Origin of the sequence: Paenibacillus sp. FSL H8-0548 (assembly GCF_038630985.1) — a bacterium.
GTDB lineage: Bacteria > Bacillota > Bacilli > Paenibacillales > Paenibacillaceae > Pristimantibacillus.
Genome location: NZ_CP152049.1, coordinates 3,120,398 through 3,178,068, shown reverse-complemented (window position 1 = coordinate 3,178,068; position 57,671 = coordinate 3,120,398). Strand labels below are relative to the sequence as shown.

51 protein-coding genes and 1 riboswitch (2 of these 52 running past the window's edge) are annotated in these 57,671 nt (G+C 46.0%); of the genes, 4 read left to right on the top strand and 47 right to left on the bottom strand.

Annotation, left to right across the window (positions count from 1 at the left end; translation table 11 throughout):
* From murA to MHI37_RS13020, 18 genes are all read right to left on the bottom strand, one after another.
* Positions 1-619 carry the 5' portion of a UDP-N-acetylglucosamine 1-carboxyvinyltransferase gene (murA, locus tag MHI37_RS13105; RefSeq protein WP_076339896.1) on the bottom strand. The gene continues 650 nt to the left of window position 1, outside the view, so 619 of the gene's 1,269 nt are visible here — the first part of the coding sequence; its start codon is at positions 617-619; the stop codon falls past the left edge of the window.
* Between the two features lie 15 nt (positions 620-634).
* Positions 635-1,540 (bottom strand): UDP-N-acetylmuramate dehydrogenase, encoded by a 906-nt coding sequence (gene murB / locus MHI37_RS13100; RefSeq protein WP_076339907.1) that lies wholly within the window; start codon positions 1,538-1,540, stop codon positions 635-637.
* Positions 1,541-1,963: 423 nt separating this feature from the next.
* Complete coding sequence (gene spoVE, locus MHI37_RS13095) at positions 1,964-3,061, bottom strand: stage V sporulation protein E (RefSeq protein ID WP_076339897.1); 1,098 nt, start codon at positions 3,059-3,061, stop codon at positions 1,964-1,966.
* Positions 3,062-3,107: 46 nt separating this feature from the next.
* On the bottom strand, positions 3,108-4,556 hold the full coding sequence (gene murD, locus MHI37_RS13090; RefSeq protein WP_076339898.1) for a UDP-N-acetylmuramoyl-L-alanine--D-glutamate ligase: 1,449 nt from the start codon (positions 4,554-4,556) through the stop codon (positions 3,108-3,110).
* 78 nt (positions 4,557-4,634) lie between these two features.
* Entirely contained in the window at positions 4,635-5,591 is a 957-nt protein-coding gene (mraY, locus tag MHI37_RS13085) for a phospho-N-acetylmuramoyl-pentapeptide-transferase (protein ID WP_076339899.1), read from the bottom strand.
* 4 nt (positions 5,592-5,595) lie between these two features.
* Positions 5,596-7,011: a UDP-N-acetylmuramoyl-tripeptide--D-alanyl-D-alanine ligase gene (gene murF, locus MHI37_RS13080; RefSeq protein WP_076339900.1), complete on the bottom strand. Its 1,416-nt coding sequence runs from the start codon at positions 7,009-7,011 to the stop codon at positions 5,596-5,598.
* Entirely contained in the window at positions 7,008-8,495 is a 1,488-nt protein-coding gene (locus MHI37_RS13075) for a UDP-N-acetylmuramoyl-L-alanyl-D-glutamate--2,6-diaminopimelate ligase (RefSeq protein WP_076339901.1), read from the bottom strand. Before MHI37_RS13075 ends, murF begins: the two co-directional genes overlap by 4 nt.
* A gap of 77 nt (positions 8,496-8,572) precedes the next feature.
* Positions 8,573-10,513 carry a stage V sporulation protein D gene (locus MHI37_RS13070; protein WP_076339902.1) on the bottom strand — a complete coding sequence of 647 codons (1,941 nt, stop codon included), beginning with the start codon at positions 10,511-10,513 and terminating at the stop codon, positions 8,573-8,575.
* Positions 10,514-10,696: 183 nt separating this feature from the next.
* Positions 10,697-12,886 carry a penicillin-binding transpeptidase domain-containing protein gene (locus tag MHI37_RS13065; RefSeq protein ID WP_076339903.1) on the bottom strand — a complete coding sequence of 730 codons (2,190 nt, stop codon included), beginning with the start codon at positions 12,884-12,886 and terminating at the stop codon, positions 10,697-10,699.
* A gap of 10 nt (positions 12,887-12,896) precedes the next feature.
* Positions 12,897-13,298, bottom strand: a complete 402-nt coding sequence (ftsL, locus tag MHI37_RS13060) for a cell division protein FtsL (protein WP_076339904.1) — start codon at positions 13,296-13,298, stop codon at positions 12,897-12,899.
* Positions 13,299-13,312: 14 nt separating this feature from the next.
* Positions 13,313-14,263 carry a 16S rRNA (cytosine(1402)-N(4))-methyltransferase RsmH gene (gene rsmH, locus MHI37_RS13055; protein ID WP_076339905.1) on the bottom strand — a complete coding sequence of 317 codons (951 nt, stop codon included), beginning with the start codon at positions 14,261-14,263 and terminating at the stop codon, positions 13,313-13,315.
* Positions 14,264-14,292: 29 nt separating this feature from the next.
* A complete protein-coding gene (gene mraZ, locus MHI37_RS13050; protein WP_076339906.1) occupies positions 14,293-14,730 on the bottom strand; it encodes a division/cell wall cluster transcriptional repressor MraZ in 438 nt (145 codons plus the stop codon).
* A gap of 189 nt (positions 14,731-14,919) precedes the next feature.
* Positions 14,920-15,885: a DUF4349 domain-containing protein gene (locus MHI37_RS13045; RefSeq protein WP_076335684.1), complete on the bottom strand. Its 966-nt coding sequence runs from the start codon at positions 15,883-15,885 to the stop codon at positions 14,920-14,922.
* A 192-nt stretch (positions 15,886-16,077) separates the two neighbouring features.
* Positions 16,078-17,343, bottom strand: a complete 1,266-nt coding sequence (locus MHI37_RS13040) for an adenosylhomocysteinase (RefSeq protein WP_076335685.1) — start codon at positions 17,341-17,343, stop codon at positions 16,078-16,080.
* A 21-nt stretch (positions 17,344-17,364) separates the two neighbouring features.
* A complete protein-coding gene (gene bshC, locus MHI37_RS13035; RefSeq protein ID WP_076335686.1) occupies positions 17,365-19,005 on the bottom strand; it encodes a bacillithiol biosynthesis cysteine-adding enzyme BshC in 1,641 nt (546 codons plus the stop codon).
* A 147-nt stretch (positions 19,006-19,152) separates the two neighbouring features.
* A complete protein-coding gene (locus MHI37_RS13030; RefSeq protein WP_076335687.1) occupies positions 19,153-19,536 on the bottom strand; it encodes a DUF3397 domain-containing protein in 384 nt (127 codons plus the stop codon).
* Positions 19,537-19,552: 16 nt separating this feature from the next.
* Positions 19,553-20,545 (bottom strand): 2-dehydropantoate 2-reductase, encoded by a 993-nt coding sequence (locus MHI37_RS13025; protein ID WP_076335688.1) that lies wholly within the window; start codon positions 20,543-20,545, stop codon positions 19,553-19,555.
* Positions 20,546-20,696: 151 nt separating this feature from the next.
* A complete protein-coding gene (locus MHI37_RS13020; protein ID WP_076335689.1) occupies positions 20,697-21,347 on the bottom strand; it encodes an RsfA family transcriptional regulator in 651 nt (216 codons plus the stop codon).
* A 275-nt stretch (positions 21,348-21,622) separates the two neighbouring features.
* On the opposite strand from MHI37_RS13020, the gene MHI37_RS13015 reads away from it, so the two are divergent.
* Positions 21,623-21,859: a DUF2626 domain-containing protein gene (locus tag MHI37_RS13015; RefSeq protein ID WP_076335690.1), complete on the top strand. Its 237-nt coding sequence runs from the start codon at positions 21,623-21,625 to the stop codon at positions 21,857-21,859.
* Between the two features lie 147 nt (positions 21,860-22,006).
* Here MHI37_RS13015 and MHI37_RS13010 read toward each other — a convergent pair whose 3' ends face one another.
* Entirely contained in the window at positions 22,007-23,170 is a 1,164-nt protein-coding gene (locus MHI37_RS13010; protein WP_076335691.1) for an SAM-dependent methyltransferase, read from the bottom strand.
* Between the two features lie 73 nt (positions 23,171-23,243).
* On the opposite strand from MHI37_RS13010, the gene MHI37_RS13005 reads away from it, so the two are divergent.
* On the top strand, positions 23,244-24,350 hold the full coding sequence (locus MHI37_RS13005; RefSeq protein ID WP_076335692.1) for a hypothetical protein: 1,107 nt from the start codon (positions 23,244-23,246) through the stop codon (positions 24,348-24,350).
* A 62-nt stretch (positions 24,351-24,412) separates the two neighbouring features.
* Here the strand turns inward: MHI37_RS13005 and MHI37_RS13000 are convergent, their stop codons facing one another.
* Entirely contained in the window at positions 24,413-25,708 is a 1,296-nt protein-coding gene (locus MHI37_RS13000) for an extracellular solute-binding protein (protein WP_179090162.1), read from the bottom strand.
* Positions 25,709-25,847: 139 nt separating this feature from the next.
* Positions 25,848-27,179, bottom strand: coding sequence for a PhoH family protein (locus MHI37_RS12995; RefSeq protein WP_076335694.1), 1,332 nt, complete (start codon positions 27,177-27,179; stop codon positions 25,848-25,850).
* 118 nt (positions 27,180-27,297) lie between these two features.
* On the opposite strand from MHI37_RS12995, the gene MHI37_RS12990 reads away from it, so the two are divergent.
* Positions 27,298-27,837 carry a YhcN/YlaJ family sporulation lipoprotein gene (locus tag MHI37_RS12990; RefSeq protein ID WP_076335842.1) on the top strand — a complete coding sequence of 180 codons (540 nt, stop codon included), beginning with the start codon at positions 27,298-27,300 and terminating at the stop codon, positions 27,835-27,837.
* Positions 27,838-27,876: 39 nt separating this feature from the next.
* Here the strand turns inward: MHI37_RS12990 and MHI37_RS12985 are convergent, their stop codons facing one another.
* The 7 genes from MHI37_RS12985 to MHI37_RS12955 form a co-directional block, all read right to left on the bottom strand.
* Entirely contained in the window at positions 27,877-28,119 is a 243-nt protein-coding gene (locus MHI37_RS12985) for a hypothetical protein (protein ID WP_076335695.1), read from the bottom strand.
* An 81-nt stretch (positions 28,120-28,200) separates the two neighbouring features.
* Positions 28,201-29,253, bottom strand: coding sequence for an LCP family protein (locus MHI37_RS12980; protein ID WP_076335696.1), 1,053 nt, complete (start codon positions 29,251-29,253; stop codon positions 28,201-28,203).
* A 17-nt stretch (positions 29,254-29,270) separates the two neighbouring features.
* Positions 29,271-29,543: a hypothetical protein gene (locus MHI37_RS12975; RefSeq protein WP_076335697.1), complete on the bottom strand. Its 273-nt coding sequence runs from the start codon at positions 29,541-29,543 to the stop codon at positions 29,271-29,273.
* Entirely contained in the window at positions 29,540-29,851 is a 312-nt protein-coding gene (locus MHI37_RS12970) for a YlaH-like family protein (protein WP_076335698.1), read from the bottom strand. The genes MHI37_RS12975 and MHI37_RS12970 overlap by 4 nt, the downstream gene beginning before the upstream one ends.
* A 178-nt stretch (positions 29,852-30,029) precedes the next feature.
* Complete coding sequence (gene typA, locus MHI37_RS12965) at positions 30,030-31,871, bottom strand: translational GTPase TypA (protein ID WP_076335699.1); 1,842 nt, start codon at positions 31,869-31,871, stop codon at positions 30,030-30,032.
* Between the two features lie 38 nt (positions 31,872-31,909).
* Entirely contained in the window at positions 31,910-32,392 is a 483-nt protein-coding gene (locus tag MHI37_RS12960; protein WP_076335700.1) for a hypothetical protein, read from the bottom strand.
* A 167-nt stretch (positions 32,393-32,559) separates the two neighbouring features.
* Entirely contained in the window at positions 32,560-33,225 is a 666-nt protein-coding gene (locus MHI37_RS12955) for a TerC family protein (protein ID WP_076335701.1), read from the bottom strand.
* A gap of 137 nt (positions 33,226-33,362) precedes the next feature.
* Between MHI37_RS12955 and MHI37_RS12950 the strand changes: the two genes are divergently transcribed.
* Positions 33,363-34,055 carry a TerC family protein gene (locus tag MHI37_RS12950; RefSeq protein ID WP_076335702.1) on the top strand — a complete coding sequence of 231 codons (693 nt, stop codon included), beginning with the start codon at positions 33,363-33,365 and terminating at the stop codon, positions 34,053-34,055.
* Positions 34,056-34,089: 34 nt separating this feature from the next.
* Here MHI37_RS12950 and MHI37_RS12945 read toward each other — a convergent pair whose 3' ends face one another.
* The 19 genes from MHI37_RS12945 to MHI37_RS12855 all read right to left on the bottom strand — a co-directional run bounded on the left by MHI37_RS12945 (position 34,090) and on the right by MHI37_RS12855 (position 57,583).
* A complete protein-coding gene (locus tag MHI37_RS12945; RefSeq protein ID WP_179090163.1) occupies positions 34,090-34,983 on the bottom strand; it encodes a glycoside hydrolase family 43 protein in 894 nt (297 codons plus the stop codon).
* Positions 34,984-35,195: 212 nt separating this feature from the next.
* Positions 35,196-36,845: a hypothetical protein gene (locus tag MHI37_RS12940; protein ID WP_076335703.1), complete on the bottom strand. Its 1,650-nt coding sequence runs from the start codon at positions 36,843-36,845 to the stop codon at positions 35,196-35,198.
* Positions 36,846-36,938: 93 nt separating this feature from the next.
* On the bottom strand, positions 36,939-38,267 hold the full coding sequence (locus tag MHI37_RS12935) for an extracellular solute-binding protein (RefSeq protein ID WP_076335704.1): 1,329 nt from the start codon (positions 38,265-38,267) through the stop codon (positions 36,939-36,941).
* Positions 38,268-38,401: 134 nt separating this feature from the next.
* Positions 38,402-39,241 carry a carbohydrate ABC transporter permease gene (locus MHI37_RS12930; protein WP_076335844.1) on the bottom strand — a complete coding sequence of 280 codons (840 nt, stop codon included), beginning with the start codon at positions 39,239-39,241 and terminating at the stop codon, positions 38,402-38,404.
* Between the two features lie 4 nt (positions 39,242-39,245).
* Positions 39,246-40,160 (bottom strand): sugar ABC transporter permease, encoded by a 915-nt coding sequence (locus MHI37_RS12925; protein WP_083676128.1) that lies wholly within the window; start codon positions 40,158-40,160, stop codon positions 39,246-39,248.
* A gap of 63 nt (positions 40,161-40,223) precedes the next feature.
* A complete protein-coding gene (locus MHI37_RS12920; protein WP_076335706.1) occupies positions 40,224-41,825 on the bottom strand; it encodes a response regulator in 1,602 nt (533 codons plus the stop codon).
* Positions 41,818-43,620: a sensor histidine kinase gene (locus MHI37_RS12915; protein WP_076335707.1), complete on the bottom strand. Its 1,803-nt coding sequence runs from the start codon at positions 43,618-43,620 to the stop codon at positions 41,818-41,820. Before MHI37_RS12915 ends, MHI37_RS12920 begins: the two co-directional genes overlap by 8 nt.
* Before the next feature lie 84 nt (positions 43,621-43,704).
* Positions 43,705-44,925: a tRNA uracil 4-sulfurtransferase ThiI gene (gene thiI, locus MHI37_RS12910; RefSeq protein ID WP_076335708.1), complete on the bottom strand. Its 1,221-nt coding sequence runs from the start codon at positions 44,923-44,925 to the stop codon at positions 43,705-43,707.
* 2 nt (positions 44,926-44,927) lie between these two features.
* Positions 44,928-46,076: a cysteine desulfurase family protein gene (locus tag MHI37_RS12905; protein ID WP_076335709.1), complete on the bottom strand. Its 1,149-nt coding sequence runs from the start codon at positions 46,074-46,076 to the stop codon at positions 44,928-44,930.
* A gap of 194 nt (positions 46,077-46,270) precedes the next feature.
* The gene (locus MHI37_RS12900; RefSeq protein ID WP_076335710.1) at positions 46,271-46,945 is read right to left on the bottom strand and encodes a lytic transglycosylase domain-containing protein; all 675 of its coding nucleotides are present in this window, start codon (positions 46,943-46,945) and stop codon (positions 46,271-46,273) included.
* 361 nt (positions 46,946-47,306) lie between these two features.
* Positions 47,307-48,014: an HAD family hydrolase gene (locus MHI37_RS12895; protein ID WP_076335711.1), complete on the bottom strand. Its 708-nt coding sequence runs from the start codon at positions 48,012-48,014 to the stop codon at positions 47,307-47,309.
* Positions 48,015-48,668: 654 nt separating this feature from the next.
* On the bottom strand, positions 48,669-49,271 hold the full coding sequence (locus tag MHI37_RS12890; RefSeq protein ID WP_076335712.1) for a nitroreductase family protein: 603 nt from the start codon (positions 49,269-49,271) through the stop codon (positions 48,669-48,671).
* 71 nt (positions 49,272-49,342) lie between these two features.
* Complete coding sequence (locus MHI37_RS12885; protein WP_076335845.1) at positions 49,343-50,047, bottom strand: TIGR02206 family membrane protein; 705 nt, start codon at positions 50,045-50,047, stop codon at positions 49,343-49,345.
* A gap of 80 nt (positions 50,048-50,127) precedes the next feature.
* Complete coding sequence (locus tag MHI37_RS12880; protein ID WP_076335713.1) at positions 50,128-50,826, bottom strand: response regulator transcription factor; 699 nt, start codon at positions 50,824-50,826, stop codon at positions 50,128-50,130.
* Positions 50,819-52,222 (bottom strand): HAMP domain-containing sensor histidine kinase, encoded by a 1,404-nt coding sequence (locus MHI37_RS12875; protein ID WP_076335714.1) that lies wholly within the window; start codon positions 52,220-52,222, stop codon positions 50,819-50,821. The genes MHI37_RS12880 and MHI37_RS12875 overlap by 8 nt, the downstream gene beginning before the upstream one ends.
* 21 nt (positions 52,223-52,243) lie before the next feature.
* The gene (locus MHI37_RS12870; protein ID WP_076335715.1) at positions 52,244-52,972 is read right to left on the bottom strand and encodes a DUF6081 family protein; all 729 of its coding nucleotides are present in this window, start codon (positions 52,970-52,972) and stop codon (positions 52,244-52,246) included.
* A gap of 31 nt (positions 52,973-53,003) precedes the next feature.
* Entirely contained in the window at positions 53,004-53,915 is a 912-nt protein-coding gene (locus tag MHI37_RS12865; protein ID WP_076335716.1) for a prenyltransferase, read from the bottom strand.
* A gap of 187 nt (positions 53,916-54,102) precedes the next feature.
* A complete protein-coding gene (locus MHI37_RS12860) occupies positions 54,103-55,446 on the bottom strand; it encodes a GH1 family beta-glucosidase (RefSeq protein ID WP_076335717.1) in 1,344 nt (447 codons plus the stop codon).
* A gap of 379 nt (positions 55,447-55,825) precedes the next feature.
* A complete protein-coding gene (locus MHI37_RS12855) occupies positions 55,826-57,583 on the bottom strand; it encodes a methyl-accepting chemotaxis protein (protein ID WP_076335718.1) in 1,758 nt (585 codons plus the stop codon).
* Positions 57,584-57,668: 85 nt separating this feature from the next.
* Positions 57,669-57,671: riboswitch (cyclic di-GMP riboswitch) on the bottom strand (it continues 82 nt past the right edge of the window).

Here is a 57,671-nt window from a genome sequence, read left to right as displayed (position 1 = left end):
CCATAATTTTGGCGCCCATCGCATTTAGAAAATGTTGCAAATCTTGAATTTCCGGCTCACGTGCAGCATTGCTGATCGTTGTTCGGCCTTCCGCCAAAGCAGAAGCCATCATAATATTTTCTGTTGCTCCAACGCTAGGGAAGCTTAAATGTATATCAGCACCCTGTAATTTGTCTGCACGACATATGATGCGGTTACCCAGCTCTTCTATTTCAGCGCCAAGAGCTTTCAAGCCTTCTAGATGAAGATCAATTTTCCTCTCGCCGATCGCACAACCGCCCGGCAGGTAAACCTGCGTCTCTCCAAATCTAGCAAGCAAAGGCCCCATTAGAAAAATAGAAGAACGCATTTGTCTCATTAACGATTCCGGCACGTGGGAAGTATGTGCGGTTTCTGTGTCCAGCACAACTGTTCCTCCCGTATGCTCGGCGCGGCATCCTAATTCGCGCAAAATGTTCAGCATGACGTCGATATCCAGCAAATCAGGCACATGATCAATCGTTGTTGTGCCTTCGGCCAGCAGACTGGCAGCCAGAATCGGCAAAGCGGCATTTTTCGCTCCTTGGATAACTATGGTTCCTGAGAGGGGTTTCCCGCCTTCAATCACCAATTTGTCCAATGTATCACCTCCGAATTACCGCTCACCCACTACCAATACTTCCGGCACCAACAGGATGTCATATCGATCCTTAATAGTGCTTTGTATATGAGTCATGAGGGCGAGAACGTCTTCAGCTGTTGCTTGCCCGGTATTCACGATAAAATTGGCATGCTGCTCCGATACTTGCGCACCTCCGAGACACTCACCCTTTAATCCCGCTTCTTGGATAAGTCTTGCAGCATGATCATTAGGCGGATTGCGGAAAACACTTCCGGCACAAGCAAGCTGCAGCGGCTGTGTTCTGAGTCTTCTCTCTTTGTAAGAGGCCATCATAGCTTGAACCTCTTTCCTATCCCCTTCTGCTAGCTCAAAGGTTGCCTCAACTACAAGACCTTTTTGCTCATGCAAAATGGAATGCCGGTAAGAGAACTGCATATCATCCCGCTCGTAGCGAACCAATTCTCCTGTTTCCAGTACAATTTCAGCTGACTTAAAAATACGTGACACATCCGATCCATGCGCGCCGGCATTCATATAAACGGCTCCGCCTACCGTGCCAGGGATTCCCCCGGCGAACTCAAGGCCAGTCAGACCTTCCTTGCCCGCCATGACTGATAGCTTTATAAACGAATACGAAGCCCCCGCAGAAACCAGCGACCCATCAAAACGCACGTAATCTAACCCTTTGTGAGGCTTAATTACAACACCGCGAACTCCTTTATCACTCACCAGCATATTTGAGCCTCTGCCCAAATTAGTCCATGGCATTTGATGCTTTTGCACCAAACGAACTGCAGCAACTAATTCTTCTTTGCTACGCGGGAGGATTAATATATCGGCGGGACCGCCGATTTTCCATGTTGTATAGTTCGAGAGCGGTTGATTATACAAAACTTCGCCAAGATTGGCTTGTTCCAATTCCGCTTTAAATGCTTCCATTAGTTGAACCTCCTCAAGGTTTTGTGAAGCAAAACCTACTTCGTAAGCGAGCTCTTGCTCAAATGAATAAGCTGAGAATAAATAAATTCGCTGCTCCAAAGCTGCCTGCAACGCTGTCAAGCAACCGGATTATGCCGTTGCAATAACCGCTCCTTCTGGGCGACGGTCACGAATATAGTGTATCTTATGCCCTTATAGGCTCTTGTGTGACAGTCGCCCAATTCGGCTTATTTTCGCCCTTATCACTATTTTTCTTCCATATGACAGCAATATCCGGCTCCAATAGACACAGCTGCGCTGATGCGCTCTGAAGTCCGTTAGTAGCCGGATTCGATTTTTCATTTTAACAAAATAAAGCATTCGCCGTTTGATACTCTTCAAAGCTTGCGATCGCCGGGCAGCAAACCAAACAGCCACGAAGCCTCACCTCGAATACCGGGAGATGTTTAGCAAAATACCGAGTGCTGTTAACAAAAGTGTAAGCGATGAACCTCCATAGCTAACCAGCGGCAGGGTAATCCCTGTAACTGGCATCATGCCAATGACGACTCCAATGTTTATGAGCACCTGAACACCAATGATGCTCGTAATGCCTACCGCAAGGAGACTGCCGAATGTATCCGGAGCTGCTATCGCCGCTCGTATGCCGCGCCAAACGACAATTAAAAACAATAAAATGAGAGTGGCTCCGCCAATAAAGCCGAGCTCCTCGGATAAAATAGAAAAAATAAAATCCGTTTGCGGCTCAGGCAAGTAGCTGAATTTCTGACGGCTCATGCCGAGCCCTAGCCCCACTAATCCACCAGGTCCTATCGCATACAAGGACTGAATAATTTGATATCCGCCGCCAAGCGGATCTGCCCAAGGATCAAGGAAATTTGTAATTCGCTTCAGCCGATAAGGTGCCGCTATGATCAGTCCCACAAAGCCTGCAACACCGAGTAATGCCAAGCCCCCTAAATGAGTAAGTCGAGCTCCCGCCGTAAAGATTAGCAGTACGGCAGCGCCTACCATAACCGCACCTGTACCAAGATCCGGCTGCAGCATGATAAGTCCAAAGGCTAATCCAACGAGTCCCAGCGGCGGCAGCAGTCCCTTCGTAAATTGCGTGATCGTCTGCTGCTTCTCTGAGAGCCATTTTGCTAAAAATAAAATCATCGCCAGCTTCATAAATTCGGATGGCTGAATACCAAACGAGCTAATGCCGAGCCAGCTGCGCGCTCCGCCGCGAACGACGCCGACACCTGGAATGAGCACGAGCAGCAGCAGCCCGAAGCATATGATCAGAGCCATCGGCGCCCACTTCTTCCAAACGGTGTAATGCGTATTCATAGTAAATAGTAGCGCACCTATACCCAGCCCTGCAAATAATAGCTGTCGCTTAACAAAATAAAACCGGTCACCGAACTCATGAAAAGCAAGCACCGCGCTGGCGCTGTAGACCATAATCAAACCGATAGCAAGAATGAGCCCAATTGCAGTCAGCATCCAAATATCCGGCGCAGAACGCGCTTTGGCCATAGCGAACACACCTCTTAGCATGGGTAAGTAGGGACATGCCCCCTACTTACAAGGTATGCGCCGAATCTTTAAAAATGCGCCCTCTTTGCTCATACGAGGCAAACATATCCCAGCTCGCACACGCAGGAGACAATAACACGATGTCACCTGACTCTGCCATAGCTGATGCTTGCTTCACTGCCTGCTGGAGGACGGATTCGGCGTCTTCACTAGGTTCGACGATTTCCACCTTGGTTAAACCTGCCAGCTTAGCTACATGAGCAAGCTTCTCGCCAGTTTGACCAAAGGCAACGAGCGCCTTAAGCTTCTCACGGAACAATGGCTCAAGCTCCATATAATCAGATCCGCGATCAAGACCGCCTGCAATAAGTACGATTGGCGCAGTGAAGGATTGAACAGCTGTCGTCGTTGCAACTGCGTTCGTCGCTTTCGAATCATTGTAAAATTGAACCCCGTTTAATTCTCGAACGAACTCCAAGCGATGTTCTACAGCATCAAACCCTCTGAGCGGCTCTATGAGCGCATCTAAGGCTACTCCGGCTGATATACTCGCAGCAATAGCCGCAAGCGCATTAGCGGCATTGTGAACGCCTGGAATCCCTAGTTCAGCTACAGGTAAAATAGTTGTTTCCTCTCCGCCTATCTGACGGAATACGATTTGCCTTTCCACTCCTGCTTGTTCGCTGTCAGCAGCAAGAGCGCCATTTGAATCACGCACATATGGCGGATCGATATATAGCCCCGCCTCCAGCTTCTCATACAACGAGAACGGAAACTGCTGCGCAACGAGCAGTTTAGACAGTGCTCTGCATTCTGGATCATCCCAGTTAATGATAGCTACGTCATCCTCTGTTTGATTATCAAACAGCTTAACTTTCGAATTTACATAGTCATCCATATCGCCGTGATAGTCCAAATGCGTTTCCGCAATGTTGAGCAGCAGCGCGATGCGCGGACGAAACTGGGCTGTCCCTTTCAACTGAAAGCTGCTTAGCTCGGCTATCAGCCACTCATCCGGCGTTGCTTCCATAGCTGCTTCGCAGAGCGGACGTCCGATATTGCCAGCAACTATCGGCTTTAAGCCAGCACTACTTAAAATTTCACCTATCCAGGTTGTTGTCGTCGTTTTGCCATTCGAGCCTGTAATGCCAATGATAGGCGCAGGAGAAAGCCAATATGCTGCTTCTACCTCTGTAATGACTTCAACACCCAGCTCCTCCGCTCTCTGTACAGGCGGCGAGGTATAGGGGATACCGGGATTTTTGATGAGCAGAGCAGTTTCCTCTGTAATTAGATCCTCTGGATGATAGCCGCATAGCACAGAAATGCCCAAAGCAGTCAACTCGTCCGCTTCGGGGCACAATTCACGATCCTTTTGGTCATTAACTACGACTTCCGCGCCGAATTGATGAAAGACCTTAGCCACGCTTACTCCACTTCTTGCCAAGCCTAAGACGACAACTCGGCGGCCTTTGTATGATGACGGATGATTCATTACTGACAGTCCCTTCTATAGATACATGAAACGGCCCCCAAATTAATCGGAAGCCGTTTTCCGTTACATTTGATTTAATTATATTACAAACAGCAGACCGATTGCAGCAAACACTAATCCTACGAGCCAAAATACAGTAACAACCTTCCACTCAGACCAACCGACCAGCTCGAAGTGATGATGAATCGGGCTCATTTTGAAAATTCGCTTGCCTCTCAGCTTGAAGGAGCCTACCTGCAAAATAACAGATAACATCTCGAGTACAAAAACACCGCCAATAATAATGAGCAGCAGCTCTGTTTTTGTCAAAATAGCGACTGCTGCAATCCCGCCGCCTATGCCAAGCGAGCCCATATCTCCCATGAATACTTTAGCAGGATGCGCGTTGAATACGAGGAAGCCGAGCACCGCGCCTACCATCGCAGCCGAGAAAACAGCCGACTCATGCGCAGATGTCTGCAAGGCAACGACGGTGAATGCACCGAAGGCGATTGCACTCGTACCCGCCAGCAAGCCGTCAAGACCATCGGTGAAGTTAACCGAATTGCTTGCTGCAAACATAATGATGACGACTAGCGGGTAATAGAACCATCCTAGATCGAAGCCCCAGCCAGTACCCGGCACTGTAATTTCAGTACTATGATTCATGTTATAAAGCATCGCGCACACAAGGATAGAAAACAGCAGCTGACCGAACAGCTTTTGTCCTGCTGTAAGTCCTAACGATCTTTTGAAAACAATTTTAATATAATCATCTAGGAAGCCTACAAGACCAAAGCCAAGCGACGCTGTTAGCAGCACCCAAAACTCAGGCGTCTTGTCTGAAAACCTCAGAAAGGCGATCATAAGAGCAAACATAATGATGATGCCGCCCATGGTTGGTGTGCCGCTTTTTTTCATGTGGCTTTGCGGGCCTTCCATGCGGATTTGTTGACCGAACTTCAAACGCCTGAGCAGCGGGATGAACAATGGTCCGAGCAGTACAGCTAGCAGGAATGAGGCGCCTATCGAAAATAAAATGACCATCATGTCCATATTCTCACCCCACTTCCAAAGCTTGGACAATCTGTTCCATTCGCATGCCGCGCGAGCCCTTGATCAATACAAGGTCCGCCGCTTCAAGCTGCGATTTCAACCACGTTACCAGCTCATCTTTATCATTGAAGTGATGAATAGGATACTTCTGCCCATCACTCGGAAATTGTGTTTTCGCACCTGCAGCAATTTGCTCCGACAATGCTCCGAACGTAAGCACTGCATCCGCTTTGCTTGGGGAAAGGTATGCCCCAACCTCAAAATGCAGCTTCTGCTCATCCGGCCCCAGCTCCAGCATATCTCCCAGCACGATCCACTTGCGGTTATAGCCATCCAATTGCTCAACGAGATCAATAGCCGCGCGCACTGCTGTAGGATTTGCGTTATATGCATCATTGAGCAGCATTGCCCCATTCCAAGCACGTACGGGCTGAATGCGCATGCCTGTCAGCTTCAATTGGCTTAAGCCCTCAACGATCTTCGCTGCAGGTACGCCGAAGAAACGGCCAATCGCTATAGCTGCAAGTGCATTGCTGACGTTATGCTGACCAGGCACCGGTATGCTTACAGTCCCGAGTCCACTTGGCGTTCCGTTAAACAAAGCTGTAAACGAAGCCGATTCCGATTCAATGCTAATATCGGCTGCGGACCATTCATTTTTTTTCGATAAGCCAAAGGTACGACGAACCATGCCCGCAGGCAGTGTGGACCGTTGAAGCTCTTCTTCAAGCAGAGGCTCATCGCCATTATACAAAAGCAGGCCGTCCTCGCTCAAACCCGTTGCAATTTCAAGCTTTGCTTTGGCAATCCCGGCTCTTGAGCCTAGCTGCAGCATATGGGCGTCGCCAATATTCGTAATGATTGCAGCATCGGGCTGGGCAATTCTCGCAAGGAGTTCAATCTCACCAAAGCCGCTCATGCCCATCTCCAGCACAGCAACCTCAGTATCCTCCTCCAGCTGCAATACCGTCAGGGGCAGGCCAATATGATTATTGAAGTTTCCTTCTGTTTTATGGACTTTATAGGAGGTTCCGAGAATAGCAGCTGCCATGTCCTTCGTTGTCGTTTTGCCATTGCTGCCCGTAATTCCTACCACGCGCACAAAGAGCTCGCTCCGGTATGCAGTAGCCAGCCTCTGAAGCGCAACAAGCGTGTCTCCTACAATAAGCAGCGGCACATGGGCGAGGGACTCCGGAACTTCCTTCCCTTTCTTCCAAAGCGCAGCAACTGCTCCATTTTGGACAGCCTGCTCCAAATATTCATGCCCGTCAAACTGCTCGCCAACGAGCGGAACGAACAACTGGCCCGCAGCAGCTTGCCGCGAGTCAGTCGTCACGCCCGTTATCATAAGCTCTTTCTGAGTTCCATTCCATCTTGCGCCGCTCATCTCGGCTATTTGCTTGATCGTACGTTTAATCAATGTATGATTCCCCTTATCGCTTCTTTCGCTGCTTTTCGATCATCAAATGGATGCTTAACTCCATTTATATCCTGGTAGGTCTCATGACCTTTCCCCGCAATCAATACTACATCGCCCGGGCCTGCCATTTCAACCGCTTTTTGAATAGCGGCTCTACGATCAACAATTAATTCGTATTTTGAGGGATCAATATGATTATGAATAAGTCCTTCCTCAATATCGCTCAAAATACGCTCGGGCGCTTCTGTTCGTGGATTATCCGATGTAATGATAACATAATCCGCATACTTCACTGCAATTTCCCCCATCAGCGGCCGCTTCGAGCGATCGCGGTCGCCTCCACAGCCAAATACGCATAAAATACGCTGCTCAGCTAGCTCCTGAACAGCTCGAAGCACATTTTCCAAGCCGTCTGGCGTATGAGCATAATCTACAATAACCGCAAAATCCTGCCCTTCGTTGACCGCCTCCACTCTGCCTGGAACGCCAGGAATAGCACGGAGACTGTCAGCAATGGCTCCCAGCTCTACACCCTCAAGAAGAATAGCGCTAATGGCGGCAAGTGCATTATACACATTGAACTTTCCTATCATTTGCAAAACAACGTCGGCTTCGCCTCGAAAGGTTTGAACATGAAACGTTGTGCCTTGAGCTGTAATTTTTATGTTTGAAGCACGGATATCCGCTTGCGCTTCAATGCCGTACGTAATGACCTCAGCAGCCGTCAGCTCTGCATATTGTGCTGAAACTGCGTCATCGGCATTTAGCACCGCATAGGAGCGATCAATCTCATTCACCCTATACTCATTTCCCAGCCTTGAAAAAAACAATCCTTTTACAGCAGCATAACGGCTCATCGTCTCATGATAATCCAAGTGATCCTGCGTAAGATTCGTAAATACCGCCGTTCGAAAGCGACAGCCCTTTACCCGTCCTTGCTCCAGCGCGTGCGAGGAAATTTCGATCGCACAATACTGCGAGCCCGCATCACGCATTTCTCCAAGATACCGCTGGAGCTGAAGCGTATGCGGAGTCGTGTTTGTCATCGGAAAAGACATTCCGGCATAACGGCGCTCAATGGTGCCGATTACTCCTGCTGGTGTACGCTGATCATTTAAAATCCGCTCAATCAAATACGTCGTCGTTGTCTTACCGTTGGTGCCCGTGACGCCAATAAGCTTAAGTGTCTGGCTTGGATAGCCATAAAAATGATTAGCAATAACAGCCATCGCAAGCCTGCAATTTCTGACCCTAATTTGCGGAAGCGGTAAGTCCAGAAAATGTTCCACGACAAGTGCGGCAGCACCCGCTTCAGCCGCCTCAGCAGCATACAAATGCCCGTCAACGGTATGCCCTCGCAAGCAGATAAACAATTGACCCTTGCTAACGCTTCTCGAATCCGATTCGATGCCAGTCAATTCCGTTTCCTCATCGCCGTTAAGCCTCGCAGTTACAAGCAGCTCTGCAACTTCCTTTAGACGCATCTGCTCAAACTCCCCCCTTAAGCGCCAGCGGATCAGAAGCCATCCGCTTGCAGCGCCCCCGTTAACTACCATTATAGTCAATGTGAGTGGGATATATTATCGTCATCGCCCAAATAGATCCGAATTGTTGATCCGCGTTCTACCCGGGCTCCGGCTGCAGGAGCTTGGCGTATCACTGTTTTTCCCGAACCGGCAGAGGTTAGGTTGAAATTCATATTCATGTCCTCATAAAGATCTGATATCGTTTTGCCTACCAAATTAGGTACCGTGACGATAGGAGTTTCTCCGTATTTGTATATCCGATCAATCTGCTTCTCACGAGCTGGAATTTCCAAAATGGAAAGGGCATCCTCCATCATATTGCGAACAATCGGAGCAGCTACAACCCCTCCGAATTGTATACCCAGCGGATTGTCCACTGCAACATAAATGACGATCTTCGGGTCATCTGCAGGAGCGAAGGCGATAAAGGAAACAATATGCTCATTCGGCGAATAGCGCCCATTAATGACCTTCTGGGCTGTACCCGTCTTTCCGCCTACACGGTACCCATCGATAAATGCATTGCGCCCCGTCCCTTTCGCAACGACGCTCTCCAGCGCTTCGCGCACCTGCTTGGACGTTTCCTCTGAAATTACTTTACGGACAACTTCCGATTCAACGGTTTCAACGGTTGCTCCAGTTTCCGGGTTTATCCATGCTTTAGCCACATGGGGCTTATACAGCGTGCCTCCATTAATTGCGGCTGAAACAGCTGTTATTTGCTGAATAGGTGTAACGGATACCCCTTGCCCAAACGCGGTTGTAGCAAGCTCGACAGGTCCAACCTGACTGAGCTTGAACAAAATTCCGTTTTCCTCACCGCCAATATCGATTCCTGTTTTTGTACCAAAACCAAATTTTTTGATGTAATCGAACAGCATATCTTTGCCTAGCCGCTGACCTAGCGTTACAAATCCAGGGTTGCAGGAATTTTCAACCACCTCTAGAAACGTTTGGCTTCCATGTCCGCCCTTCTTCCAGCAGCGAAGCTTAGCTCCGCCGACCTCAATTGATCCTGGGTCGAAGAAACGCTCATTGTTCAAATCAACCTTTTTCTCCTCCAAAGCAGCCGCTAAAGTAATAATTTTGAAGGTAGAGCCAGGCTCATAGGTCATCCAAATCGGTAAATTTCGATTATATACCTCGATAGGCACTTCACGGTATTTATCAGGCTCGTAGGTAGGACGGCTCGCCATGCCGAGAATCTCCCCATTGTTCGGGTCCATAGCAATTGCGATAATGCCATCGGGCTGCAAGCTCGTCATCGCTTGATCCAGCTCTCGCTCCATGACCGTCTGGATTTGCTTATCGATCGTAAGCTGCATCGTAAGACCATCCTTAGGCTCAACGTATGTATCTGACGAGTTCGGCATTTGCCTTCCCGCAGCATCCGATAGAAAGGATACGCTGCCGCCAATTCCGCTAAGCTCCGAATTGTATTTTGCCTCAATGCCGGTTAAGCCTTGATTATCGATTCCTGTAAAACCAAGCACATGCGCAGCTAAGCTGCCGTAAGGATAAAAACGCTTGTTGTCCTCAGCTACTACAATACCTGGAAGGGCAAGATCTCGAATTTGCTCTGCTTTGTCGATCGTAATTTTGCGGCCGCCCGGACCTAGCTTGACGATCATTTTTTTTGTTTTGATTTTGTCAAACAGCGATTGCTGGGACATATCAAGCAATGGAGCAAGAGCAGCTGCCGCCGCCTCCTTATCCTTGATTTGCACAGGAATGGCGTATACGGTAGGCGAGCTAACGTTATACGCCAATTGAATGCCATTGCGATCTACTATCTCGCCCCGCTTAGCTACATAAGGGATATCGCGCCGCCAGGAATTTTCCGCTTTATTTGCAAGCTCCTCGCCTTGCCATAGCTGCACGTAGCTAAGTCTCAAAACTAGGGCGAGGAAAGAGATCCCTGCCAATATAAGTACGATAAATAAACGTCGCCTAACGGTTACATTAGATACTTTCATTACTTGTTCCTCCTCCGTTTGACTGTTTCGAAGGAGCGCTCACTGACGCTCATTCCCAAAATATTCGGGACAAGCGGAGGATAGAACAAGCTTTGCATATTAGCTTCTGCTGAAGATCAAGGTGAAACGGCTTTCCTATATTTTCAAAAAAACTTCTCTTAATTATGATTTGTGAATTGAAAACTATTGGTTAGCAGTTTCCTGCTGATCGGCCTCGTCCAGCTCTGACGAACTAGCTTCGCCAAATGGCGGCGCAAGCACGACCTTCAGCACTCTTACATTGTTTAGTGTTTCTTCCTTCTGCGACAGAATGTAGCCTTGTCCCTCCGGAATGAGCCTAATACCAATAAGGGACGTTATTTCAAGAGCATCCCGCAGCGACAGGCCTGTTAAATCAGGGATAGCCAGCTTCTCTCGCTGCTCCGTAATCAAATAAATGCGCTGAGTAGGATGAACTGCTGAGCTGGCAGCTGGAATTTGCTGCAATACCGTTTTTCCGTTTCCAACTAATTCGTAAGTCATTGCTTTCGCATTGAGCTCCGCTTTGGCTTGTGCAACAGAAAGATCAGTCAGATCTGGAACAGTTATCGTAACTTCCTTCAACGCGTTTTCGGAATCTGCTGAATAGTTAGGAGCTACACCCATTTTACGCAAACTTTTAAGGACGATTTGCTTAAATGCCGGAGCAGCAACTTTACCTCCTCCGACCAAGGGGTCATTCGGCTCATCGACAACGATATAAACGACGATTTTGGGATCATCGACAGGTGCGTAACCAATAAAGGATACGACGAACTTTGATGTGGAATAGCTCTTGCCGTCAACCTTCTGGGCTGTACCCGTTTTCCCAGCTACCCGGTAGCCCTCAATGTAAGCATTCTTACCCGTACCCTTATCCATATCGGATACGACCTGCTCCAAATATTCGCCAACCTTCTTTGAGGTTTCCTCCGAAATCACTTGACGAACGAGCTGAGGCTCAAAGGTTTGGGTCGCTTTAGTTAGCGGGTCGGTTATACTCTTCACAATTTGCGGCTTGAGCAGCTTGCCGCCATTTGCAATTGCCGCGACTGCCGCTACCTGCTGAATAGGTGTTACCGATACCCCTTGTCCGAATGTTGCATTGGCAATTTCAAGCGGATATCTAAGGTTGACTACCCCTTTCTGCTCACTGCCCAGCTCAATGCCTGTTTTTGTTCCGAAGCCGAAATTAGATATGTAAGACTGCAGCTTCTCTGATCCTAGCCGTTCATAGCCAAGCTTTACGAACGCAACGTTGCTAGAGTATTTCAAGCCTTCCAAGAAGGTGATCGTTCCCCAGCCTCCTCGTTTAATATCGCGAATGGGTTGTGCGACGCCTTTAATTTTGAATTCACCTGACTTGTACAGCTCATCAGGATCAAATAACCCCTCTTCAACAGCTGCAGCAAGCGTTACGATCTTGAAGGTAGAGCCCGGCTCATACAATGATTTAATCGCATGATTATAAGAGCTTGAATTATTTTTCCAATATTCATTTGGATCGTATTGCGGCATATTCGCCATCGCCAATATTTCCATCGTGTTTGGATCAGCGGCGATAGCCGTCGCGCTTTTGGGCGCATATTGCTTCACGATCTCTTGCAGCGCCTCTTCCACATAATGCTGAATATCGTTATCGATAGTCAACTGGACCTGCTGCCCGTCCGCTGCCGGCTTATATTCCACATCGCCCTCAGCGAGCTGAACTCGCTTGCCATCCTTCTCATACTTGATGTATCCATCCTCACCTCTTAGCTGATCATCGAAGAAAGCTTCAATGCCTGTCATCGCCGCTCCGTCTCGATCTAAAAATCCAACTAATTGCGATGCTAATGTTTTTCTAGGATAATAGCGTTTTAAGTTTTCCGCTAAATCTATACCGACATCATACACTTCCTTTTCTTCTGAGAGCTCTACACGAAACTTTCTAATTTCATCGGCCACAGATTTTTCAATTTGCCAGCCGCCATTTCTCACCTCACGATTTTTAAGATAAGTTCCATCTTCTTTCTTAGCTGTTACAATCCCTCGAAGCTCATCTTTCGATATGCCAAGTATCTCATGTAGGCCATCAATGATGTCTTCTGTGAGGCCATTTTCATTAATCATCTGCGGGTTAACGGATACGTTATACGCAATCGTGTCCATAGCAAGAACATTTCCTGAGCGGTCAGTAATCGTCCCCCGCTTTGCTACTAATTGCTCCGCTGCCGACCATCTGATTTTGGCTAGATCATACCATTTGGCGCCCTCTACTACCTGCACAACATAGATTCTACTAATTAAAATGAGAAAAAGGAGGGTCATTATCCCTCCAAACAGCAGTGTCCGCAATCTGATTCTTTTTTTCATCTTCTGCACCTTATTCATTCATAACCGATTTGATCTCGTTATCACCCGTGTTTACCGTAATTCCACCCTCTATAACGCTAACCATCCCTTGCGACTCCGCAAGCTTGCGAATACGTTCAGGATCACTTAGCATCTCCACCTGCTTCTTTAAATCTTCCATTTCGATGTTCATCGTTTGATATTCATTATTCAGTTTTTTGATATCTATGCTCATATCGTAGATTTGCGCGTAGCGTAAAATAATGACACCAGCGACTACAACGCACATTAGTACTGTAAACATGTACAATAGCTTTTCTTGGACAGGTATCGATTTACGTGTTTTTACCAATCGTTTTGTTTCTTTAATTACGGTTTGCTGATCCTGCTTCCGCTTAGGCTGCAGTGCTAAATTGCCATTTATATACGCCAATTCAAATCCCCCTCTTACAATTTTTCTGCCACTCTAAGCTTTGCCGATCTGGCCCTTGGATTAAGCTCCAGCTCTCTCTCTGAGGGCAGTATTGGCTTGCGGTTAACTAATTTCACCTTGCCAGCATTTCCGCATACACATAACGGGAAATCAGTTGGACATGTACATTTCTCCACAAACTTCACAAACATTTGCTTACAAATACGATCCTCAAGTGAATGAAACGTAATAACAGAAGCTCTGCCTCCAGGCTTCAAGCAACGAATCGTTTGCTCAAGAGCTTCTTCCTCTGCCCCCAGCTCATCGTTTACCGCAATGCGAAGTGCCTGAAAGGAGCGTTTGGCAGGATGACCGCCTGTACGTCTTGTTGCTGCCGGAATGGAAACCTTGATCAGCTCGGCTAGCTCGCCCGTTTTCTCAATCGGGGCCTTATCTCTTGCTTTTACAATATTCCTTGCGATTGAACGAGCAAATTTTTCTTCACCGTAGCGATCCAAAATTCGAGAAATATCACGTTCTTCCCAAGTATTGATAATGTCGTAGGCTGTGAGATCCCCTTCTCGGTCCATACGCATATCAAGCGGTGCATCATGATTATAGCTAAAACCGCGCTCTGCCTCGTCTAGCTGTGGACTGGATACGCCAAGATCAAACAGAATACCATCTACCTGCGGGATGCCATCTTGCATCGGGACATCGCAGCCTCTCAGCTCCTGCTCCAAATCGCGGAAATTGCTTCTTACCAGCGTCACTTTATCCATATAAGGGGCAAGCTTAACACGAGCATTATCCAGCGCCCAGTCATCCTGATCGAATGCGATTAACCGCCCTCCTTCGCCTAGTCGGGATGCGATAAGCTCACTATGGCCCGCTCCCCCAAGCGTACAATCGACGTAGATTCCGTCTGGCTTAATGGCCAAACCGTCAACCGCTTCTTCCAAAAGCACTGTAATATGCTGAAACACGCCTTAGCCCTCCATTCTTGTTGTCCATTCTAAAAGTTGAAATCGAAATCGACGAGCTTCTCAGCAATTTCGTTAAAGGTTTGCTCCGACTGCTCGTAATAGCTGTCCCATGTCTGCTTGCTCCAGATCTCAACGCGACCGGAAACACCAAGCACCATACAATCCTTGTCCAGCTTCGCATATTCGCGAAGATGGCTTGGTATGTTTACCCTTCCCTGTTTATCAAGCTCACATTCGGTAGCTCCCGAAAAGAAAAACCGGGTAAACGCGCGGGCATCTGATTTCATTAAGGGAAGTGATTTTAGCTTTTGCTCCAAAACGCCCCACTCATTCATGGGATATACAAACAAGCAATTATCTAAACCTCGGGTAGCAATAAATGAGGCACCTAGTGATTCACGGAATTTTGCAGGAATAATGATGCGGCCTTTCTCATCAATGCTATGTTGATATTCACCCATAAACATGAGTCTGCCCCACCCCTTCCCCTACTTGCCCCACTTTGCCCCACTTTTCCCCACTAAGATACAATAGTTCGCCACCTAAAATAAAAATCCTGCTCAATGAGCAGGATTTTTGAAAATATTTCATAGTATTAATGATTATTAATGTTTACAACGTCGAAGGCTGTTCATTATCTTGATTTAACCGCTTCGTTAATCTTTCTTTTTTCTTCTTCTCATCAGCCAATACGAAGGAACAGCAATCACGACTAGTACAGCTACAACCGGAACAGCACCTGCCAATACAACGAGCAATAGCTTCAGTGTTTCCCATACAACCTTCGTGCTGCCGCTTATCGCCTCAGACATTCTTCCGCCCAGCTGTTTCTCTCCCACGCTTGTTTTTTCAAGCGTTTGATCCTTTTGGTACATGCGCAGCTCTACTGTTGAGAAAGCAACATTTTTATCTAAATAACGAATGCGGCCTTTAATACGTTCAACTTCCTCCTGCACGCCTGCCAGCTGATCTGAAAACTTCAGTAAATCATCTGCTTTTGTCGCCGTTTCCATCATCGTTAGCAAACGAGTCTCTACCATCTGCTTCGCTTTGAGCCTGGATTCCAAATCCACATATTCCTCAGAAACATCTTTGCCCCCGATATTGCGTTCGAAATCATCATGCTTAATTTGCTCGATTCGATCTATGAATGACATGAAGCCAGCCGCAGGAACCTTAATCGTATAGCTGGAGCCAATCTCTCCTTCATGCCGCGTATCTTGAAATTGCAAAATATATCCGCCGCTCTGATGGATCGCATTGCGCAGCGATGTCGCAGCGTCCTCCAGCTTATCCACCTGCATACTGAGCGTCGCTGTGTAAATAATCTTTTGATTTAATCCGCCCGTATCCGCAGCTGTTTCAGCTGCAAATCCACCGCCTGCTTCATTTACAGCGCTCCCTTCATCAGCATCGGCCTTCTGGTCACTTGGACTGTCGACCATATAAGAAGTACCCGACACTACCGAGCCTTCTTTCTCAGCCATTGATAGCGATTCTGAACTATTGCTTCTCGAAGCAGTATCTGCAGAATCATGATTGGCAGATGAACAGCCTGCCAGCAATCCTAATAAAACGACAATAATAGCCCATGCAGCGAACGCTCTTTTTTGTTTATACACGGTCATTCCCCCTCATCTATTTACCTCTAGACGCAGGCTGGGAATAAAAGGTTACAAGGTGAAACGGCTGTTGCCGTCCTTTGGCGGCGCCAGTCGTTTCATTCTGAGAAATATAGAGAAAGGATGGCGGAATGATATACTTTCCTATATTTCAAAAAAAAGCCGTGATTGCTCACGGCTTCCTCGTAAAAATTATTCAGCTTCTTTCCAGCTGTCCAAATAGTTAATTTGCTCATCTGTAAGCTTATCGATGCCAAAGCCTAAGGACTCAAGCTTAAACCTCGCTACCTGCTCATCAAGCTCATAAGGTACGTCGACAACCTTACTGCCAATCGTTTTATATTGCTCATTCACATAACGCAGCGCAACCGCTTGAAGCGCGAAGGTCATATCCATAATTTCTGCTGGATGCCCGTCTCCTGCGGCAAGGTTGACCAGTCGTCCCTCAGCCAGTAAATAAATGCTGCGTCCGTCCTTCAGCTTATACTCCTCAATATTGCGACGAACTGTCCGCACGCTTGATGACAAGGCAGCAAGCTCCGGTTTATTCGCTTCAACATCAAAGTGTCCAGCGTTGGAAATGACCGCTCCGTTTCTCATCACTTCATAATGCTCCCCGCGAATAACATCACGGTTGCCTGTTACGGTTACGAAAAACTCACCCACCTTAGCAGCTTCAATCATTGGCATAACGGCAAACCCGTCCATATACGCCTCAACAGCTTTAATTGCATCAATTTCAGTAACGACTACATTCGCTCCAAGCCCCTTTGCCCGCATGGCAACGCCCTTACCGCACCAGCCATAGCCGACAACGACAACCGTCTTGCCAGCAACCATCAGATTAGTCGTCCGGATAATCCCGTCCCATACGGATTGGCCCGTTCCGTACCGGTTATCGAATAGATGCTTGCAATAAGCATCATTAACGGCAACCATTGGGAATTTCAAGGAACCGTCCTTCTCCATCGCTTTTAGTCTAATAATGCCTGTTGTTGTTTCTTCCGCACCGCCGCGCAGGTTTTCAGCTAGCTCTGGATGCTCCGAATTCAAAATGGTGGCAAGATCGCCTCCATCATCAATAATAAGATCCGGCTTCCATTCTAGCGCCTTGACATTTAGTGCTTTGAACTCTTCCGCGCTCGGATTGTATTTAGCAAATACAGTTATGCCGTCTTCCACCAAAGCAGCACATACATCGTCCTGCGTAGATAGTGGATTGCTTCCTGTAATCGTCACTTCTGCGCCGCCTGCTTTGACTACTTTAGCTAAATAAGCGGTTTTTGCCTCCAAATGAAGCGCAATCGTAACCTTCAAGCCTTTAAAAGGCTGATCCTTCTCAAATTGCTCACGAATCGTATTCAATACCGGCATATGTGCTGCAACCCAATCAATCTTCAGATGACCATCTGGCGCTAACGACATATCGGCAACGATGCTATTATTTGCGATGCTCATAACAAAAAACCTCCAGTAATTTTATAAATACACAATTTCATGTCCGCCTGTACGGCTATATGGCGCATCCAGCAGCGAATCCAGCCAGTTCAAGCTATATCTATTCCAATAGGCCGCCATATTAAGAACACGCTCCTGCGGCTTCCCAAGCGGTAGAATAGATAGATGAATACGATCCAGCTGACGCGTCGACGCTTCAAATTGCTTATTGAAGGCGTCAACCGTCTTCGACCCCATATAATTAATCTGTTCAACAATTTTTTGCAAATTAGTATCGCCTAGCTTTGAGAGAGAAGGCTGAACGGATGTTGCGAGTGCTAATAACGGCTTATAAAGCTGCTCGAAAGCATCTCTTGCATCTGCAAATTGCTCTTCAATGGATAATCCGTCCTGCTCCTTCAGCCAATCTGCCTTGCGTTCCTCAAAGCGCTCCATGACATCAGCAAAGGTCAACTCATACTTGCCCATATGCTTCGCAACGGTTCCTTCGATCAGAGTATAGGACATGCGTGGAACGATGATCGGCATTTCCATGCCTAGTGTACGGAACGCTTCCCCGGTCAGCGCCCAGTAGGCAATCTCCCCAGGTCCTAGCACTGTTGCAAGCACAGGAAATAAATAATCCTGCATGAGCGGTCTTGTAAGCACATTATTGCTTAACTGCTGAGGCTCGTCGATGGCGATCTGGAGCAGCTCAGTCTCCGTAAGCGAAAGATGGCCTCTTCGATCTTGGAATACGCCATCCTTCTTGTGGAGAAGTGTTCTTTCATTTCCATTGTCTGCATGAAAGAAAAAGAGATTCGCGCTTCCAGGTGTCACTTCTGCTTGCAGCTCGTAATCAAGTTCCTTGATTTGGGCAGCCGAAGAGGCGTAAGCCTTCTCCAATTCATTATTCCTCTGGATGATTCGTTGGAACATTGGAGCTTCCAGGCGGCGAATGCTCTCATGATCAGAATCTAGCAGCACAAGTCCATGCTTGCCGAACAAATGACCGAGCAGCATTGCGAAGAAATCAGATAATGAATCCGCCCTCTGCGACATTTGACGCAGCTCCTCAAGCATAACTGGCTTAAATTCAGAGGAAGGCAGCGCCTTCTCAAGCTCGGCAAGAAGTGTCGCCCAGTCCTCGCCTGTTAATTTGGTGCGGCTAACCGATGTGCGAGCTCCTTCCGGCCTTGCAACTGAAAGCTTGCGCAGCTCCTGCTCAGCTGAAATTACATAAGCATGATTCGCCTCATCCCAATCATGATCCTCGCCGGCAATCCAAAATACCGGCACTACCGTTTGTCCAAGCTGCTCGCTCGCTGATTTTGCAGCCCCGATAATGGATACTGCTTTATGTATGACGAGCAGTGGTCCTGTCCAAAGTCCAGCTTGCTGTCCTCCAACAACGACAAGCGCTCCCTCTGCAATCGCTGAGATCGATGCGAAAACTTCAGGCGCGGCACCTGCCCTCTCGTTATATACTCGAAGTACACCCGCTACCTCAGCAGCCTCAGCTCTAACATGACTGCTTTGCTGCAAACGCTTAGCTCGTCTTTCCCAATCCTCTTCCGCCCCCGCATGATAGCCATACAAAGCTTCAAGACGGTCATCTGTACGGTGTATATAAGCCTCTGTTAAAGGCTGGGCGCTTCGTAATGAATAAGTTTCTTCTCTCATAGCGCGGCCTGTAACCTCCTGCTTTATAGTCGTCAAAGCGACTTCGTAATAAACACTTAACTACACAATTGTACACAAAGGTGAAGCTGTCCGTCAAAACAAAAACGCCTCTGCATAGGAGAGACGCTTTGCGGATATTGGTTAGGATTAAATCGTCAGCAAATTCTTGCCAATAGCCACACACATAAAGACGATATACAGCACGCTCATCGAAAAAAAGCTAAGCCGCCAAATCGTTCGAAAAACCTTTTTGACGTCAACAGCTCCCCGCTTGCGGAATTGCGCATTACCGAGCAGCCCGCCCCCAAGCAGCATAAACAGCAATATGCCATAAATGCCGAAATTGCTGCCAAATAAATCATCGAACAAAACGGCTACGCAACCTATTAATAAAGCAGTCGTAATATCCATCGCTAATCGAAATGCTTTCTTACGATCCTGAATATAAGCCCCATAACCAAATAATATGATTGCGAAAGGTATGATTGGAAGGACCGCCATATAAGCATAGGCATACTTAATGATCTCCATTGCTCTTCGTTACCTCCTACTTCTGCTTTGGATGCAGCGCTTGCACTAGTTCAGCAATTGCTTGGTTTAGCGGTGCTTGCATATCCCGCATCGCAGCATGCCTTGCAACACCGCCATTAATCGCATCAATTTCAGTGATTCTACCTGCACGCACATCGCTAAGCATAGAGGAAATATTACGGCTGGTTTGCTCACATACGTCAATAATTAACTGCCATCCATTCTTTGGCATATCCATACCGGCTGCCACGAGAATTTTCTCCGTTTCCGAGTATAGCGCACGCATCAGCTTCTCCCGCAGAGGGTCTTTAGCAAGCTCGCCGTTTGTCACATTAAAAATAGCCGTCAACGGGTTGATCACCGCGTTTATGAGCAGTTTATTGAAAATACGATTCTTCAAATCTTTCGACAGAAAAGAGGAAAATCCTGCCGATTGAAGCATAATAACTAACATTTCTTGCGATAAATCAAGTATTTTGTATGAAGCGCGAGTACTTGCGTTCCATTCACCCAGCCATAGCTGTCCTTTGCCTGTATGTTCTACCGTTCGTGCATCCAGCCGCTTGGCTCCTTCTGTCGTAACCGCAGCGTATAGAGGGGTTTGCGAAAGCACGCGTTCTATTTGTTCCAAATGGCCGATTCCGTTTTGTAAGCATACGACAGCCGTCGGTGCTGTTTCTGTGCTTGACGTCAACTCATTAAGCTTCGCAAGCAGCTCATCGTTAATATCCGTTTGTTTAACCGTTAGCCATATCCAGCGATAATTATTATCTTCTCTATCACCTATCTCAGATCTCGCTGCATGAGCAGCATGTCCGATCCAGCTGCTTTTCACTGGAATTATTCTCTCTGCCTTTCCACCAAGCTCTAGCAGTCGAATTCCTTTCTCAGCAAGCAATACCGCTTGCTCCTCGCTTCGTGTCCAAATCGTTATATCTGCACCCGCTTCTGCCAGCATCGCCCCAAAGAGCAGCCCAAGTGAGCCTCCCCCTACCACATCTATTCTCACGTTATTTCTTCCTTTCTGTCCGTTCCCTTCAGCAATTAACAATTATCGTATCAAACCTACCGAAATTAATGCAACAAATTCATGTGTTTATATAAAAAAAGAAAGGCTAGCCCATAAATATGGCCAGCCTCCCTTATTTCGCATCCAAAGCTTACTCGATGCGTTCCAAATTCCCATTTGCATCCATCTTGAATCTAGGCTTTGCTTCGTCATCATTCGTAAGCACAGTCAGCCTGCGTGCACGATCCATAATTTGAATCAACGTCTTGTAATCATCATTTACCGCACGATAATCCGTCTGAACATTGTTAACCTCTTTGGACAATCTCTCATTGTGATCTCGCAATCGATACAGCTCATCATCTTTTTCTTTCATTTCCTTCTCAAACCATTTAATTTGACGCGCTAAATCCTGATAAGTGGTCTTCCAGCCACGAAGAAAGCGAATAACTGCATCAACCGATAAACCTTCCTCAATTGACCCGCTGTCTTGCCTTATTGCGCGTTCATCTGTTTCAAAAACGGAAATCGATGATACATGCGGCGTTGCAACAATCGTTTGTTTCTTCAAGTAATTACGTTTTTGACGCTGCTGCTTAGCGATTTGAATTGCATCCTCGTACCTTTTGCGAACACAGCTGTTCCACCGAAATCCACAGGCTGCGGATGTGCGGCCAATTCGTTCCCCTACTTCTTCAAAAGCTGCAAGCTGTGTACTTCCTTCGCGAATATGGCGTAGTGTAACCTCGGCGAGTATAAGATCATCGTCCGGACTCCACGCATCTTGTCTGACTGCTGTCATGCAACAAAAACCTCCTAACGTAAAGGCGCTTACTTTATCTCTATGCCCTTGGTAGAGTTCATAGAATCTATTGGATACTAATTTGTATAACCAAATTTTCGATTACTCATACATGTTAGCTCTGATATTTGAACAAACTAATGCCGAGGCCGACACACTTTAATGATTTGCCACAAAAATTTGTCATTTGATTAAGGTTTTTAGTTTACACTTATATAACCAAACGTTATAATGATCATTAGAAAATCGGGTCACAGCGAGAGGGGGATGTTATCATGGCACGTATGTATCGGGTACTTGGATTTTGGACCCTGGTCATCGGACTTATGGCTTTTGCAGGCCATATGACGGAATTTGCGCTTCTATTTTTTGCGCAAGCCGTAGCTTTCGTATTTCTAGGTTACTTGAATTTCTCCGAAAGAACTTACATTACAATGTTCTGGGGATATATGATCATTTCATTCGTGGGTTTCACGTATTGGTCGGTCTTCAAGATGGACTTGCCTTTCTAAGAAGGCGAAAGAGAAATACGCCATGGCAAGCTGAATACAGAGCCAAATGTCGTAATTCAATCATGTATACGTTAAACGCATACATACTGTAAGGTAAAAGAATTAAAAAAAACGGTGCAGCCCCATGGGCTGCACCGTTTTTTTTATTTATAACAGCTTTTTATCCAAAACCATTACTTTAAACGTCTCGCTCATCTCATCGCTCAGCAGCAGCTGCCTAATCGCTCGATTAGTCCGCGCCTCCGCACTAAAGGGGTCGGTGCTTTGATGATTTTGCAGCAGCTCCATTACGCCATGCTCCATCAAAAATTGTTTCTGAGTAGCATAGCTCGTAACCTGCCAGCCGCTTTGCACCGCAGCATGACGAATAAACGTGAACGGAACATGGGAGGTAATATCCTGTTCTCCGATTCGAACATAGGGAGAAGAACTAGCCTGATGTCGCGAATAGCACAGGAGAGTTCCCAGCATCCGATGCTCAGCAGCATATTCAGCAGACTCATGACCATAATCAATGATCACTAATCTCCCTCTTGTCATTACACTGCCCAGCCTATCCAGAAACTCCGCTGCACCTGCGTGAATCTCTGTCTGCTGCCCCTCTCTCAGCACGATGCCATCGCGACTAAGCCAGCTTGTAATTCGGCTATCGGTCAAAGGCATGCACACCTCATAAAAACCTTTAGCCTCGCTGTAAGCGACCCCCAGCTCCCACAGCTCTCCCTCTACATTTTGTACGCGGTGCACCGGAAATGCATCAAACAGCTCGTTGGCAAACACCAGTGCAGGCTGTTTCAGCCATTCTGATTCCCAAGCCTCGTTTGAGCTCACAAAAAGCGTTTCCGAGCCGAGCTCGCTCGCTATTTGCGAAAAAACGTGACGTGCCGCATCGCGATGAGCAGGATGATCCTCCACGAGCACACTTTTGTATTTTCGCTTCCAATTCTCGGTACGCATCGTCCCGGCTTCCACAATTTGTGCAGACAGTCTTCCTGTACCCGCTCCCCATTCCACTAGGCTTAGCGATTCATCGATCGTGCGCGCATAATCAAGAGCGAAGCTCGCGAGCACTTGCGCCAGCACCTGTCCAATGGCTGAACTTGTATAAAAATCACCCTCCCTGCCTATCCGAACAGCTCCAGAGCGATAATAGCCATACTCAGCATCGTACAAGCAAATTGCCATATAATCTAAAAATGAAATACATGCAGCCGTATGCTTATTCCCGAAATTATCTTTATACCAGCCTAAAGAAGCAGATTCAACAATCTTTTTTGAAATAGAAGCTGCAAGCGCATTTTCCTTCATCATAAGGTTCATCCTTTTCCAATTGTAAGATATAATAGAATGGATTGCCGCATAAAATGAATGCTGAGGAGGGACGATGCCGTTGACATTGCCAGCCAAGCGCAATCGCATTTCCATAGCAATCATAGCGATGCTCTTCACCACATTGCTTCTCATTCAGCTTCCCGTATGGGCCGAGCCACTGCCGACAGAAGAAGAGGAAATGCATTCGCTGCTTGAAAAAAGTTTATCCGTCGTCGAAATTGATAAGGAAATTATCCGAATTGGAGAGCAAAAACAGCAGCTTTTGCTAACAATGACGGATACAGAGAGACAATTGGTGCTTCAAGAGCAGCAAATAGAGCTCAAGCAAGAAGAAGCTGGAAATGTTCTTCGTGCTTACTATGTAGGCGAGAGAGATTTTTTATTAAGCGCACTTCTCTCATTCGATTCGCTTTCGGAGCTGTTTCAAATGCTGGATTACGCTGAAATCATTTTGACACATGACAAAAACACTTTAAATACATACGTTGAGCAGTACAGAAAGGTTAAAGAGGGCTATCAGCTGCTGGAAGCACGCCGAGACGAGCTTGATGCCATCGAGGAGCAGCTCCAAACGCAGAAGACACGGGTGCTGGCACTCGAGAAACAGCTTGATTCCGAGCTTGCTGGCCGCTCAGATGCTGACAAAATCCGTATTTTGATGAATGAGCTTACTTCTTACTGGGAAACTGCGGGTGTTGATGAGGTGAAACAATATTTCCGTGCTCTTTCGAAGGCGATGCAAAGTCTGCCTGCCTGGATACAAGATAATAAGCAGCTGCTTGAGATTAAAGGCTTTCAATATACAATACGAGTGCCAGAGCAATCTTTAAATTCCTTTTTACGTGAACAAAATGACATTTTCAACAATTTTTCATTCGTTTTCAATGAGGGAAGCATCATTGCCGAAGGAAAGCGAGACCAGATGGAAATTAAAATAAGTGGCCATTATACAGTTGAAAATGATCCGAAAAACGCGATTCTGTTCCATGTGGATAAGCTGATTTTCAACGGTTTTTCTCTGCCGGACACGACTAGCCGCGCCTTGGAGAAGGAATTTGATCTTGGCTTTTATCCCGATTTAATTGTACCTTTTCTGAAAGCAAATGCTGTCGATATTAAAGATGGCGAGCTTACCATTAAGCTTAATTTAAAGCTGTAGTCCTCTTGTTTCTATATTAATAAGAGCCTATCCCATCGTTCGTGGAGTAGGCTCTTATTAGGTTATTCCCCGCTTGCAGCCGTAAGCGAAGCCGCATACGCGTCTATTTGAAAGGCATCTTCAGAATACAGTCTCCACATATTCTCGCGATAGCCCCATTTTCTGGGCCATTGCGGATCTGGTGAAGGCAATTCAGTATCCGCGCGTTTCGAATTTAATACTTTCTCCCACCATGGCGGCGGAATCTTCTCTTGTTCTCCGGACAGCATGCTGTTATACGAATAAATAGAGGCTCTCGTTGGCAGCGCTCCCGTTTCAGTATACATGAGCTGCTGACTGCTTACATCAGTCATCTCCTGAATCCAAAGCATTGCTTCCTCCTCAACGTTGCTATTCGAAGAAATGACAAAGCTGTGTCCATTTAACCAAGGGTACACAATTTGATCTCGATCCACCACCAGCTTGCTTTGCAAATTCTCATTAAGCCGTTCAAATTCCGTCCAGGGAATAATAGCTGCGAAGAGCTTGTTGCCTTGAAAGGCCTCGTTTAACTGACTAATCGCATCAACCGCAATGCTGCTAATATGAGGCATCATCAGATGCATCCAATCCAGCTGAGAGAGCTGATACTCATCTAAAGGCATCACTTTCCGAACTTGTGCTAAACCCTTATGAAACGTGTCCAGCCAAACGAGCTGCTGCTCTAAGTCGCCAGCACTCCAATTGATGATGCTTGCCTGCGGATGAAGCTCAATAACCTTTTCTGCCGCCTGCTGGAACGAAGCCCACTCTGACGGCGCTTCCTTCAATCCGGCTTCCTCAAGCAATGCTCCGCTCCAAACGACAACATAAGGGTTCACATCTCTAGGGACGCCCCATAAATAGCCATTCCATTTAAGCGAGTCCAATAATCCAGCCATTTGATCTGAGAGAATATCCCCTGTCATGATACTATCCATAGGCTTAAGAAAACCTCGAACTGCAAAAGGTTTTACCCAGCCGTTATCGAGCAGCATAATATCAGAGGCCTCACCCTGCTGACTCTGAGTCTCCCACATCTCATAAGACTTGCTCTTTGGTGAGTCATTGCTGAGCTTCACTTGAATATGAGGATATTTAATCATAAATTGCTGGTTGAGCTTCTGTAGCGTCTCAAACTGCGAGCCAGGCAAGGAAACGTTTACATAAATATCCGAGGGCTGATCAATGACAAGCTTGCCGATTGCCGGCTGCACATTTAGTTTCCCATCAGGATTGCTAATATTTTCCGTATTTGTATTCCTAGAGAACGGGATAAGCAATAATGCTGCTAACAGTAACATGCCGACAAAGAGCGGCACATATTTTCTGGGAGTCACAGCCTTCTTCCTTTCCTCCTTATATCTACTAAAAATAGGATAACAATAAAAAGGCATTTTGTCCAAATGAACCTGTTAAAAACCGCAAAAAGAGCTGTCTCAACAAGCAGAACGCCTTGTTGAGACAGCTCTTTACGTTTTAAAGCAAGTCTGCTGCGAGCTGTGCAAGCTTAGATCGCTCACCCTTCTCCAGCGTCATATGACCGCTTATCCCCTCATTCTTGAAGCGTTCCACGATATGCGTCAGGCCATTGCTAATAGAATCCAGATATGGATGATCGATTTGCTCAGGATCGCCCATTAGAACTATTTTGCTTCCTTCACCAACTCTGGATACGATTGTTTTCACTTCATGCTTCGTCAGGTTTTGCGCTTCATCAATAATAATAAACTGACCAGGTATTGATCGTCCGCGAATATAGGTCAGTGCTTCAACTTGGATACTGCCCATCCCCATCAATATTTTATCAATATCGCCAGACTTCTTCGTATCGAATAAATATTCTAAATTATCATAAATCGGCTGCATCCATGGACGCAGCTTCTCATCCTTCTCACCTGGCAAATAGCCGATATCCTTGCCCATGGGAACGACTGGCCTTGCGATAAGCAGCTTCTTGTACTTATGCTCATCCTCCGTCTTCAGGAGCCCTGCTGCTAATGCCAGGAGCGTCTTGCCTGTGCCAGCCTTGCCCGAGAGTGTTACGAGCGGGATATCGTCATTTAGAAGCAGTTCAAGCGCCATACGCTGTTGTGCATTTCGGGCCGTAATGCCCCATACCGGATCATTGCTTAAATACAGGGGCTCCAATCTCGCACCATCCTGACTTACTTTCAGAAGCGCTGATTTCGAGGTGCCCATCTCATCACGCAAAATAACGAATTCGTTCGGGTTTAATCGGATATTTAAATGCATGTTGTTCACTGTAAGAAATCGGTACGAATAAAATTCATCAATAACTGCCGGGTGAACATAAAGCGTGATATATCCAGAATAAAACTCTGAGGATACAACCACTCGATCCGATAAATAATCCTGTGCAAGCAAGCCCAGCACGTCCGCCTTAATTCGTACAAGGACATCCTTGCTGACCAAAATAATACTTCTTTTCTCCTCTTCGTTCTCCTGCTCCAAATGGTAATTCAGCGCGACCGCCAAAATCCGATTATCATTTGACATATCTCCAAACATTTCTTGCACACGCATAAAGCTGCGGTGATTTAACTCTACTTTGAGCACTCCTCCGCTTGGAAGCTCGATCCCTTCATGCAAATGTCCTTTTTCTCTCATTTTATCGAGAAGCCGTGAGATCGAGCGCGCATTTCGTCCTAATTCATCTGCCAACCTCTTCTTTGAATCAATTTCTTCCAACACGATCGCGGGAATTATGACTTCATTATCATCAAAAGCAAAAATCGCTTGCGGATCATGAAGCAGCACATTTGTATCGAGCACGAATATTTTTTTCATGAGAACCCTCCCGGCGTTGGATATTCATTAGAGGCCATACATAGCAAAGCGCAGCTGCGGGTAAACTATGGCGACAGATCATTATATGATTTTCAACGTGAAAAAAGAGGTGGCAAACATGTTCAAATGGTTTATTTCAACGATCATTATTGCGATTGTAGCGACAGGCTGCAGCACCGTCGCACGTAATGAGACATCACCCTCTCCTCAAAATAACGGCCGCGTCAAGACTCAGCAAACCGAACCGCGCAAGAAAGAAATAACAAACTCAAAGCAGGTGGCGGCACATCTGGAGCAGTTGGCCAAAGGAATTGACGGCGTTACGAATGCTCACTGTGTAGTATTCGGCAACACAGCGATTGTCGGCATTGATGTAGATGCCAAGCTAGACCGCTCGAGAGTAGGAACAATTAAATATTCTGTTGCGGAAGCCTTCCACAAAGATCCTTACGGCGTTGACGCGCTAGTTACAGCGGACATCGACATCTCAGAGCGAATTAATGAGATTGGAGCCGATATTAAGCGCGGCAGACCTATCCTTGGATTCGCAGAAGAGTTGGCCGATATTGTAGGAAGAATCATTCCACAAATGCCGCGCGATGTGATGCCGGATGAGCTTGAGAAAGAAAATGCCCCGCAAAAAAATAAGAAATTGTAAAGACTCCCTGAAGACACAAAAAGCCTAGTGAGCTATTCACTAGGCTTTCTTCATGGCAGCATAAACTTGTACAATCAAGTTGTCTGCAGCACTGTTCTTATTCGGTTGGTTGCGCGTGAAAGCAGTGGACAAGCCTACTCCATTAGCAGCGTTACCACTAGCTGTCATGCCAGAGGACAAAGGGAAGTACAATACCGTATCATGCTTGTGCAATTGAACAATCGTTTGTGCAGGCAATACTACGAATGGCTGCTTGGAAATTGCGAATACGGTGTCGGTCATAAGCATGACCCCCTTCTGAACAGATTTCAAAAATGGCCTCTGTACACCTATTATATCCAAATCCGTAGCCGCAGTCTATGGCTATTCAGCCATTTTTGCTTGAAGCGCAGCCTTAGCTTCTGCCAGCGCTGAGTCGCTTAAATAGACGTAAGGACTCTTCCAAGTTCCCTCAAGAGGAATAAAAGCAACTTCGTCTCGGCCCATGCCAACATAAGTGGTCATCATATTGACGATCTCCTTGGAAGGCATATCCATAGTTAGATTATTCCCAACTGCGTCGATAACAGAACTTAATTTCGTAACACCATTCAAAGATTTTAATTTGTCTGTAAGTGCACCAATAACTTGGCTTTGTCTTTTGTTGCGATCAAAGTCGCTTGACATATTTTTACCGTTATTCGATTTGCGATAGCGTACAAAATCCAGCGCCTTCTCGCCGCTCAGCAGCTGAAAGCCTTTCTCCAGGTCGATATTTGTGCCGTCGGCGGAATCGGTATATTTCATTCGCATATCGACATCTACCTCTACACCGCCAAACTCATCCACAACATCCGCGAAGCCTTGGAAATTAATTACGGCAGTATATTTAAGGTCTATATCGAACAGCTTGCTCATAACATTACGCACTTCCTGTTTCGCATCTGCGTAAGCCAGTTCCTTTGACAGTTTTTTGGAATTTAGTGCATTCATATAAAAGTCAGCATAAAAAGCGTTGGCTTTGCGAGCTCTATAGCCATCGACATCAACAATGGTGTCACGCGGGATCGTCACAATGGTTGCTGACTTGTTTGGATTAAATACGGCAACCATCATAACATCCGTATTCAGGCCTCCACCATGACTTCTAGAATCAATGCCCATCAGCAGCATTCCAACAGCCTTCTTCTTCACAGACTCTGCGGCTGGCACGGCGACTTCCGTATCAGCAGGTACTGTAGAGATATCTTTTATCGCTTCATCTGCCTTAAAGACTAAATACGCTAGACCCGCAGCAATAATGAGCAATACAGCAAATAGCAAAATAAAAAAGGTTTTTAAAATAGAACGTTTTTTACGCGGCTTTGGTTTTTTTGTTTTACTTGCCTGCTGTCGCGCCGCCGTTCTTGATGGTAATTCCGTAGAACCTTTGCTCATATGTGCCACCTTCAAATTCAGTTATATTTAGGATTGGATTCGATGTCTGTTAGAAGCTGCTCTCCAAGCTCACGTGGATATAGCTGCAGCTTTGAACGGCTTTCCTTCACATATTTCACATGAATCATCGTATCATCGATTTTGATGATGGAGTAGTCAGTTAAGCCATGATCTTCGGATAATATTTGTTCGAAAAAAGCAAGCGTATCCAGAGCTGATTGATCCTCTTGCCGGGCATCCGATACTACCTTTATTTGCAGCCAGTTAAATAATGCGTCCTCCAGCTTCATTTGCCTGATTCCGCATTTTGCTGTCTATTATCGTCCGCTTTATTGCCCTTCCATTTGTCATACAGCTGACGGCCTCTCAGCATAAGCATCATAAGCACAGCTATACCCATACATTGTATAATTGGCAGCTTATCTACCTGTAAAATCATAAGAACAAAGGAACCGAACGCAATCAAAGCATACACTAATATTTCCTTTAACAACGGCAGCTTTTGCTGTGCACGGAACACTTTATTGAATATGTATATTGTAAAGCCTAATATGATTAAATAAGAAATGAGTTTATGATCGCTGAACCACGCCTGCATGCTGTTTACCTCCTTCTCCTTTTTAACGCTTCTCGCCATGTATAAGTTGCACGGTTACCTTTTCATTGTGAAATATAAGTGGGATTATAAGTTAAAAAACTTATAATCCCACTTATACTTTAAAGAAAACGTAAGGCTTTGCGTTTGCAAAACCTTACGTTTGATTATTGGCTTGCTCTTAAACGCTGGCTTGAGCATTTTTACGGTTTTTGTCCGCACGCTCGCGCTCGCTTTTATTCAATATTTTTTTGCGAAGACGAATCGTCTTCGGAGTAATTTCACATAGCTCATCATCATTCAAATACTCAAGCGCTTGCTCAAGTGAGAATAGACGTGGGCTTTTTAGTGTAACGGTATCATCTTTACCAGCAGAACGAATGTTATTCAGCTGTTTCACTTTACAGATGTTAACGATGATATCATTCTCACGAGTATGCTCGCCAACGATCATGCCTTCGTAAATTTCAGCACCCGGCTCCAAGAACTGAATACCGCGATCCTCAACACCCAGCATGCCGTAGAATGTCGTTGTGCCGTTTTCACTTGCAACAAGCACGCCTTGGTGACGTCCGCCAACACCAGAACCTGCAAGAGGACCGTAGCTGTCAAATGCGTTGTTCATAATGCCGTAACCGCGTGTCAATGTCAGGAACTGTGTACGGTAGCCAATCAAGCCGCGTGCAGGAATTTTAAACTCCAAGCGCACTTGTCCGTTGCCGTGGTTGATCATGTTCAGCATTTCAGCTTTACGAGTTCCAAGGCTCTCCATAACAGCGCCCATGCTTTCTTCTGGTGTATCAATTAGTAAACGCTCGTAAGGCTCTTTCTTCGAACCATCGATTTCTTTAATGATAACCTCTGGTTTGGATACTTGAAGCTCAAAACCTTCACGACGCATGTTCTCGATTAGAATACTTAGGTGAAGCTCACCACGGCCTGAAACGATAAATGCATCAGGGCTGTCCGTTTCATCAACACGAAGTGCAACGTCTGTCTCAAGCTCTTTGAAGAGGCGCTCACGAAGCTTACGGGATGTAACCCATTTACCCTCGCGACCTGCAAATGGACTGTTATTAACAAGGAATGTCATTTGAAGGGTAGGCTCATCAATTTTGAGAACCGGCAAAGCTTCAGGATTTTGTGGATCAGCAATCGTTTCGCCGATGTTGATTTCGCGAATACCCGCAATTGCAACGATGTCGCCCGCGCCTGCTTCAGCAATCTCAACACGCTTCAAGCCTACGAAACCGAACAATTTCTCGATTCTAGCTTGTTTTGTGCCGCCTTCACGAGTCATTACAGCAACTTGTTGACCTTGCTTGATTACTCCGCGGTTAACACGGCCAATCGCAACACGACCAAGGTACTCATTATAATCAAGCAATGTAACGAGGAATTGGAGTGGTTTTTCAACATCTTCAGTTGGAGCTGGAATATTGCTTACGATTGTCTCGTATAGTGCTTCCATGTTCTCGTCCTGTTTCTCAGGATCAAGACTTGAAGTACCCATCAAAGCGGAAGCAAAAACAACCGGGAATTCAAGCTGCTCATCATTTGCGCCTAGCTCGATGAATAGGTCAAGCACTTCATCAACAACCTCTTGAGGTCTTGCGTTCGGACGGTCAATCTTATTTACTACAACGATTGGCGTTTGGTTCGACTCAAGCGCTTTGCGCAAAACGAACTTTGTTTGCGGCATGCAGCCTTCAAATGCGTCAACGACCAAAAGTACACCATCAACCATTTTCATAATACGCTCAACCTCGCCGCCGAAGTCAGCATGTCCAGGCGTATCAACGATATTGATCAAATAATCTTTGTAGTTAATTGCTGTGTTTTTTGCCAAAATTGTAATCCCGCGCTCACGCTCAATGTCATTGGAATCCATTGCACGTTCCTGCACTGCTTCATGATCGCGGTACGTTCCTGATTGTTGTAGCAGTTTGTCAACCAATGTCGTTTTACCATGGTCAACGTGGGCAATAATGGCGATATTCCGTAAATTCTCTCTTGCTTGCATAACTTGTAATCCACTCCATTTGTTTTTTATTTAAATCCTTACCAGCGTCTGCGTTTGCCAAGCATCAACCAACCACCTGCTGCAATTAAAGCAACAGCAATCGCATAAATCCCCCAGCTCCACAATAGAACAAGCACAACAAACACGGCCGATGCGGCAGCAAGCGCAAGCGATGCCGTGAGTACAACACGAGGTATGGATGAACCGAACAAATAATATTCGTAAAGACCAGCTGCCACACCAAAAATAAACAGCGGCCACAAATATTTCAAGCTATCCCATCCAAAAAGGTTGCAGACGATAAACAGCAGGGCATAAACGACGAGCATTCCGCCTGGGACTAGCACGACCGCCGGAACTAATCTGCCAAAGTAAAGCACATGCAGCAGTATTCCAGGTATCAGAACGAGCAGTGGCCAGAAGACTGCGCCCAGGAAGCTGAATACACCTAACTTGCCCAACAAAATAACGAGCCCGACTAACAGCAAAATAATTCCAGCGGAATATTTGTTATTAGGCATTCGCGCTTCCGCTCCTTACAACGTCATTCGCATATGTTGACGAAAGACGACAGTTTTTATCTATATTAGTTTAAAGGAACTGAGGCAAAAATACCAGTACGTAGAGACCTTTGAGCAAAAAAAAACCTTCACTTCTTATTTTACTTATTTATATCCACTCATAAACCTTATGAAACGGGCTTTTTTTTGACAATAGCAAGAAAGATAACAAGCGGCACGCATAGCAGCGGAATCGCTTCAGCAAGCATTTTGGAGCCATGAAACAGCAATTTATTCATTCCAGGGTCATGCATCAACATTCCTCCAGCGGCATAAGCAAGCAAAGCGGCACCAATATATGAGAGAGCAGGAAACTTTTGAAGAAGGGTCCCCAGTATTTGACTCCCCCAAATAATCATAGGAATACTAAGAGCGATTCCCAGCACAATGAGAACCGGATCGCCATCTGCAACAGCAGCTATAGCAAGAACATTGTCCAGGCTCATAACGAAATCAGCTACCACGATGGTCCAAATCGCTTGACCAATCGTTTTAGCTTTTTTCACCCTATGCGAGCCATGCGTCTCCCCTGCCTCCGCAAGCAGCTTTACTGCAATATAAAACAGCAGCAAAGCACCGATCGCCTGCAAGAATGGGACCGCCAGCAGCTTTATTGCAACTAAGGTTAATAGACATCTAAGCCCTACAGCAGCAAGCGCTCCCCACCAAACGGCGCGTTTGCGCTGCTCGGGTGGAAGCTGACCGCTCGCCATTGCAATGACAATAGCATTATCTCCGCTAAGCAATACATTAATTAAGACAATCTCAATAAATATAATAATACTGTCCACCATACATCCCTCCCCTCTAAAAGCTGTATGTACAGGCTGTAGGGAATATGTCCAAATAAAAAATTGAATCCATATTCTATACCCTTCGTATTTATTGTAAACTTCTAGAAGAGCTTGCTTGGGAAGGAGGATATTTACTCATGGAATTACTCTCGGTCGAGTTTTTCTCTGCCCTGCTCACCATCGTTTTCATTGACCTGATACTCGCTGGCGACAATGCCATCGTAATCGGATTGGCAGCCCGTAATCTACCAAAAGATCAACAAAAGAAAGCGGTCATTTGGGGTACAGCAGGCGCAGTCGGTATTCGGGTTATTGCAACCCTCCTCGTCGTCCAACTGCTAAATGTGCCGTGGCTTAATCTCGTTGGAGGATTACTTCTAATCTGGATTGCTTATAAGCTTCTTGTTCAGGAAGATGGCCATGACGGCATCAAATCTGGCAACACGCTTTGGCAATCTATTCGTACAATCATCATCGCTGACGCCGCAATGGGCATTGATAATGTCATCGCAGTCGCGGGTGCTGCACACGGCGATACTCTGCTCGTCATTCTTGGCTTAATTATTAGCGTCCCCGTTGTCGTATGGGGCAGTACGATCTTTATTAAGCTGATCAATCGTTTCGAATGGATCGTGTACCTCGGTTCAGCTGTGCTTGCTTACACCGCTGCAAAGATGATTACACATGAAAAATCTTTTCAAGCATTTTTCGACAATAAGCTTATCTTCTGGTCCTTCGTCATACTGATTATTATGATCACTACTGCTGCCGGATGGTTTACCAATCTGCGCAATAAGACCGCACAACAAAAAAGCAGCGAATCCCGTTAGGGGGTTCCTGCTTTTATGATGTTCTCCCCATTTATTACAGCATCTCGCCTAGCACTAATTCACCGTCTTCCTCCACCACTTCAATAAAGATAGGCCGTTCATCCGGTGTCTGATTGGGCGTATGAATCGTAAGCACTAATCGTCCTTCGAAAGTACGGAATACCATGCCATGTCCCCCGTCATTCTGATAAAACGCCTTTTCCTCATGGAGCCACGGCCCAGTTACAACGCCAGAGAGTGACTTCGCTATGCCCAGAGCATATTTGTTGTTAATAAAGCTAGCCCACAGCATATATAAGACTCCTGAAGCCGTATGGAATAAATAGGGGCCATCGGTTACATAATTGTCTTGATTAGGATAGCGCGGTGATTGAAAAGATGTCGTCCATGGCGCTTCAGATGCTTTGAATAGCACGACCGGCTCTGAAACTGCGCGTTTAAAATCCATGCTCAGCTTCATCGCGCATATTTCCCCATCTGCGGTTTGCTGCCACTCGTGACAGAACACCATCCAAGGCTGCTTAGCTTGATCCACATATAAGCTCCCATCCAGCGAGCTCCAATTGACTGGTGTAACAGGCCCCTCACTGTGAAGCTCAAACGGTCCCAGCAGTTGATCTGATGCAAGTATCGCTGTACCAAGCAAGCCATTATCATTTCTGCGAAAGGTTGCAAACATAAAGTATCTGCCCTCATGCTCATAAACCTCTGGTGCCCAAAAATTCGTATCCGAAAAAAAGTCAGCACTCGGTCGGAAGGCTGGAAACGGGCCTTCCCACGTCTCCAGATCATGACTTGTATACGCATCAAATCCGGTTCCCTTGCCCCAAATATTTTTATCCGTGCTTCCGTATAAATAATATTTCCGCTGCTGGGTGACCGGAAAAATGAAGGGATCTCGAATCTGTAAATCTTCTCTTTTAATCATAACTCGCTCCTTTATCTCTATAAGTTGAACTAGAAACTTACGTTTTGGGCGCTGCGCGAGTAGATCATTCTTACGATCGCGGTTGCAGCCAGATTCTTTGATTTCCTAAGACATTTAAAGGTAAGAATCCGGCTGCAAAGGCGAACACTTCGTTTCTCCAGAACGATCTTCTCGCTTCGCTTACACTTCATTTTTTAAGTTCAACTTATTCATTACCGATATGTTGGATTAACGACACCAATCGTTGACGTCACGCTCAGCGTTCCGCTCTCATATGCCAGAACCTGATTCCCGCTCACACGGAATGCAATGCTAGTATCTTTATATTGTAGGGTACCTTGAATCTCCCTCACACTCATTCCGATGATGCCTCTAAGCTCGCCGCTGCGATCGGTAATTACACGCACTCCCTTCGGAAATTTCATCCAACACTCTCCATTTCGATACAGCTCAGAGCCTTCCCGCATATTCAGCAGCTCATAAGCTATACCGTCCACCATTCGGCTGTAGCCTGTCTCACTCGCAATTTCTTCCCCGTGATCCATATCATACGGAACAAGCCCCGTAAACCAAAGTTCACCCTCTGGCGTCGGCAAAATACCGCATAAGCGCTCTACATAATCCAGCAAGCACAAAATTGATGGGGAGTAAGCCTCCGTAAAGCCCTCATCCCCAGTCCATGGGCTGACTGCCTGCGCAAAGCGGGTAGCCTTCGCAAATGAAGCTAGAATAGGATACATCACCCACGTGAGCTCTACATGACGGCCATGATGCTCAAACGCATGCGGCGTCCGGATCAGGCTAAGGAAATTCGAAGCTCCGCCCCAGCTGTTATAGCTTGAGAAGGGGTCAAATCTTGGATCGTCCATAGACATGGAGGTGAACGGATATTTTGCGAAAAACTTGCTCGTATTCAACAGATAACGTCTCAGCATCGTATCAAAAAACAGAAGATCTCCAACCTCACAGGCCATCACGCGCAGAAGAACATCCGATTGCACGCGCACAAGCTCGTCATTCCGATCACGATCATAGAAAAAATGGTCCTCATCATCAAAGCAATAACGATATAAGCTAGCCAGACTCTCTTCAGCTTTAGCCTGCCACTGCTCACTAGGCAAACCAAGCTCCGCCGCTATGCGAGCCAAATACAGCCGCTGACAATACACATTAGCTGTCAAGTCCGGTGCCAAAAACGGCAGTATCGGAGAATCTGGATTCATTTGTGTGGCATCATTATGATGAGGCGTGTCTGGCACATGCCAAAAGCGCGGCGAGAGATCGTGTCCTGTATCGAATGTGCTGAAGGCTTCAACGCATCCAGTTCCGCGGGTATTTCGATAGGTCATCAGCCAATCGTCATATTTGGCCATTGCGTCATACATCGTTTGCAAAAAGCTTTTGTCAGCATGATGCAGCTTATAATGGTTCCACACGCTGCGCGCAAGCGGCGTCACCAGTTGAATTTGCCGATATGCGGGACCATGGTCAGTAACCTTGTAGGGGAGCATGCCGTCCTCACGTTGATGCTTGGCAAAGGAGCGATAGGTCGATTCAGATACAGACGGAATAAACCTTGAAAGCAGCTCGGCATTGATCGTTCCGGTGCTCTCCAGCCAGCAGCCTAGATAGATTCCTCCTTCCTGCAAAATCGGATCATCACCGCCTATAGGCACGATACAATCAAGCAGCGTCCGAAGCGCCGCGTAATAAACCTGCTCCAGCTTGCCAGAGCTTGCCGTAAAGCGTATGCCGCCCTCCATCCACTCTTCTAAACTTTTTTTATCGGAAGGCTTTTTCAGCTCGCCAACCTTCTCCTTAATCGAAAGTTCTCTAAGCTGCTTCAGCAATGATTCGCTCACTAGAATCGCCTCGCTTCTCTAATTAGTAAATACAAAACAGGCTGCCGCACGGCAGCCTGTCCCCCATTCCATAACAGCAAAATTTCAGCTGCTTTATTGATTGTTATTAAAAATTTTCACGGTACCCTCATAGAAGTCCTTGACTGCTTGCTCTACACTTTTGCGTCCAAATCCAATTTCATACATAGTTGAATCCGCAAGCTTGGAGTATTCCGAAAACCCAGGAGGGTTGTAGCTTACTGCGAATGGCTCTGACTTGGTCGCCTCAGATACGCGGCTGGTGTAATCATAAACGATTTTCTCCACAGCATTTGCTTGGCCTTCAAGAACCGTCCGATTTGCCGACGTTACAGGAACGCCGCGATCATTCCCTAAAATTTTGGCAACATCCGGATCATTAATAAAGAAGCTAAGCAGCGTTGCAACCTCGTTAGGATGCTTTGTTTTCGCATAGCCGGAAAGACCTTGGCTAGATTCGAACACCACGCCAGTACCTTTCTCACCGCGAGGCAGTTGAACCATAATAAGCTCATCTTGCGTTAGTCCTTGCAGCGCAGCTAATTGATTGGAAGGAATTAAACTCATCGCAACTTTTCCTGTAACAACCAATGACTTGCTAGTATCGCCAGGAGGATTTGATACATGAAGCTCGGAAGACACAACTCCGCCTGCATTCACTGTTGCATCCCAATAGTTGAACCATTGCAAGGCGTCAGCTTCTTCAAATCCTAGCGTTCCTTTATCCAAGTCATACAGCTGTTTGCCTTGCTGCTTTAAGCCAATGTCCATACCATCAATGGACATGTTATAAGTGCCGTAAATACCGTTGCCCAGCTTGTCAGAAACTTCCTTGCTGATTCGGGCAAAATCTTCCCAGTTCCAGCCATCCTGTGGTACCGGAATGCCTGCCTTGTCAAATAATGTTTTATTTACAACCACGCCCCTGGCATTAGCGCCAGCCGAGATATGAAGAAGCTTGCCGCCAATCGTTCCGTACTTAACCATCGATTGGTCCATGTCGCTTAAATCAAGCTCTTTATCTATATAAGGCGTCAGATCAAGAAGCACTTCCTTGTTGGCATAATCAACGACATTCCCACCCAGGAAGAAGATGTCAGGCGCTGTACCAGATGCAAGCTGTGTATTAAGCTTATCGAAGTAGCCGGTAGATGGAGCAAATTCACCAACAACTTTAATCGTAGGATTTTTCTCTTGGAAAACCTTTAGCGCTTCGTTTGTTATATCCGCTCTCTTCTGATCCCCCCACCACATAATGCGCAGCTCTACTTGCTTCGCATTTCCAGCATCAGTGCCGCCTGCCGCATTATCTTTACTTTCTCCTCCACCGCTTGTTCCGCCGGAGCATGCCGCTGTGAATACCATCAACATACCTAACATTAAAATAACTAACCGATGTTTCATTTTATTTCCCCCTCATTCTGATGTGCATTCGCTTTCAACTATGATGCTACCTTTAATTTCATCGTTTCGGAATTTCATTTCTTTGGGTATTCGTTATCAATTTTTTCGGTTAGCATATTTGAATGGCTCTCTTATTACTTAAGTCCAGTCGTCGCAATGCCATCCAAGAAATAACGCTGAAAGACGAAGAAGATGAGTGTAATCGGTAAAAGCGACAACGTCGACATCGCAAGCAGCGCACCCCAATCAGATTGACCTGAAGGATCAAATAAGGCACGAATACCGAGCTGTACCGTGAACAGCTTAATATCGCTCAAATAGATCATTTGACTAAAAAAATCATCCCATGACCAGATGAAGGTGAAAATGGCAGCAGATATTAATGCAGGCACAAGGAGCGGCATGATCATACGGAAATAGATTTGTCGCTGATTGCAGCCATCAATCGTCGCACTCTCATCGAGCTCTCTCGGAATGCCGCGAATGAACTGAACCATCATAAGGATGAAGAAGGAATCATGCGCCAGCCATTTTGGCAAAACGAGCGGAAAATACGTATTTACCCAATGAAGCTCACTATAAATGACGTATTGCGGAACAAGCGTAACATGATACGGCAGCATAATCGTCACCAGCATCATCGCAAACCATATTTTCTGAAACTTGAAATTAAGACGTGCGAAAGCAAAGGCGGCGAAGGAGCAGGTAATGACATTGCCAAGCACACTCAGTATAGATATCAACCATGAATTAGCGAAAAATTTTCCAAATGCGATGCCCTGAAAGCCTCTCCAGCCATTCACATAATTTTCCAATGTGAAGGAAGAAGACCATAGGCCTGACTCTGTAAAAATCAGCTCATTAGGCTTAAAAGAGCTGCTAATCAGCCAAAGCACGGGATAAAGCATCGCAATACCGAAAACGATAATTAACGTATGTTTCGTAAATCCGTTCATCTTTTTCATCTGCAGCATCATTTTACCTTCCTTCCTTGCTATCACCGTAGAATACCCAATATTTCGAAGTCACGAAAATAATGGCTGTAAAGATCCCGATGACTAGCAGCATAATCCAGGCTAGCGCTGAAGCATATCCCATATCGAAGTAAGAGAAGCCCTTCATATACAGGTATAGGGTATAAAACATCGTTGCATCCAGCGGGCCGCCTCGACCGTCTCCGATGACAAATGCGGGTGTAAAGGCTTGAAATGAATTAATGATGCTCATGACCAGATTGAAAAAGATAACCGGAGTCAATATCGGCAGCGTAATACGGAAAAACTGACGCACCTTGTTCGCTCCATCCACCTGCGCAGCCTCATATAGATCCGCTGGCACCTGCTTAAGACCTGCTAAGAAAATGACCATAGCAGAACCAAACTGCCAAACTGACAATGAAATAATCGTATATATGATGTAGCTCGGATGAGAAATCCAAGAAGGACCTGAAATACCGAACCAGCTGAGCATTTGATTCACCAGGCCATTGCCATCAAATATCTGCCGCCATACAATAGCGATTGCCACACTCCCTCCCAATAAAGAAGGAATATAATAAATGGTTCGATACACACCTAACGCGCGAATCCCTTTGTTTAAAACGATAGCAATCAGCAGCGCGAATACTAGGCGAAGCGGCACGGAAAGAAATACGTATTTAATCGTTAGCCACATGGAATTCGAGAAGGTTTCGTCTTCTTTAAAAATCTCAATGTAGTTGGAGAAGCCTGTCCACTTGGGGGCTGTTAGCAGATTGTACTTGGTGAGTGACAAATAGAGCGAATAAAGCATAGGACCTAATGTTAAGCAGAAAAAACCGATCAACCAAGGCAGCAAAAATGCATATGCCGTAGCATTATGCTGATTGGTAAGCGGCTTGCGGCTTCTTCTCATCGCGAATACCCCTCTCTTAATGATGTACTATCATCATAAGGGAGAGGTAAAGGAGATTGAATGCTATTTCTTCGGGAGTTCGCTATCAATTTTTTCAGATGACTGCTGCCGGTAGTCGGAAGGAGTTACGCCGTACATCCGTTTGAACTTAGAGCTGAAGTAGCTCGCATTAGAGAAGCCTGTTAGCTCCGCAATATCCCAGAGGTTCAGCGTTGTCGTTTTGAGCATGCGAGTCGCCTCCGCCATGCGCACCTCGTTCAAATAGTGATTAAAGGTCTTCCCGACTTTAGCTTTGAACATTTCTGAGAAATAAGAGGCATTATAATTAAATTTCTCTGCAATCATCGTCAAATTCAAATCATACATATAATTCTCGTCCATAAAATGTTTGGCAGCTAAGATCAAGGAGGGGTCGCTCTCTTGTGAATCGCTTTGCCGCTTCCGCTCAATCTTGCCAGCAATTTGGAGGAGAAACCGCTCTGCCTTATTTACTGTATCGAGACTTAGCGTCATTTCAGGTCTGAGCCAAAGCTGCTCGCTGCTCTCAAGGCTTATTCGTGATTCATGTGCGATGGTCTCAAGCATCAAATAAAGCTGGAAAATCACTTTGACAAAGCGAAGCTGTGAGACGAATCCTGCTTGTAATTCAAGTCTTACGGCATTCTCAAATGACTCAAGCTCTCCTCGTGTCAAATACCTCTCGATAAGCCTAATCGTTTGCTCTGAGAGAGCAGGCTGTCCTTCAGGCGAGTGCGAGTGTCGTTCAACCTGTTCATAAGGCAAATTCCATGCCAGCAATGAGGTAATATAGCCCTCCTTCCACTGCTTAAAGCCGCTTACCGCTTGTCCTGTTCCTAGTTTGAGCTCGAATGCCATATACGTATCTACACTCTGGTATAGTGACTTTGTAAAATCCTGCTCCAGCTCCTCATCCACAAGCATGACAAAATGCATTAAGCCTGGGTAATTGGCGTCACGAAAAAACGCAATGCTCCCTAGATGCTTCTCCGCACATTCTCTAGATATGATCTCGAATGGGAGCCGAAACTTATCGGGTGTCCGTTCAACCGTACCGTTTGTCCCCGGACGTTCTCTTAGCCCAATGGTTATAAACCGCACCTCCCTGTTTTCCCATGAATCAAGCTCAAACAATCGGGAACGATCCTTGACAATACTCTCTTGGTCGATTTCCTCTTTCACGAGATGTACGATAAAGTGCTCCTTCATCTCTTTGTAATATTGCGAGAGACGCCACTGGATCATGGCTGCCTGATCCTGATTATGCCGCTCATTGTCGAGCTCTTTCTTTACGTTTGCCAACGTTGAAGTTAATTCCTTTCTGGTGACTGGCTTAAGCAAATAGTCGCGAACATGATTGCGTATCGCTGACCTTGCATATTGAAAATCCTCATAGCCTGTAATGATAATCATGCGTAAGGATGGATACTGCTCATGACAAGCATCAAGAAATGACATCCCATCCATGACAGGCATATTCATATCTGTAATCACAATATCAATAGCTTCGCATGCCAGCCTCTCCAGCGCTTCCATGCCATTTGAAGCTTCACCTGCAATACGCAGCCCTAAACTGTCCCAATCTACCTTTAGCTTTAGTCCCTGCCGAATTTCCGGTTCATCATCCACGATTAATACTTTATACATGCTGGTGCTCCTCCTGTGCAGGTAATATGAGTTCAATACATGTGCCCTCGCCGAGCGTGGAAGCAATCTTAACCTCGAAACGCGAATCATAATATAAGCGGCAGCGGGAGAGGACATTGCCTAGACCAATCTGGCTATTGCGGCTTGCAAGAATATGCTCCAGCTGAGCGGAGGCCGAATACTCCAACAGCCCCTTGGTCTGTTCCGGGGTCATCCCGGGACCATTATCTGAGACGATAAGATGAACCCTTCCCTCCGCGTGCCTTACTTGAATACGTACTTGTGCATCTGTTTGATGCAGAAAGCTATATTTAACAGCATTTTCGATTAACGGCTGAAAAATAAACTTCACCGTCGTCAGCCTCCCGAGCTCGCCCTTCTCTTCTAGCGAGATGTCCAGTCTTTCCCCGAAGCGAATCTGCAAAATCGACATATAATAACGGACATAAACAAGCTCTTCTTCAAGACGGATGAGATCATCACTAATTTTAAGAGAGAAGCGCATCATTTTTCCGAGTGATTCAATAACCTCTACCGTATCATCCGTCCTTTTCTGTATGGCCAAGCTGCTCATCAGCTCCAGCGTATTAAACAGAAAATGAGGATTGATTTGCATAAGGAGCGCCTTATATTCCGCTTGCTGCCTAAGCAGCTTCAGCTCAAACTCAGTTTTAATATGCTGCCTGAGGCGCGTGACCATGTTGCGGAAGGTCTCTGTCGCGAAGCCAACCTCATTCCGAACGCTTTTCTCCGGTGCTAGCCTGCTCTCTGCAAGGTCAAAATCACCTCTCTGCACATGCCGCATGGCGAGCACCAGCCGCGAGAGCGGCTTCGTTATACCGTGTGACAGCCAAGTCGCCAATAGTAAAGACAAAATGAGCAATACAGCTGCGACGATTACAATGGTGCTTCGCAGACGGAAAAGCTGCGAGTACAAATCCTTCTCCGAGACGAAGCCGATTAGCATCCAATTCGTCTGAGACAGCTTTTTGTATACTAAAATATCCTTATCGCCCTGCTCGTTATTCAAATAGATTACGCCCTGCTTTCTCCAGCCGCTGCGTATATCCTCCACCTGCTTTGCCATATCCTGATGCAGGCCATACTCGGTCTGAGACAGCATCGGCTCACCAAGCTGATCCAACAAATAAATCGTTCCGCTCTCTCCCAAATGGATACGACTTAGCGGCTCTAGAAAATAGTCAGCGCTTACATTAACCTTCATAACGCTTTTTGTAAGTGAAGGCTCAAACGAACCGATCGGCATGAGCATGCTTATTACAGGATGCATGTTATTATTGCGAATTTCCGAGGCATCTGTGTGCGCTGGAATCCAGTATTCATCCTTTTTCTTAAAATCTTGATACCATTCCTCGTTTAGAAATGAAGAATCGGAGACGACTTGGTTGCCGCTGCTGACCCACATGCCTTCCTGTCTGTAGATGGCTACGCTAGAGACACTGGAGTAGCTGTTGGTTGTCTGAGTCAAAAATTGGCTCATGCGGTAATGAGCCAGGTTTCTCTCTCCTGGCGAAGCCTTGGCATCAGATGCTGCCATATCCCAATTGCTTGTAATCTCACTATTAAAAACAATCGATGCCAAATCATAGATTTGGATCTGAACCATATCAATGTACGAGCCGTATTCATCCATTTTCTCGAGTGCAGAAGACTCAATGTAGGAGCGGATAATCGAACGGGACTGATTAAACAAAAGAATCGACATCGTTACGAACGATAGTACAAAAAGCAAAAAGAAAATAGCAATTAAACGACTTTTTAGCGAATAAAACATAGTTTATCCTCCTAATGCGATAAAGAGAATGGACAGCCTCATCAAGCTTAAGACCTGATGGGCTGTCCATTCAACTTTAAATGATCAAAACCAACTATCCTCACCTGCAGTTTGAACCGTTGTTTGCTGCATAGGCGTAAGTAGCAGCTCCTCTGTACCCTCGACAGCATCCAGCAACAATTGCTTATAATTCGGTATGAGCGATTCAATTTTCTCGGCGATTCTAAGATTTGGATTAGTGCTTGGCGATTTTGGCAAAAATAATGTACAGCAATCCTCAAAGGGCAGTATCGAGGTTTCAAACGTACCAATTCTTTCTGCCATTCGAATAATTTCATGCTTGTCCATCATAATCAGCGGCTTCAACTGCGGAAGCTGCGTCGCGCGTCCAATCACATTCATGCTGGGCAGCGTTTGGCTAGCCACTTGGCCTAAGCTTTCACCTGTTACGATTCCACTTGCCCCGTTCCGCTCCGCCAGCTGCTCCGTTATGCGCATCATCGCTCTTCTCATTAGCGTTATGATGAGATTATCACTTTTGGCTTGGACCAAAGTCGTCTGAATTTCAGTGAAGGGCACCAGATGCAGCTTAATAGGCTCGCCGCTGAAATACGACAATCTTTTCGCCAGCTCTATCACTTTATCCTTCGCCTGCTCGCTGGTGAAAGGATAGCTGTGAAAATGTACCGCCTCCAGCTCCAGACCTTTGCGCAGAGCCAGCCAACCTGCTACAGGGCTGTCTATGCCGCCTGAGAGCAGAAGCATTGCTTTGCCGTTTGAAGCAAATGGAAACCCTCCAGCCCCAGGTATAACTTCGTAGAATACATAGGTAGCTTCACTTTGTATATCTACTCGCAATTCAACCTCAGGCTTGCTTACATTCACTTTAAGGTCCGGAATAGCATGAAGAACATGTCCTCCGACCAAATGATTCATTTCTTGCGAGGTATGTGGAAACGTTTTCCACGCGCGTTTCGCGCTTACCTTGAACGTTTTTGGCTTCTCCGGCAGTGCCTGCATGAGACCAAGAGCCGCAGCTCTTATTTTCTCAAGATCATTCTCTGTGCTGACCACCGGACTGAGCGAAACGATGCCAAATAAATCTTTTAGTCTATCCACAATCGGCTCATGCGAATGTCCATTAAGCAGCACAAACAGACGCCCAAAGGATTTGTAATAAGTCACATTCTCATATGCGAGCAAAGCCTGCTTCACCTGCTCAAGCATCCGCTTCTCAAATTTATTGCGATTTCTTCCTTTTACCATTAAATCTCCATAACGAAGTACTACCTGATCATAAAGCAAAGTTAAGTCAATCTCCTCTCAAGCGGCTTTAATTGCTGGGCGATCTGACGCAGCGCGTCGCCTAGCGCAGCAATATCGCGCTCCTCATGCTCATCTCCTAGGCTGATGCGTATGCCGCCTGTCGCCTGCTCATGGGTTGCGCCAATTGCAAGCAGGACACGGCTTGGCTTATCATCCTTAGAAGAGCAAGCTGATTTTGTTGATGCCATTATACCATGCTGCTCCAGCATGTGTACGATGACCTCCGGCTTCATGCCCGGGTAAGAAAAATGGACGATATGCGGTGCTATCGGCTCCGCCCCATTTAGCTTAAGCTCCTCTATCCCGCTTATCATCGAGATGAGCTTCCCTCTCAGCAGCTTCATCTTGCGCTCACGCTGCTCCATAGCCTCAAGCGACATGCGCAGCGCCTTAGCTGAAGCTACAATACCCGGTACATTTTGTGTACCTGGCCTGATGCCATGCTCATGAGAGCCTCCGGACAGAATCGGATACAATGTTATGCCCGACCGCACATACAAATAGCCGATTCCCTTAGGCCCTCTAAGCTTATGAGCAGATCCGCTAAGCAGATCAACCCCCCACTCCTCAATAGGAATGGGCAGCTTGCCCATGCTCTGGACAGCGTCGACATGAAACATCGTCTTCGGATAACGGCTGAGCAATCGCCCAATCTGCTCAATGGGCTGAATCGATCCGATCTCATTATTCACATGCATAATGCTGACAAGTATCGTATCCTCGGTTAATGCCTCTTCCAGCTGCTCTACGCGCACATGTCCGGACTCAGAGACAGGCAAATAGGTTACCCAGAAGCCCTCCTGCTCCAGCTGTGCGAAAGTCTCATAAACAGAGGCATGCTCGATCTGCGATGTAATCAAGTGCTTTCCGCGTCCCGCATATTGCCGGGCAACCCCTTTAATCGCCAAATTGTTGGATTCCGTCCCACCTGAGGTGAACAGCCAATCTCCCTTAGTGGTATGCATGCGTTCGGCAAGCAGTGAGCGCGAGCGCTCAATCAGCTTATTCGTATCGATGCCAAAACGATGCAAGGAGGATGGGTTCGCATACTGCGACCTCATGACTTCCATCATCGTTTGGATGACCTCATCATATGGCGGCGTTGAAGCACAGTGATCAAAATATAGCATAGTTAGATTGTCTCCTTTTCCAAGGTGAACCGGCTGTCGCCGTTCTTATGTCGGTGGTGCGTTTCATTCCGGAGAAATATAGAGAAAGTATGGCGAAACTTTTACTATCCTATATTTTAAAAAAAGAAAAAGATCAGCGATTGCTCCTGCCAAGCGGCGTAGAGCTTAATCGTGATCTTATTGCTGCCACCGTTCTACTTCGCTTGCAGCACCTTCACAACATACCGCTGCGTCTCTTCAGGCAGCGATTCAAGCTTCTCGATCAGCTGCTCATTCGTTCGTATGCCAGCTCGATCCACTCGTCCAGGACCAGCGTTATAAGCAGCTAGAGCAACCTGCTCATTCCCGTCGTATTTCTTGAGCAGCATCGATAAATATTTAGTCCCGCCCTCAATATTCTGGGCAGGGTCAAATGAATTAGTCACACCTAGCCCTTTGGCAGTGCCATCCATTAGCTGCATTAGCCCCTTTGCGCCTGATCCTGATTCTGCATCTGACCGAAATCCGGACTCTGTCTGGATGACCGCTTGGATCAAGGCTGGATCTACGCCATACCTGCTGGCTGCTTGTTGAATAATATCATCATATTCGCTCTTGGTGCCCGCTGTTGATGCTTCGTCCATCTTCGTTACAAACGCAGAAAGATCAAATGCAGAAAGCTGAGCAAGCGCATCTGTTGTCAGCATCGGAAGCGAGGAAGCACTATCCGACGCGCTATCAGACATATATTGGGATAATAGAGTATCAAATAAGGAAGAAGTGCCATTGCCTGTTGTCGCCTGCAAAGGATTCGATGCTGCTTTCAAATCAAGACTTGGCGTAAGCTGAATCTGCAGTAAGGTTTTTATAATTCGCGGATCTATACTCATGGGGCTCCTCCTAGCTAGCTTATGCATTGAATAAAATTGTGAAATAAATCTATATAAGTTGAACTTGAAAATGAAGTTATAGCGAAGCGAGAAGATCGTTCTGGAGAAACGAAGTGTTCGCCTTTGCAGGTGGATTCTTACCTTTAAATGTCTTAGGAAATCAAAGAATCTGGCTGCAACAGCGATCGTAAGAATGATCTACTCGCGCAGCGCCCAAAACGTAAGTTTCTAGTTCAATTTATATACTTTAACTATATCGGTTTTTATTGTACATGTTTTTAGAGCAAACAGCTAGTTCCCTATATTTCATTCCGGAGAAATATAGAGAAAGTATGGCGAAAGGATATATTTCTCTATATTTTCAAAAAAGCAGCGGATACACCTCTTGAATCGACTCACATTCCAAATAGTTTATCTCGCTATTCTCCTTATTTGGCCTTTGCTTTCTTGGATTCAGCCATACGGGCGTCCAGCCAGCAAGGTAGGATGGCGCGATATCGTTATGCCATGCATCGCCAACATAAGCCATCTCCTCTGGCAAATGTCCGGAGAGCCGCTGAACATGCCGAAATACATTAGCGTCTGGTTTGGCGATTCCGATTCCATCAGAAATATAAACAGCCCTCTCGTCTATGTAAGACAACAGCCCGAGTGCCTTAATTTTGCTCTGTTGGTGCAGAACGGGCCCATTTGTAATCAATCCAATAGCTATGCCAGCTTCCTTCAGCTGCCCAAACAGCTCCGCAGCACCTTCGCGAAGCATTAATCGCGATTGTTCCTGTTCATAGCTTTGCTGAAGCTCAAGCGCTGCTTCGGCAGATACTTCGAACCCAAGCTCGGCAAATGCAGCCGTAGCGCGCATAATTCTCAGCTCCTGAAGAGACAGCTGCCCTAAAATATGCTGCTCCCACAGCCGATCGCTATGAAGCCTAATGCTTTTGTACAAATCCTCTATGTGAAAGCTGCTTTTGTTCACCTTTAACGACCTAGTTTTTTCCACAGCCAATTGAAAAGGCTTCAGTTGATCATATAACGTATCATCCAAATCAAAATAAACTGCTTTTATCATCTGCTTACCCCTGTCTTTGCATCAATCTCTATACTTTAAAGCCAACCTCAATTATAGTCGCTCTGGAAAGTTTAAACCAGTAAGAAGAAACGGCTCGCCGTCCTTTGGCGGCGTCAGCGCGTTTCATTCCCAGAAATATAGAGAAAGTATGGCGAAAGGATCTACTTTCTTGTATTAAACAAAATCACCCTTACGGGGTGATTGGAAATCGCAGACGCTTCAGCTCGGACTTCTAACGGAAACCACAGACGCTAAATCGGCTTTATTTTTCGTTTCAAGATTGTAACGGAAATACAGGCCTCTATTTGCATCCTACATACCGGATCTCGCTTCATTTCTGCGTAATAGCGTCTCCCACTTCCGTTAAAATGTGACACTAACCAAAATTGGAACTTTAGCGTCTCTGGTTTCCGTTAGAATTCGTTATCCGCTCTCCGGCTGCTCGTGCAGCATCGTTATCAACAGGTCCGGAGAATGCATAGTTTTCTATACACAAGGTGAAACGACTGTCGCCGTCCTTTTGGCGATGGTGCGTTTCATTCCCGAGAAATATAGAGAAAGTATGGCGAAATGATCTGCTTTCCTGTATTTAAAAAAGACCGTACCGCCAACCTCGGTACGATCTTTGATTTCCGCATAATATCCGCGGAGCACTTATTTAAATATTTTGACACGCTCGTCCAGCGGCTTGAATTCCTTTTCTCCCGGCGCCACAGTCGGTTTGCCGAAAGGCATTTGGGCAATCAACTGCCATGAATCAGGCAACGACCATGTTTGCTTCACTTCTTCATCAACAAGCGGATTGTAATGCTGAAGCGATGCGCCGAAACCTTCTTTCTCGAGCGCAGTCCATACAACGAATTGATGCATGCCTGACGAGTGATGCGACCAGATCGGAAAGTTTTGCGCATAAGATGGAAAACTTTCCATGAGTCCGTCTACAACCTTCTTATCCTCAAAAAATAGAACCGTCCCATAGCCGCTTTTGAAACCACTCATTTTTTGCTCTGTTTGCTCAAATTGGTCAGCTGGAACTATCGCACGAAGCGTATTCGTAGTCATATCCCAAAATTTATTATGGCTATCGCCCAGCAATACAACAAGGCGTGCGCTTTGTGAGTTAAAGGATGATGGCGTGTTTTTGACCGCTTCCTGCACTAATTCAACAATTTTGTCGTCGGAAATGACAGACTCCTTGCTAATTCCATAAATCGAACGCCGTTCTTTAACTGCTTCCATAAAGGCTTGTGATGTCATAATTTCTCCTGCCTCTCCATTATGTGATCTGTTCCTGCTCAGAACTAAAGCTCATTATCCCCTACCTAGCGTTAATTATGTTTCTTTGCAGCTCTTCTTCTTTGGAGCAACCAAAGCGCTGCATACAATGCAAAAAAAATGCCAAAAGCTACTACCTCAAGCTGCAAAAGATACCACGGCCACGGAGCAAGAAAATCAAGCAAGGATGCAGTTGCGGGCTTGCGGGCCAAAAACATAAAATTAGTCGTCCCAGTGATTAGGTTCGTTAAGGCGGCTGGGATAGCGAGCAAATGCAGCCATAGCCATGCACGAAGCACAGAACGGAAGCTTGGCTGGTATCGTTCCACTGCGATAATATAAATAGCCGCCGCGACAATCGCTATGTGTGCGATAAAAAAATTAAAATACCGGAAATGAGGAAAGGTTTCATCTAAATTCGGTGTGAGCAGTGCCTGCAGAGCACCCATACTTCCAACAAAAAAAATGATGTCATAAGACCCTTTATGATTTACAACCAAGACAACAGCGCTGACTAAGACCATCAAGCTGCACAGCTGAAAAGGTAAAGAACCTATCCACCAGCTGTGCTCAGCTAAAGAGAACAGCTGTAAAGAAAGCTCACAGCCTAACAGCAGAAAAGCCAGCCCAAAACGAGCCTTTCGGTTAAGCTCTGGCTTTCTCAATCGTGTCCGGCACAATATTATACCCAAGCCAACCAGGAACAAAACGGCCAATGCCGCAAAATGCGCAGTCGAGAACAGCTCAAAAACCATCATTTTCAACTCCAATCCCACCTACAAACGTATACGCTTAGCTTTATTTTGCGGAAAAGAACAAAAAAAAAATAGTACCAATTCTATTTGGTACTATCCTCGTTATTATTTTTATGGAATAAACCCATTTCCTTAGCTTTATTAGCCGCTTCACGTGAACCGGTAAGATTAAGCTTTTTTAATATGTGATTAACATGGTTTTTGACTGTGCGCAGCGATACGACAAGCTTATCGGCAATCTGCGGCTGCGTATAGCCTTGATCAATTAAATCCAGCAGCTGCAGCTCAGAGGGGGTAATCAGATCACCCAGCTTCTTCACCTCGAACTCTCGCTCAAGCAGCTTTAGCCTGCGGAATTCCTCCCTCATGCGCTCGGCAACTGCCGCATTAATCGGTGATTGGCTGCGATATGCGGATCTTACTGCCTCTGGCAAGCTTTCAAAATCAGATTTGATCTGATAATCGATGGCTCCGGCTTGAAAGGACCGAAAAATAAGCTCCTTTGCTTCCATTGAGGTCAGCATAATGACTCGCGCTCCCGTCGCTACCGCCGTCTCCTCTGCTAGAAGAATACCCTCTGGCCTGCCATCCAGCATAATATCCATCAAAATAACATCTGCGGCAGTCGAGTGCGCAATACCGTCCTGCAGCGCCTTACGCACGTCCTCGGCTTTGCTTGCCGTCCAAACCACATGAAGGTCTGACTCCTTATTTAAATAGGCGACAAGGCCTCGCAGCCAATCCTGATCATCTTCTATAATCCAAACCCGAATGCTATCCATTTGCTTCTCCCCTCTCTGCCAGCCCCAATTCTCCTTTAACCGCTTGAACGCTCCGTTTTGGGAAGGTTAAATAAATAGATGTCCCTTCTCCCGGCTTGCTGCGCATTCCAAGCATTGCTTTATGCTTGCGCATTACATGATAGGCATAGGGCAGTCCAAGCCCAAAATTGGTATCGCTTCCGTTTTTTGTCGTGTAAAAAGGCTCAAGAACCTTCGTCATCTCACTTTTGACCATGCCTGGCCCGGTATCTCTTACCTCTAGCACAAGCTCTCGCTTCGTCTCATACAAATGAATGAACAACTCGCCGCTGCCCTGCATAGCTTCCAATCCATTGGCAACAATATTGCCAAGAGCTTCACTTACCTGGGCAGGATCGATCAGGCAGCGCCAGCCCTTAATTAAATTCATGCTCAGCTTGATTTTGCCAAGGGTCGGCTCGTAGCCCTTCATCGTTTGCTCTACGAGTGCTGCAATATCCGTATTCTCTACGCGCAATACTAGATCCTCTGTTCGCCGATGAACGCGTTGAAGCATTTCCTGCATATGACGCGAAGCACGAAGCACCGTTTCAACATCCTGCAGCAGCTCTTGCTGATTGGTTTCGATCGCATATGCTTTCATCTTCTCTGAGAACAAACGCATCTTTCCAGCGTCATTTTTTATGGCATGATTAAGAATGGCCGTACCTGAAGTGACCGCGCGCAGCGTCGAATCAAATCTCCGCCTAACGATATTAACCCGAACACCCATAAAGCCATAAGTAAATAGTGCAACGACAAACACAGTAACCCCAAGGCCAACAATCCACGTATTGTAAACCCACATTCTCAGCATTCCAAAGCTAGGCAGCACATAATTCATAACCATGCAGAACATGACCGGCGGCAGCACCGCTGAACAAATAATCCAATGCGTTCGCGAAAATGAAGCGTGAAGCTGTCGCTTGAGCAGCACCTGCACCGCACCAAGCAAAATATAAGGAACTGCCCACCAAACAACGATGGAAAAGGAAATGGGATACATCTCTGTATAAAATGGTGTAAATACGATACAAAAAATAATCGGGATCAATAACAGCAACGGGAGACTTTGCTGCAAACGCTTCGATAGGCGCACTGGCCGATACGAAATCGCAAACAGCAGGAAAGAATAAGGCAATCCGTAATAGGAAGTTAGCGAGGCTACCGCTTGCAGGCGATACAGCAGTTGCTGCGCCACCTCATTCATTCCTGCTTCCGCTGCTGCGGGAAGCCATTGCATGTCCAGTACAGCAGCTAGCGCACCCGCTCCACCGCTAAACGCTACGGCGCCGAACCAGTGATTGACGGATGCGTGCCGATCAGAGAGCCAAATAATTGCTGCAATAGCCCACAAGGCAATAAGAACAAATAACATAGCGCAGCTCCTTCATACAGCTCACTCTTTTATTTCTATCGTAACCGGAGACCATTCCGCTGTGACCGTTTGTCCATGTACGGATACGCTGCCCTCCGGCGTCAAATCTTTTTCTGTCATGATGCCGAGCGCAACTGTAAATTGATTAAATTTCACGGGAATATTCCGCTCTCTTCTCACCTCTCGTCCATTGACGAAAAACACCGCTTCGTCCTCAGAACGATTATACGTAATTTTGTAAGTGTTGAACTCACGCGCATCAAACTCTGTATCTTCCTTAAATATGCAAAAATATCGTGTTTTATCCGTTTCAGGCACTGTAACGCCTGGAAATGGAAGAACAGCATAGACGCTGGCGTACTTATCGTTACCGGCAAAGAAATCAAGCGCTCCGCCTGTCGTAAAGTCGAGCAGGTTCAATGAAACATAGCCATCATACAAATCATTTGGCGCCGTATTTTGCGAGCGGGCCCGGATTTGAAGCTCAAAGCTTATTTCACCCGATTCCGGAACAACGACCGGCTCCGCAGAATAATACATATGCTTCGCGTTGTCAAGAATTTGGATTTGATTATTGGAGCGGCTAAGTGGAGCGCGTACATATAGAATGCCGTTGCGTACGATAACGACTGCATTCGGTTCGCGATACTCCCAGAAAGAGCCATCCTGCAGTGGAAAACCACCAATTTTCCAGACCTCTCCTTCGTTTAATATCGTATGAAAGTCTCCTAAAATCCTTTTGTTGTCCATTGTTCGATGACCTCTTTCTAAGCTGAAATGTTTAAATGAGCCCTTGAATAATTAAAGCTGCAATCATAATAACTCCACTGCGAATCGTTGCTTTCAACGAAGCAGCCATTAATGGCGCATACGCGATAGATTCATTATGCGACGATAATCTGCCATACACAAGGTAAAGCGGAATGACTGTCGGCAGTGCTAGCAAAGCATAGATCGGAAGCGCCTGTGCCAAGACACAGATGATGAGTGAGATACAGGCAAGTACAAGTAATATTTTTGAAAATAGCAGCGCCCGCTGCTCCCCCCACACTACAACTAACGTCTTCTTGCCCGCCTGCTTGTCTGCTTGCCAGTGCAGAAAGTGATGATTAAATAAAATGAGCGTTGTCATAAGTCCAATGGGAAGCGAGAGCAGCAGTGGACGATAATCAAGCAGCGACGTTTGTACAAAATAGGCGCCTACCACTGGCAGCACGCCAAAAGATATCAAAATAGCTATTTCACTATAGCCCTTGCCGCGGTAACCAAACTTAATTGGCGGCGCAACATAAAAATAAGCAATAAGCGCACCAAGCAAACCGAATACAAGCGCCAGCCAGCCGCTATAAATACTAAGAATAATTCCACAAACCGCCGCTATTGCCAGCAGACCCCATGTAACAGCCGCAAACATGCGAATACTCCATGTGCCTTTCGTCAAATAACCAGAATTTGTCGCTATCGCCCCTTGTGTACTCTGGGCCGCTGCATCCGTACCGTTATAGTAATCCCATAAATCATTAATCATATTGGAAAATAAATGAGCAGCTGCTGCTCCAATTAACGTTACAATAAATAAATATAGATTAAAAATATCATTCCAAACGTAAGCACCCAGTGAACCAAGCGCTATTGGAATTAGCATAACCGGAAGCACTCTCATTCTGGATGCTTTCTTAAATTGTTCAAACATAGATATCCACTGCCCTCTCTGTTGTCATAATTTAATTGAACCACTTTCATTCTCATGGCGTCAACCAGTCATTCCGCTGCAGCTGTACATGCTGTCATCGTATTGTAAGCAAATCGCGAAAAAAAATCAGGCATCCCACCTGTTTATTGGCAGGTTGCCTGATTTTTATTTTAAAGCGCTGCGTATTTTAAACTTCCAGTTGATTGCTAGAAGAAAGTTGTTTGTACCAATAATAGCTTTCTTTCGGTGTTCTTTCCAATGTATTGAAGTCGATATGTACAAGTCCGAAAGGCTTCGAATAACCGAAGGCCCACTCGAAGTTGTCCATGAGGGACCATACCATATAGCCTTTTACAGGAACGCCCGACGATATTGCACGGTGAAGAGCCATAATATGATCGCGCAAGAAATTAATTCTTGCTTCATCATTCACTTTTCCGTCCACTAGATCAGCCTCATAGCAAGCTCCATTCTCCGTAATATAAATCGGAATTTGACCATAGGTTGCCGTAATCCATGACAATACCTGATAGAAGCCATCCGCATAAATATTCCAGTTAAAATCAGTTTTCCCCAAGCTTGAGCTAATTTCCTCACTATCGAAGATATCGTTTCCGCTCGCATGCCGAATGAAGCTGCCCGTATAATAGTTTATGCCGAGAAAATCGATTGGCTGCGAGATAATATCCATATCTCCTGGCTCGATTTTTACCGTAAAGCCTTTTTTCTCATACCAGTTCATTAGCAGCTCAGGATATTCACCTTTAAGTACCGGCGATAGGAACCATTCATTAAATGAACCGCTGCGAAGCTGCGTTGCCAAAACATCCTCAGGCGAGGTGCTGTAAGGCGTTCTCCACTCTGTATTCGGTGCATAACCAATCTCGCCCTCGATAGCTAGCTCTCTGAACCGCTTAACTGATTTGCCATGTGCCACTAGAATATGATGGGCAACATCAAGTGCCGTTTGCAAATCCTGTTTCCCTGGCGCATGCTCTCCGATATAATTGGACAATATCGAGATGCACCAAGGCTCGTTCAGCGTGATCCACTTCTTCACCTTGCCATTGAATGCATGAAACACTGCTTCTGAATAGGCAACGAAGGCATCAATCGTAGCCCGATTTTCCCAGCCTCCCTCATCCTGCAGTGATTGCGGCAAGTCCCAGTGATAAAGCGTAACGAACGGTTCAATGCCGTTAGCAATCAGCTTGTCTATGAGCTCCTCATAATAAGCAATACCCTCAGCATTCACTTCGCCTCTTCCTTGCGGGATGATGCGCGGCCATGCAATCGAAAAACGATACACGTCAACATTAAGCTCCTTAAGCAACCGAATATCCTCATCAATACGATGGTAACTATCGCAAGCCACATCTCCTGTATCACCATTCAGAACTTTTCCAGGCGTCTTCGCAAACGTATCCCATATACTCGGAGCACGATTCCCTTCATCGTACGCACCTTCAATCTGATAAGCAGCCGTCGCCGTTCCCCATTTAAAATCATCAGGAAATTTTACAGTTGTCATTCTCCACTACCTCCATCTTTTTCTAGCAATATAAGTTGAACTAGAAATTTACGTTGTGAGCGCTGCGCGAGAAGATCATTCTTACGATCGCTGTTGCAGCCAGATTCTTTGATTTTGTTAGACCTTTAGAGGTAAGAATACGGCTGCAAAGGCGAACACTTCGTTTCTCCAGAACGATCTTCTCGCTTCGCTATAACTCCATTTTCAAGCTCAACTTATATATCTTATATGTACAACGATTTATTATACTGCTCAAGCTGTGACTAAACTAACGGTAGTATGACTTTTATATGACAAGCGTACCTGTCCATCCTAAGAATAAGCAGGAAAAAACCGTTCAGCTCAGAGCTGAACGGTCTAAATCAAGCAAGTATCGCGTTTAAAGCTTAAATACCGAAGCCTTTTCCTTCAACTCATGCGAGGAACCTGTCAGCTTCTCAGCCAAAGTGCGCAATTCATCCGAAATATCATTTTGCTTAACGGACAGCTCGCTCATATGCTCCATTTTCCCATTTACATCCGATGACGTATTAAGCAGCTTGTCAACTGCAGAAACAATATGCGTCATGCCCGATGTAATTTCGCTAATCGCAGTAGAAATTTCACTCATCTGATCCGATAGCACCGCACTCTGCGATTCTAAAGCCTGGAAAGTACCGCTAGCCGTTTCCGATACTTGTCGTGTCGTATCGATCACATTGGCAAAGCTGCCAATGGTGCGGCTGCTGGCGGCTACATCGTTTTGAATGAGCGTCAATTCCTTCGTGATTTGTTTGGAGATCGTATCCGTCTGGCCAGACAGCTTCCGAATCTCATCCGCTACTACCGCGAAACCTCTGCCGTGCTCGCCTGCCCTGGCTGATTCTATCGATGCGTTGAGAGACAGCAGGTTCGTTTGCGTATTCAAATCCTGAATGCCATTCAAAAACTTAGCAACATTATTATAACGAGAATTCATAGCTTCGAAAGCTTCAGTCAGCTTAGCAAACTGTTCAACGGTTTCGTTAACCATTGAGACTACGCCAGCCATTTGCTGTGACCCGCTTTGAGAAGATTGCTTCATCTGCTGCATGTCATTATTTATGTACTCGCTGGAAGCTGCAATTTGCTGCGAGCTGGCAGAAATTTGCTCGGTTACTGCTGAGATTGATGATGCATCATCATACTGTGAGAGCAGTGCTTCTCTGCCAAGATCAACCTGACCCTTCACATCCTCGGAAGCTTTACGATTGCTGCCAATCATCGTGTCCATATTGCGTGAAACTTGCAGTACAGATTCGCTGACCGTTAATGTAGCCTTAATGGTTTCCCGTAAATTATCGCCCATTGCTGCCAATGCAACATCGATATCTCCAAACTCATCAGAACGAACGAGCTTTTCCTGAGTTGTAAAGTTATTGTCACCGTAAGCATGAATTCTTCTTGTAATGCCGGAAAGTCCCGTCTTAATCGATCTCGTGACGGCAAAAATCATAAGCGCCGGCAAAATCGCAAGTAAGATAACGTTGATCAGTACAATCATGTTGGCACTTGATACGTCATTGTTAAGCGCTGTTTGTGTTATACCCGCATCGCGGGTTAATCGATCAGTCATCATATCATTGGAATAGTTAAGGATAATCGTGTAGACGCCGATCAAATTACTGACCCGCAGCGATTTTTCTTCTATCGTTAAACCAGTAACATCTGTACTCGTCTGTTTAAGATTGTCTAGTGCAAGCCGGATAACTCCAACTTGATTCGCATATCTAGGACCATCTTCAGTGACAGGGGGATAGTCTTTGTCCATTTCAATAAGCTGTTTCTCTAATTCATCGATCTTTGGAGGCAAGCCTTCCAAATCTTTCATTACGGCTTCCGCATCGCTTTGTCCATTCTCGATGGCATCGACCATAAGCAGCATCGTCTTCAGCAGTTGGTTTGAAATGCTTTGATAATTACGTTCTGCTTTTGACAGCTCTTCTGAATTTTCAATGGAGCTGGCTACTGAGAGATTCTGTACGTAAATAAAAATACCGGAACCTAAATTAAAAATAGTAATGATTGCACAAATAATGAGCAGCCTGGTCGTTATTTTCTTAGTATTCAGCCTCTTTGAAATCTTTGCAATTCTCTCCATCCACACTTTAAGAAACATGTTTTCTCTCTCCTCTGTTTCCTGAAATAAGCAAAAAAGCTATCCAGCCACAGGAGGCGGACAGCTTCAATATCGCTTATATCCTTCC

Excerpts from the sequence above, each read along its gene's own strand:
- MHI37_RS12975 (WP_076335697.1), bottom strand. The coding sequence starts at position 29,543 with ATGAAGCTGGAGGACGCATTATTTAACTGGCTGCAAATAAAGGTAGTA.
- MHI37_RS12945 (WP_179090163.1), bottom strand. The coding sequence starts at position 34,983 with ATGATTAAAAGAGAAGATTTACAGATTCGAGATCCCTTCATTTTTCCG.
- MHI37_RS12935 (WP_076335704.1), bottom strand. The coding sequence starts at position 38,267 with ATGAAACATCGGTTAGTTATTTTAATGTTAGGTATGTTGATGGTATTC.
- MHI37_RS12970 (WP_076335698.1), bottom strand. The coding sequence starts at position 29,851 with ATGCAGGCGTGGTTCAGCGATCATAAACTCATTTCTTATTTAATCATA.
- typA (WP_076335699.1), bottom strand. The coding sequence starts at position 31,871 with ATGCAAGCAAGAGAGAATTTACGGAATATCGCCATTATTGCCCACGTT.
- MHI37_RS12960 (WP_076335700.1), bottom strand. The coding sequence starts at position 32,392 with ATGCCTAATAACAAATATTCCGCTGGAATTATTTTGCTGTTAGTCGGG.
- MHI37_RS12990 (WP_076335842.1), top strand. The coding sequence starts at position 27,298 with ATGTTCAAATGGTTTATTTCAACGATCATTATTGCGATTGTAGCGACA.
- MHI37_RS13065 (WP_076339903.1), bottom strand. The coding sequence starts at position 12,886 with ATGAAAAAAAGAATCAGATTGCGGACACTGCTGTTTGGAGGGATAATG.
- MHI37_RS12905 (WP_076335709.1), bottom strand. The coding sequence starts at position 46,076 with ATGCTATATTTTGATCACTGTGCTTCAACGCCGCCATATGATGAGGTC.
- murB (WP_076339907.1), bottom strand. The coding sequence starts at position 1,540 with ATGGAAGCATTTAAAGCGGAATTGGAACAAGCCAATCTTGGCGAAGTT.
- MHI37_RS13040 (WP_076335685.1), bottom strand. The coding sequence starts at position 17,343 with ATGAGCATCGCAAATAATAGCATCGTTGCCGATATGTCGTTAGCGCCA.
- MHI37_RS12950 (WP_076335702.1), top strand. The coding sequence starts at position 33,363 with ATGGAATTACTCTCGGTCGAGTTTTTCTCTGCCCTGCTCACCATCGTT.
- murD (WP_076339898.1), bottom strand. The coding sequence starts at position 4,556 with ATGAATCATCCGTCATCATACAAAGGCCGCCGAGTTGTCGTCTTAGGC.
- MHI37_RS12985 (WP_076335695.1), bottom strand. The coding sequence starts at position 28,119 with ATGACCGACACCGTATTCGCAATTTCCAAGCAGCCATTCGTAGTATTG.
- mraZ (WP_076339906.1), bottom strand. The coding sequence starts at position 14,730 with ATGTTTATGGGTGAATATCAACATAGCATTGATGAGAAAGGCCGCATC.
- mraY (WP_076339899.1), bottom strand. The coding sequence starts at position 5,591 with ATGGACATGATGGTCATTTTATTTTCGATAGGCGCCTCATTCCTGCTA.
- MHI37_RS12855 (WP_076335718.1), bottom strand. The coding sequence starts at position 57,583 with ATGTTTCTTAAAGTGTGGATGGAGAGAATTGCAAAGATTTCAAAGAGG.
- MHI37_RS13015 (WP_076335690.1), top strand. The coding sequence starts at position 21,623 with ATGGCACGTATGTATCGGGTACTTGGATTTTGGACCCTGGTCATCGGA.
- MHI37_RS13020 (WP_076335689.1), bottom strand. The coding sequence starts at position 21,347 with ATGACAGCAGTCAGACAAGATGCGTGGAGTCCGGACGATGATCTTATA.
- MHI37_RS12895 (WP_076335711.1), bottom strand. The coding sequence starts at position 48,014 with ATGATAAAAGCAGTTTATTTTGATTTGGATGATACGTTATATGATCAA.
- MHI37_RS12955 (WP_076335701.1), bottom strand. The coding sequence starts at position 33,225 with ATGGTGGACAGTATTATTATATTTATTGAGATTGTCTTAATTAATGTA.
- MHI37_RS12870 (WP_076335715.1), bottom strand. The coding sequence starts at position 52,972 with ATGGACAACAAAAGGATTTTAGGAGACTTTCATACGATATTAAACGAA.
- MHI37_RS12860 (WP_076335717.1), bottom strand. The coding sequence starts at position 55,446 with ATGACAACTGTAAAATTTCCTGATGATTTTAAATGGGGAACGGCGACG.
- MHI37_RS12900 (WP_076335710.1), bottom strand. The coding sequence starts at position 46,945 with ATGAGTATAGATCCGCGAATTATAAAAACCTTACTGCAGATTCAGCTT.
- MHI37_RS13075 (WP_076339901.1), bottom strand. The coding sequence starts at position 8,495 with ATGCGTCTAAAGGAAGTTGCAGAGCTGCTTGTAACTGCGAGGCTTAAC.
- MHI37_RS13070 (WP_076339902.1), bottom strand. The coding sequence starts at position 10,513 with ATGAAAGTATCTAATGTAACCGTTAGGCGACGTTTATTTATCGTACTT.
- MHI37_RS13005 (WP_076335692.1), top strand. The coding sequence starts at position 23,244 with ATGCCGTTGACATTGCCAGCCAAGCGCAATCGCATTTCCATAGCAATC.
- MHI37_RS12925 (WP_083676128.1), bottom strand. The coding sequence starts at position 40,160 with ATGAGAAGAAGCCGCAAGCCGCTTACCAATCAGCATAATGCTACGGCA.
- MHI37_RS12920 (WP_076335706.1), bottom strand. The coding sequence starts at position 41,825 with ATGTATAAAGTATTAATCGTGGATGATGAACCGGAAATTCGGCAGGGA.
- MHI37_RS13030 (WP_076335687.1), bottom strand. The coding sequence starts at position 19,536 with ATGGAGATCATTAAGTATGCCTATGCTTATATGGCGGTCCTTCCAATC.
- MHI37_RS12930 (WP_076335844.1), bottom strand. The coding sequence starts at position 39,241 with ATGCTGCAGATGAAAAAGATGAACGGATTTACGAAACATACGTTAATT.
- MHI37_RS12865 (WP_076335716.1), bottom strand. The coding sequence starts at position 53,915 with ATGTTTGAACAATTTAAGAAAGCATCCAGAATGAGAGTGCTTCCGGTT.
- MHI37_RS12875 (WP_076335714.1), bottom strand. The coding sequence starts at position 52,222 with ATGTTATTTGTTCTTATTGCCTTGTGGGCTATTGCAGCAATTATTTGG.
- MHI37_RS12980 (WP_076335696.1), bottom strand. The coding sequence starts at position 29,253 with ATGAGCAAAGGTTCTACGGAATTACCATCAAGAACGGCGGCGCGACAG.
- MHI37_RS13010 (WP_076335691.1), bottom strand. The coding sequence starts at position 23,170 with ATGATGAAGGAAAATGCGCTTGCAGCTTCTATTTCAAAAAAGATTGTT.
- spoVE (WP_076339897.1), bottom strand. The coding sequence starts at position 3,061 with ATGGCCAAAGCGCGTTCTGCGCCGGATATTTGGATGCTGACTGCAATT.
- MHI37_RS12885 (WP_076335845.1), bottom strand. The coding sequence starts at position 50,047 with ATGATGGTTTTTGAGCTGTTCTCGACTGCGCATTTTGCGGCATTGGCC.
- MHI37_RS12880 (WP_076335713.1), bottom strand. The coding sequence starts at position 50,826 with ATGGATAGCATTCGGGTTTGGATTATAGAAGATGATCAGGATTGGCTG.
- MHI37_RS12890 (WP_076335712.1), bottom strand. The coding sequence starts at position 49,271 with ATGACATCACAAGCCTTTATGGAAGCAGTTAAAGAACGGCGTTCGATT.
- MHI37_RS12995 (WP_076335694.1), bottom strand. The coding sequence starts at position 27,179 with ATGAAAAAAATATTCGTGCTCGATACAAATGTGCTGCTTCATGATCCG.
- bshC (WP_076335686.1), bottom strand. The coding sequence starts at position 19,005 with ATGAGAGAAGAAACTTATTCATTACGAAGCGCCCAGCCTTTAACAGAG.
- MHI37_RS12915 (WP_076335707.1), bottom strand. The coding sequence starts at position 43,620 with ATGTTTTATTCGCTAAAAAGTCGTTTAATTGCTATTTTCTTTTTGCTT.